The organism is Acinetobacter sp. YH01006 (assembly GCF_013420445.1).
GTDB lineage: Bacteria > Pseudomonadota > Gammaproteobacteria > Pseudomonadales > Moraxellaceae > Acinetobacter > Acinetobacter pseudolwoffii.
This window is the reverse complement of the sequence record NZ_VOYB01000005.1, coordinates 57672-115342: the sequence shown is the minus strand read 5'-3', so window position 1 is coordinate 115342 and position 57671 is coordinate 57672. Positions and strand designations below refer to the sequence as shown.

Below are 57671 nucleotides of genomic sequence, written 5' to 3'. Positions count from 1 at the left end.
TTGCACTTTTTTGTTGTAGGGTAGCCACTGTACGATCTCCAGCCTGCTGGATATCACCCGACTGACAGGCTGCAAAAGTTAAAGGTAATAATGCCAGTACAATAAATTTTAATTTCATGGATTTATAATAAAGAACAAAGAATTGAAATGATAACGGATGCATTTCTAAAAGATATGGATACATATCGCAGATTTTGGTTGCAAAATGTATCCAAATTTAAAAGTTAAAATTTTGAGTTTTCAATCAAGATTAATCGAAGCGGTAGACATCCATGCCGAGAGAACCCATGCTAAAACTGCTATGCACCAGACTAAAGCGGCTTCCGGTCCCCATCGCAAAGAAGATCGGGGCAAAATGCTCCAGTGTTGGATGATTACGCGCCATGTGTGGAATATTGGACCAGTCCAGTATCGCATCATAATCGCTATGGGCCAGTTTATGAACGACAAAATTGCGGAAATCTGATGCCCATACCGGTACATCAGCCGCCGTTCCATCCCAAGACAGTTCACGTAGGTTATGCGTGATACTGCCTGAACCAATCAGCAGGATTTGCTGCTCACGTAGCGGTGCCAGACTTTGACCAATTTTATAGATTTCATCGGCACTCATCGACATGGGCAAGGAAATTTCAACCACTGGAATATCCGCATCCGGATACATATGCAGCAGCGGCATCCATACGCCATGATCACGTGGACGAGTACTATTGGCATGTGCAGCAAAACCGGCATTGGCCAGCAAACCCAAGATCTGCTCGGCCAGTTCAGGATTTCCTGGTGCAGGATAGCGTAATTGATACAGCTCTGGCGGAAAACCACGGAAATCATGCCAGGTCTCTGGTCGAATACCGCTACTGACTTCCAGTGCCTCACTTTCCCAGTGCGCTGACATGATAATAATCGCTTCCGGGCGTGGCAGGTTTTCGCTTAAACGATGCAAGGCAGGACCCACTTGCTCAGGATTCAGCGCCAGCATAGGAGAGCCATGAGAAATAAATAAGCCGGGCAACGTTTGTAAGTTCATAAGTCAAACCACATCTAGAAGATGTCTCAATAATGCATTAAAAATAACGAAAAAAGCAGGGGGAATTATTCAACAAAACGTTGCATAAAAAGAACGCTTCAGCAACGTCATTAACCTGCACGATGGTAGGGATGATTATGGTTAATGGTCATTGCACGGTACAGTTGTTCAATCAGCATCACCCGAACCATGGGATGGGGGAGTGTGAGCTTAGAGAGGGACCAATGCCATGCAGCAGCTTTACGTACTGCTTCCGAATGACCATCTGGCCCGCCAATCGCCAGTACCACATCATTGCCTTCCAGCATCCAGCCTTTCATGGTTTCAGCCAGTTTTTCGGTACTGAACTCACGTCCACCCACTTCTAGCGCGATCAGGATTTCGTTCTGCTTGAGTGCATTTAAAATGCTGTCACCCTCAATATTTCGATATTTCAGGATATCCGCTTCAGAATCATTTTTGCCGCGCTTGGCCATGGGCAGTTCAATAATCTGGGTCTGTACAAAGGGCTGAATACGCTTGAAATAGTCTTCAAAACCAGTCAGCACCCATGCTGGCATTTTTTGACCAATGGTCAGGATACGGATTTTCATACAGACAGATCAATAATTGGATACTTCATTATAACGATCAAACAACACGAAGTTGAGTCGGGAAACAAATTGAAATTGAAATGAAGGATTTAGTGCTGCTTTAATGTCCTGAGTTCAAGTCTCCGCTTGATAAAGGAATGGATAATAATAAATGCGGACTAAGGTCATCATAAAAGGATGTTGTACTTGGCTGCTGTTGGTCATCGGTCTAATCGGCTCAAGTTTCAGTGCTGCCAATACCAACACACGCGCTCAAATTTCTCATCTGGAATTATTTTTCAGCCAGATCATGAGTGTCGATGAATTTCGAAATTACAAGAATGTTAAAGAACTGAATCGAGTGTCTGCATGGATTAAAGGACAGATGCAGCGTTTTGGCATTCCCTGTCAGTTTCAGGTCTATGTAGTTAATAGCCTAAGCTATCGAAATGTCATTTGCCATTTAAATGCTCAGGCCAAAACCAAAATGGTCATGGGCACGCATTATGATGTCTTTAGTGATCGATATGGTGCTGACAATAATGCCTCGGGAGTGGCAGGTTTACTGGAAACCGCAAGATTATTGGCCTTGCAAAAATCCAAGCTCAAACATGAGATCGAATTTGCTTTTTATACCTTGGAAGAGCCGCCTTTTTTCAAGACAGAACATATGGGCAGCTATATTCATGCCAAGTCGCTCAAGAAAAAAAAGCAGAAGCTGAAAGGTGTGGTGATTCTGGATTCAATTGGCTATTTTGATGAAAATCTGGTGCAGACTTATCCGGTGGGGTTGAAATGGATTTATCCAGATCATGGGAACTTTATTGCCGCGATTGGTCATTTGGCCTCGACCGGAATGACCGGAGATTATTGTACTGCCATGCAAAGTCTTAACCGTCTGGAATGTCAACGTTTTATTAGTCCAACTTTTGCTCAGGATATGAATTTTTCTGGTTATCTGAATTATGCCAAATTCAATTATTCGACCATGTTAATTACCGATACGGCGCATTATCGTAACCCTTATTATAATACTGAGCTGGACACCTTGGATAAACTGGATCTGAAAAAGATGACCTATGTGATTGATGGGCTGGTAGCGATGGCCTTGCAACCTTAATCAATTTCTTTACACAATAAAAAACCCTGCCGGAGCAGGGTTTTGGCAAATCAGCTCATCTTAATGACGGGCTGCTTTCGCTTCTTCTTTGGTTTTTACAATCGGGGCTTTCACCAAGGCTTTTGGCAAAGAGATGAGGGCCAGCGGTAAGATCTCATCAATCGATTTCACGGCTTTAATCTCTAAACCATCTTTTACATTTTCAGGAATTTCCGCCAAATCACGTACGTTTTCCTGTGGAATGAAGACCAGCTTGATGCCACCACGATGGGCTGCAAGAAGTTTCTCTTTCAAACCGCCAATACGTAATGCACGACCACCCAGACTGGTTTCACCTGTCATCGCGATATCCGGACGAATCGGAATCCCGGTAAATGCAGATACCAATGCAGTGGTCAATGCCAAACCTGCGGATGGACCATCTTTCGGTGTCGCACCTTCCGGTAAATGCACGTGCACATCGGTTTCTTCAAAGCGGGACGCTTCGATGCCAAGCTCATCTGCACGGGTACGTACCACAGTCATGGCAGCGGTAATTGATTCTTTCATGACATCGCCAAGAGAACCGGTGGTAATGAACTTGCCTTTACCTGGAACGGCTGCAACCTCAATGGTCAGCAATTCGCCACCCACCGAAGTCCAGGCCAGACCATTGACACGGCCGATTTGTGCTTCTTCTTCCGCCATACCATAGTCAAATTTATGTGCGCCCAAGTAATCTGGAAGATTGCCTGCTGTCACTTCAATCTGAAGGTTTTTGGCTTTTTTGCTCACCGCTTCTTTGACCACTTTACGTGCAATTTTGGATACTTCACGCTCAAGGCTACGTACACCGGCTTCACGGGTATAACGGCGCACGATGTCACGAATCGCTTCTTCATGCACGGTCAATTCTTTGGCACGTAGACCATTGTTCTTGATGGCTTTAGGAACAAGGTAGCGGTCCGCAATATTGACTTTCTCTTCTTCGGTATACCCCGGAAGACGAATCACTTCCATACGGTCTAGCAGGGCCTCAGGAATGTTCATGCTGTTTGCGGTACAGATAAACATTACTTCAGACAGGTCTAGATCAAGATCTAGATAGTGATCGCTGAACTTGTTGTTCTGTGATGGATCAAGTACCTCAAGCATCGCAGAAGCCGGATCGCCACGGTAGTCTTGCGCCATCTTGTCGATTTCATCGAGCAGGAACAACGGGTTTTTTACACCTACTTTAGTCAACGACTGCACAATTTTACCTGGCATCGCACCGATATAGGTACGACGGTGACCGCGAATTTCAGCTTCGTCACGCACGCCGCCCAGCGCCATACGCACGAACTCACGACCAGTTGCTTTGGCGATCGATTCACCGAGTGAAGTTTTACCAACACCTGGAGGACCAACCAAGCATAGAATCGGACCACGCAATTTTTTCACACGCGACTGAACTGCCAGATATTCGACAATGCGATCTTTGACATCGTCCAGACCATAATGGTCTGCATCCAGAATTTCCTGTGCCTTGTTCAGGTTAATGCTGACTTTGCTGGCTTTATTCCAAGGTGTATCCAGAATCACTTCCAGATAGTTGCGTACCACAGCAGCTTCACTTGAAGCAGGCTGCATTGCTTTCAGTTTACGGAATTCAGCTTCTGCTTTTTTACGTACATGCTCAGGCAAATCTGCTTCAGCAAGACGTTTTTCAATTTCAGCGACATCATCTTCCGCGCCGCCGTTCATATCAGAAAGCTCGCGCTGAATGACTTTCATTTTTTCATTCAGGAAGTATTCGCGCTGGTTCTTTTCCATCTGACGTTTAACAGAATCATGCAGGGTTTGCTCAATCTGTTGTTCTTCAGACTGTTGCAATAGATAAGTCATCAGCTCAGTTAAATGCGCTTCGAATTCATCATGTTCCAGGAATTTTTGTTTGACATCAATATTCAATGGAACACGGGTCGCCACGAAGAATAATAACTGTAACAGGTCTTCAATTTTGTTGGCTGCGGTAATCAGTTCACGCGCATTACGAAGTTTCGCTTCTGCATATTGAGCAAAAAGCGCACGTAATTCTTGCAAGCGCACGGCTTGAGTGTCTTCATCCACCGTAACGGTCATTGGGCTGAGTTCATGTTCTGCTGTCAGATACTCATTTTCGTCAATGATGGTTTTCAGTTTGGCACGGTGCAGTCCTTCAATCAGGACTTTGATACAGTTTTCATCATTTTCGTGATTCACAACTTGCACAATCTTCGCGACAGTACCGTATTGATATAAATTGTCGTGATCAATTTCTTCTGTAAGCGAATCTTTTTGCGCAACTACAAATACTAGATTGTCACTGTTACGAGCCACATCAACTGCATTGATCGATTTTTCACGACCGACAAACAGCGCAATTTGCATATGCGGATAAACCACCACATCACGCAGCGCCAAAAGGGGTAGTACACTTGGAACCTGAGGCTCTAAGGTTTCTTGATTCATAATAATTTCAGACATGAGCACTCCTAATGAGTGACAACGGTGTTGCCATGTTTTAATAGTGATGGGTAATTTAAAAAATACAAGGGGCGTTAAGATTAAATTGTATGAAAAATGACTAATTATGTGATTTTAAAGTAGTTCACAACAGGGAAATTGAAAAATTAGCGTTTGAAAGCTAAAAAAACAGTCGGGGTAATTAAGGCATCGAGGGGCTGATCCCATTTTTCCCGTTTTAAAGGCTGTGCCAGCAGCTGAAAATCATGCGCCAGACCCAGACGGAACGGGCGGGCACGGGCAGAGGCCAAGGTGCGATCATAGAAACCGCCACCCATACCAATACGTGTACCTGAATAGTCACAGGCCAGCAGTGGCATGATCAATAGATCCAGTCTGGAAACATGCACGCCACGGGTGCTCATCGGCTCCTGCATTCCCAGACGATGATAGGCAAAGCGCCTGTTACGATATTGATGCTGGCTAATCCGAACCCAGACCAGCTGCTGATTCATGTCGCAAATTGCAGGCAGATAGATCTGTTTGCCCAGTTTAAAGCAGCTTTCAATAATGGCTTGGGTATGAATCTCACCAAAGGCATGCAGGTAAATACCGATACGCTTGGCATGCATAAACTGTGGACTGCGTAAAAGGTGGTTTAGTACTTTTTGTGCAGCTTGCCTTTGCTCAAATTTAGAAAGATGACGACGTGTTTTACGCAGGTATCGTCTTAATTCTTGAATGGTCATAAGGCAAAAGCAGATCTAACAAAAGTGTGCTCTAGTCTAAGTGGGAATTCGGGAAAAGTAAAAAATAATTGTGATCTTCGTTCTGCTATGACGAGCTATAAAATTATTTAAATTCAGCAGATTTTGCCATGAATCTAATCTGTTTCAGCTTGATTAAAATTGGTCAAGCTAGGGCATTGAGTTATTTGCTCCTTAAAATGCCATATTTTTTATTTTCTCTGAGTGATTGGTTTCTACATCATCCTTTTGCTGTTTATAAAACATATTTTGATTAATAAAGCTACAAATCTGAAACAGGGTGATTGTGTTTTTGGGTGAAATATAGAGAAAGGGTGAGCTGATTGCTTAACCCGATAGATAAAAACATTGTACTTAGGCAGAGCGCGTAAGACCTGGATCAATGGAGATGAAACATGATGAAGATTGCCAAGAACACCATCTGCCTTTGGTATGAAAATGATGCTGAAGCTGCTGCACGGTTTTATGCCGAGACCTTTCCCGATTCCTCGGTTGGCGCGGTACACCGTGCACCCGGAGATTATCCAGCCGGAAAAGAAGGCGATATATTAACTGTCGAATTTAGGGTGCTGGGTGTTGCATGCGTGGGGCTGAATGGTGGCCCGACATTTCAGCATAACGAAGCTTTTTCATTTCAGGTCGCGACGGAGGATCAGCAAGAAACCGACCGTTACTGGAATGCAATCGTTGGCAATGGGGGGCAGGAAAGCGAGTGTGGCTGGTGTAAAGACAGGTGGGGCATTTCCTGGCAAATTATACCCATCGCACTCATGCAGGCATTGGCCAGTTCTGACCGTGCCGCTGCCAAGCGCGCCTTTGATGCAATGATGAGCATGCAGAAAATTGACATCGCCGTGATCGAAGCGGCAGTTCGTGGTTGAGCTGTGAAAATCTGATTAGCCGTTTCACTGGCTTGGTAGCGCAAGCCTATTCAACTGTTCGGATCATCTACTTTGGTTATTTATGTAAAGCATAGCAGACAAATATCGCACTTTCTGGTGCATCAATTCCCCCCAATTTAGGATCATCCAAGTCTGGTCTAAACTTAAATACTCATCAAAAAATGGGCTTTTCTTTTGAACAGTATCTGAAACCTTAAAACAGAGCTTTGCTTGGATGAACTACAACAATCCCTGAATCGAATGGCTGATCAGAATTCTTTTAGCTCTTGTGCATCATGCTGCTACGACAAAAAAACAAATCTACTTCAAAATTGATAACCAATTCATAACCAGAAAAAACATCAAGCCACTAGTGGCATCTCCAATTGTTTTTTAAAGTAATTCGATGACGATAAAAAATAACAAGAGATAAAAATGCCTATTCAGCCGGTTCACTTTTTTTTGCCTGGTGCAGGCTTGGCACTTCTGCTGGCGATGACGGCTTGTACTATGCCATTCAAGTCGCCAATTGCTGACAGTTATGGTTCCCAGCCACAGTTACCCAAACCAAAATCCAGCTTGCTGCCTACAGTCAATATTGCACCTGCCAAAGGTTGGCCTGAGGGCAAAATGCCCACTCCCGCTACAGGTTTAAAAGTTCAGGCATTTGCCAAAGGGTTGCAGCATCCGCGCTGGATCTATGTATTGCCAAATGGTGATGTGCTGGTGGCCGAAACCGATGCACCACCTAAGCCTGATGATAGCAAAGGAATTAAAGGCAAAATCATGAAATGGGTAATGCAGCGAGCCGGCTCATCGCATCCGAGTGCTAACCGCATTAGTCTGCTTCGTGACAATAATGGTGATGGAGTCGCTGAACAAAAAACTGTATTTTTACAGAATCTCAACTCTCCATTTGGCATGGTACTGGTCGGCAATATGTTGTATGTGGCCAATACTGATGCCCTGATGCGCTTTCCTTATCAAGCAGGTGCTACTCAAATTACTGCAACCGGCACCAAAGTACTGGATTTACCGGCGGGTCGTTTAAACCATCACTGGACCAAAAATGTCATTGCCAATCCTACGGGCAGCAAACTCTATATTACGGTAGGTTCCAACAGTAACGTAGCTGAAAATGGCTTGGATCAAGAAGAAGGTCGGGCACTGATCATGGAATTTGACCTGGCCAATACTCAAGCACGACCTTTTGCAACCGGACTTCGTAATCCGAATGGTATGGACTGGCAACCACAGAGTGGCAAACTCTGGACGGTAGTCAATGAGCGTGATGAGCTCGGCAATGATCTGGTTCCAGATTATCTCACCTCGGTTAAAGACGGTGCTTTTTATGGCTGGCCCTATAGTTATTATGGCCAACATGTAGATACACGGGTCAAGCCGCAAAACCCTGCACGGGTGGCACGGGCAATTCCACCAGACTATGCTTTGGGTAATCATACAGCATCATTGGGCTTAAGTTTTTATACAGCAGATCTAATGCCTCATTATCGAAATGGTGCACTGATTGGCCAGCATGGCTCATGGAACCGCAAACCGCATAGTGGCTATAAAGTGATTTTTGTTCCCTTTCAAAATGGCCAGCCTTTCGGTCAGCCTCAAGATGTCTTAACCGGATTTTTAAGCGAGCAGGGCAAAGCATTTGGGCGCCCTGTTGGTGTAACCGTAGATTCTGCAGGCGCTATTTTAGTGGCTGATGATGTCGGTGACGTGATTTGGCGGGTATCACCCTTGAATACGGCTGCCAAGTAGCAATCAGTTTTCACCTAAACAGCCCAAAGATGAGGGGTTTCAGTCGAGTGAAAAGCTGCTGGGCAGCGCGAGTGAAAGCAAGGTCTTTTTCATAAAAACGTCAAGACGATAACTGAAAATATAAGTTCGCCAAGCTGATTTAAAATAATTTTTAAGCTGCATTTAAGCTAACTGAATTAGGCTTTTGAGATGTTTTTTAGAATGATACAGCATGCATATTTTTTTTGATAACACTAAAAAGAGCGAACACAGAGTCCAGTAAAAACTGGATATTAAAATTGCAAACACGAACACAAGAGGGTATTTAAAATGAAGTTGATGATTGCCTTTATTTTCCCCTGGTCCTTATTTATGACCATTCACAAACCGGTTGAAGCAACAATATGTCTCATGCTGCAGATTTCAATTTTAGGCTGGATTCCTGCCGCAATCTGGGCCATGTTTATTTTAGATCGAGATCAAATAACTTGAAAATTCAATGTGTATTTAAAAGAAAGTCAAAGCGATTTTCTTGTTAAGCATTTTATAGGCCTACCAGATAATGGTATGAATAAAATGAACTTTGAGAAATGACCGAGATAAATACTGAAATATAAAACTGAGAGAAAGTTTAGAAAGGATTTTAAGAGAATTATAAGTATATTTTAAGCAAAAAATTAAGTACTCCGAAGATGCCGCTGCATGTCGTTACCCTGAACCCGATGAGTTCAAGGTGGACGCGACGCATACTTGCTGGGTTTCCTGCACGAAGGCAGGCATACACTCTAAATATGCAGAACGCATCCGGAGATATAAGTATCGGCAGGGATATAGACCCGCTGGCGAACACCTCAGAGATAAGTTAATTATAAACGATAATGTCGGTGTGGCAACTCTATGCTGTTCATGAACTGTAAACAGTTCAGCCAAATGGCCGAAGTTTAAACAGAATATGAGATTATTCTGTTAGTTCCTCAACTTCTTCTAAAATGGTTTGTAACAAACGCTCGCAATGCGCATATTGTTGCAGTGATCTGTTCATGTTCAAGACTTCCTGCATCAGCTCAAGTGCCACCATGATAATCAGCTTGCTGGGTTCCATGCGTGGTGCTTTACGACGAAATTCATCGTATTTATCATTCAATAACTGTGCCGCGCGCTCTAATTCTTCCTGCTTGTCAGGAGTAGAGGCCAGACGGAAACTATGCCCCAATACTCTGAGATCAATTGCAATTTGTTCACTCATGATGAGGCTTCCTCAGTCACTTCAGTCGGATGGGCCAGTTGTTGGATTTCTTGTGCATGATGATCCTGCGCAGTACCGAGAATTGCCAGACGTTGAATAATCGCCTCAACTTTGGCTTTGGCATTTTCATTTTTCTGGGTTAAACGCTCAGATTCCTGATTGAGGCGCTGAATTTCCTGTTGGGCATGACGCTGCTCGATCAGCATCTTTTCCTTCAAAACCCGCAGTTCATTTCGTTCAGCCAGAATTTCCTGAAAACGGTTTTTCAGATCGGTACAGCTTTTTTCCAGACGGCCATAACGGTCTGCCAGTGCAGTTGCATCATTATTGAGCAGTTGAAACTGGGCACGAGAATCTGTCAGCTGTTCGGTCAGGTGTTCATTTTCTTGTTGTTTTTGCGCAATCACGCTGTTCTTTTGTTCAATTTGCTGTTGATGTTGCACCATGGAAGAGTCTTGCTCTTCGCGCAAACTGGAATTCTCACTTTCAAGCCGTGCGAGTCGCGTTTTTAACACGCCAATCTGCACTTGTAGACGCTGTAATTCTTCTAACATATCGAGGTCGCACAGTGTTGCAAACAGAGGTAATATATAAGCAGTATAGAGATTGGATAAACGAATGCAAGACGATATTTCAGGTTGGACCGAATGGCACCGCAATTTTTCTTCAATTGAGGAAATTTCTAGCCCGAGTGAACTGCATGGTTTGCTGACCGGGATTGTTTGTGTCACCCAGGCACCGAGCAGTGAAGAATGGTTACAGATTTTAGAAACACTGGATGTGCCTGAACTGGATGCCGAAGCATTAGAACTGTTGACTGGCGAAGCTGAAGATGTTTTCCATGCATTGTCTGAAGATGAACTGGATTATTTACCTTTGCTTCCAGATGATGAGCATGTGCTCTCAGAACGTGTGCAGGCATTGGCGGACTGGTGCGCAGGCGTGGTGTTAGGTTTTGGTCTGGCTTCTGGTCATATTCGTCAGGACGAAGTAGAACTGATTGAACATTTACAAGATGTTGCAGCGGTTGAATTTGAAGACTCAGACGATGATGCCGAAGGTGAAGAAAGCTATCAGGAATTGTATGAATTTGTGCGCCTGATTCCAGTGAGCCTGTCTTTGGGACGTAAGAAAGTGGAGGTTGAGGAAACGCCACTCTTGCAGCAATTGACACAAAAAGTGCAGCCTCAGGTTTCTGCTACAGAGGCGCAAAGCGTGGTCGAAATTTTCTCGCCTAAACGTCCAAGCTAACTAAATAGTTAGCTATGTCATCACACTGCTTGAAATCAGGCATATATTTTGCTGTTTCATTAGAATATATGTTCTGTTTTCAAGAGAATATTTCAATAAAAGCATGAATTGACAAGAAGTAAGGTGTAATGAAGAAATTAACACAAGCTGATTTTCAGGAACGTCGCAGTATTCTCGCAGGGGAAATTGGTTTACGCAGTATTGCGATTATCGCGACCAGTCCGGTGGCGATGCGTAACCGTGATGCAGATTATAAATACCGTGCAGACAGTAGTTTCTTCTATTTAACCGGATTTTCAGAACCTGAAGCTGTGGCTGTGATTGAAACCTTTGACACTGAAGAAGAAGGCTATAGCTATAGTTTATTCTGCCGGGAACGTAACCGGGAAATGGAAATCTGGAATGGCTATCGTGCAGGGATTGATGGGGCGATGCAGGATTATGATGCAGATGAAGCCTATCCGATTGATCTGCTAGATGAAGGAATTCTGGAAAAATTACAAAATAAAGACCAGTTATTTTATCGCATTGGCCACAACGCGGATTTTGATGCACGTGTAGCGAAATGGATTGCGACTGCAAGTGGTGAAAGCCGGCGTGGTACGTCTGCACCTGCTCAAGTGATTCAGCTGGATCGTATTATTGACGAAATGCGTCTGCATAAAGATGACAATGAAATTGAACTGATGCAAATTGCTTCAGATATTTCGGCAGATGCACATACTCAAGCGATGCGAGCAGTACGTCCGGGCATGATGGAATATGCACTCGAAGCCGAGCTGAATTATATTTTCGGCAAGAATGGCGGTGTTCCGGCCTATAACAGTATTGTCGGTGGCGGTGAAAATGCCTGCATCCTGCACTACGTAGAAAATGATAAAGCGCTGAAAGATGGTGATTTGGTGTTGATTGATGCCGCGGCTGAATATCAGCTTTATGCTTCAGATATTACCCGTACCTTTCCAGTGAATGGTAAATTCAGTCCGGAACAGAAAGCCTTGTATAACGTGGTACTGGATGCCCAAATCGCTGCGATCAATGCCGTGCAAATTGGCAACTCCTATAAAGAACCGCACAATGTTGCTGTGCGCATCCTGGTGCAAGGTCTGCTTGATCTTGGCTTGATGCAAGGTGATATCGACGACATTATAGAAAAAGAAGCTTTCCGCCAGTTCTACATGCATGGCACGGGTCACTGGCTTGGTATGGATGTGCATGATGTTGGCGCGTATAAGGTCGATGGTGAATGGCGTCCGTATGAAGAAGGCATGGTGGTCACCGTTGAGCCGGGTGTATATATTGCACCTGATGATGAAACTGTGGATGCAAAATGGCGTGGCATTGGCATCCGGATTGAAGATGATGTCGTGGCCACTGCAAATGGCCCGCTGGTATTAACCGCGAAAGTCGTGAAAACGGTAGAAGACATTGAAGCATTAATGGCGAAAGCACAGGCTGCTTAATTTTAGAAGCATGAAAAGCCGATCCTTAGATCGGCTTTTTTTATGACTGCTTTAATAGATTTGAAGCCAGATCTTTTGAGAGATTGCGCAACGATAGTAAAAAAGATTTCAATCACATTTATCACGAACAAGTCAAATAAAACTCACCCAGTTAAAATTTGCAGCTTAAAAATTGACAGGAATTCAACACAGAAAATCGGTTTTTAGCATCAAAGCTACATATTAAATGCGCTTTGCTTCTCATACTTTCTCTGATCCTTAAATAAACTTAAAGAACAGCAGGAGAAGACTTATGAGACTAAATACGATTGACTGGATTGCTTATGCTTTAACAATTATTGGTGGCATCAATTGGGGTTTAATTGGTGCATTCGACTTTAATTTGGTTGCTGCAATCTTTGGTGATATGACTGCGCTTTCTCGAATTGTTTATGTACTGGTTGGTTTGTCGGCATTGTACCTGATCTATACCGGTACGAAATTAGGAAAAACAGTGCATCACACTGAGCCGCATAGCCGAGTGGTGCGTTAATACGCCAACGATTAATCTATATGACTTACATCCCTACAAGGTTGATTTTAAATAATTAAAATTCGGCTTGAGTGGATGGAATAGTTATCAATAAAACGGAGCTGAGGCTCCGTTTTTATTATGGTGATTTGAGCTAGATGACTGGCTGACAGAGACGGCATTTTGGGTGTTTGGATAGCCATAAAATAGCGGAGTTATGAGGAAAAAACGTCCATAAACAAATGATTTTTTTACCTCCAAGCTGTAGATCTTAGTTCTCCTTAAAAGCTAAGCGACGATTTAAAAAAATAAATGTTGTGCCAATTTTAGTCATACAAAACTATAAATTTAGCTGAAAGTTACAGTTCTTATCTAAAATTTAAGTCTGCATTATTTACTATCATTCTGATTCATTGCATGATCTGAATGAGTCGAAAAATTAATCTTTAAAACTACAAAAGCATATATCTGAATATCTTTGATTCTGAGTAAATAGCCCATGCTCTTAAACGCTCTACCGGTATTTAATCGAAATGTCGCGACTTTAATTGGTCTTTCTGCGGTCATCTTCTGGAGTACGAATGTTGGCTTAATTCGTAGTGTCAGTGAGAGTTTTGGAGCGGTCGCAGGTGCTGCCCTGATTTACAGTGTGGCATCCATTATTTTATTTTTTACCATCGGTCTACCCAAGCTTTCTACTATTCCAAAGCCTTATTTATGGTGGGGAAGTCTTTTATTTGTTGCTTATGAATTATGTTTTGCCCTTTCTATTGGTTATGCTCAAAATAGTCGGCAAGCCATTGAAGTAGGGATGATTAATTATCTATGGCCGACTTTTACCTTATTATTTGCAATCATTTTTAACAACGTTAAAGCCAATCTCTTAATTCTTCCTGGTTGCCTATTGGCCTTGGTTGGAATTTGTTGGGTTTTAGGCGGAGATACCGGCTTTGATCTCTTACAAATATGGAGCAATTTGAAAGCTAATCCTCTTAGTTATGGTTTAGCTTTTGCTGCAGCGGTTTTGTGGGCTGCATATTGTTCCGTGACCGTAAAAACTTCTCAAGGTAAAAACTTGGTCACGATATTCTTTGCCCTTGCTGCGGTTGTGCTCTGGATCAAATATTTCCTGATGAATGGAGCAGCGCTTAATTTTACTTATGATAATACCGTCACTTTGATTATGGCAGCCGGAGCTTTAGGTTTGGGATATGGTGCCTGGAATATTGGAATTATTTCTGGAAACATGACATTAATGGCGGGTGCTTCCTATTTTACTCCGGTGTTATCTGCTTTATTTGCAGCATTATTGCTGAGTACGTCTTTGTCTTTTGGTTTTTGGCAGGGTGTGGCAATGGTTACGGCTGGAGCAATTCTATGCTGGTTGGCCACCCGGAAACAATAAACATCAGAGGCGAGACACGCTATTTCATTATAAAAAAGAATTTTTTTGAGCTAATATAAAATCCATCATGATTATAAGTATCTATTGACTTAGATACGACATTGAAAGGATTACAGCATGCAACAAGAAGTCATCATTGTCGGTGGTGGTATGGTGGGCTTAAGCCTCGCACTGATGTTGGCGAAAACCAATATTGCAGTCAAACTTTTGGAAGCCATCAAATATCCAGATTATGATGATGAACATCTTGCCCCGTATCATTCCAGTTTTGATGCGCGTAACAGTGCCTTGTCGCGCCGTAGTGTACAGATCTATCAGGAACTCGGCCTTTGGGATGCACTACAGCAACATGCCACACCAATTCTGGAAGTCAATATTACCGAACAAGGCAGCTTTGGTAAGGCATGCCTAAAAGCAGAACAGGAAAAAGTCGAAAGTTTCGGTCAGGTGATTGAAAATGCCTGGCTCGGCCGTGTGCTGCTGACCCAAGTGAAAAAACAGCCACTGATTGAACTGATTGATGGTGTACAAGTCACATCGCTGACCCAAGATGCCGATTGTGCTTATATTCAGGCGCAGCGTGGTGAATCTGAGCTGACTTTACAATCTAAACTGGTCATTGCCGCAGACGGTCGTGATTCTTTCTGCCGTAAAGCATTGGGCATTGGTACTTCAGAACACGATTATAATCAGGTCGCGATCGTGACTACAGTACAAACCTCGAAGCCCCATGGTCATGTCGGTTTTGAGCGTTTCAGTCATTTAGGCCCTTTGGCGTTATTGCCATTGCCGGGTGAATATCGCCGTTCCGTTGTCTGGCCGGTAAAAAAAGGCACAGAAGGTGAATGGTTGGGCGATGAAAATGATCAGCATTTTCTTGATGCCTTGCAGGACACTTATGGTGATCGTGCCGGAAAATTCCAGAAAACCGGTCGCCGTTTTAGCTTCCCACTCTCTCAAGTCCTGGCAGAAAAACAGGCCGTTGGCCGTGTGGTATTGATGGGCAATGCTGCCCATACCATCCATCCTGTCGCCGGACAGGGCTTTAACCTGTGTATGCGCGATGCTTATGTGCTTAATCGCTATTTGGCAGAGCAGCTTGAGCAGGGTGCTGATTTAGGCAATGCAGCCATGCTACAGGACTACGAAAAATCACGCCTGAAAGATCAGCAGCGGGTCATTAAATTCTGTGATTCAGTGGTACGCGGTTTTAGTAACCAGAATCCATTCCTCAAACTGATGCGTAACACAGGCTTAATCTGCTTTGAAAATATTCCAGGCATTAAACCTTTGGTTGCGAATTATGCCATGGGATTAAAAGCATGAGCTTAAATCAAAATAACGAAATCTTGGATGTGGTCATTATTGGCGGTGGACTGGTTGGTGGACTGACTGCACTTCTGCTGGCGCAAGGTGGTGTGCAGCCTACAGTTTTAGACGCTGCCCCAATTTTAGACGCAGATAAGACATTAGATGTGGCAAATCCACGTGTTTTGGCACTGAGTCAGGCAACCATTCATCTATTAAAAATAGTCGGCATATGGAACAAACTGGCACGTCAGCAGCCTTATACCGGTATGCAGGTCTGGAATAAAAATGGCTATGGTGACATTAATTTCGGCCAGCCTTCAGAAAAAACACCCTCAGTAGAACAGGCCTTAGGCTCGATGGTAGAGCCGAGTATCCTGAATCTGGCTATTCAGCAAAAGATGCTTGACGATGTACAGGATTACCGTACTCAGGTTAAAGTCAGCCGGGTAGAACGTGGAGTCGGTGTCTGGATCATTCATCTGGCCGATGGCACACAGCTTAAAACCAAACTGGTGATTGGTGCAGATGGTGCCAACTCCTTTGTCCGTGAGCAAGCTTTCATTGATATTGATGTGCTGGATTACCAACAGGCCGGGATCAGCTGTGCGATTCAAACTGTACAGCCCCATCAGCATATGGCGCGCCAGATTTTTCTGGAAACTGGCCCTCTGGCTTTTTTACCGATGGCCAGCTTAAAAAAAGAAGAGCAGGGACATTGGCAATCCATCGTCTGGACTTTGCCGGATGATTATGCTGAAGAATATGCAGGGTTGTCAGATGCTGACTTTACACAGCTATTGACCCGTGAAAGTCATCATATGCTCGGTGAGGTCGTACAAGCGACACCACGTGCGACTTTTCCATTAAAAGCACGTGCCGCCCAACACTATGTTCAAGATGGTCTGGCTTTGATTGGTGATGCTGCCCATGTGATTCATCCGCTGGCAGGTCAAGGGGTGAATATTGGCTGTCTGGATGCTGCCGTGCTCTGTGATGTATTGCTGCATGATCAGTCACGTGGTGTTTGGGCACATGAGCAAAGCCTGAAGCGTTATGAGCACCGCCGTAAAGGACAAAACGATGCCATGATGCACAGCATGTCTGCGATTGGCTGGATGGAAACGACTTCATTTTTCCCGATGGTTTGGGCACGTAATTTCGGTCTGAAACAGGTAGAAAATCAGCCAATGTTAAAAGATGTATTTATGGCACAGGCCAATGGTCTGAGTTTACTTAAAGACACACGCTATGCAGCTTAACGTTGAAATGTAAATTTTTTAAACAAACATCCATAAAGAGTAACGATTTTGTTTAAAAAAAATACGATTTTTTAATATTTGGTACTAGGCGAATGCCACATAGATTGCTAAATTTCACTTAATTCGACACCTGGCTTTAAATACAAAGCGAGCGCTCATTTTGGGGGAGATGCAAATGACAGACATGAATGATTATGATGACGACGTTGAAGATTCAATCGTTGACGATGATGAAGCAAAAGCAGCTGAAAAAGGCGCAACAGAGAGTACAGAGGTCGTCAATGATAACGATCTTGCAGAAGCTGAAACTTTGACCGTGACTGCAAAGTTAAAGAAGCGTCAGGCACTTGAAGACGAAATTGCGGCTTTTCTCGCAAGTGGCGGCCGTATCGTTGAAGTACCGGCAGATGAGTCGGTAGCTAAAGAATAAGTCATTCCTTGACTTGGATTTATAAAAAAACACCACATCAGTTGTGGTGTTTTTTTGCAAAAATAAAAGTGATAGATAGCTAGAATATTAATCGTTGGCTGATGTCAGTTCTAAAGCACGTTGATAAGCCACTTTCTTTTTGATACCGGTTAAATCTGCTGCCAGTTGTGAAGCTGCTTTGACTGACAGATCCTGTAATAAGCGATTCAATAATTTATCCAGCTTTTCCTGATCCAGATCTTTTTCTTCGGTTGCTCCGCCAATCACCAGAACAATTTCACCTTTTTGCTGATTATGATCATTAGCAATGAATTCGACCAGTTCACCTAAAGTCATTTTCTTGATGGTTTCAAAAGTCTTGGTAATTTCACGCGCGAAGCCAACAGGACGGTCTGCTCCAAATATGCTCGCCATATCTTTAACGCATTCCAGAATCCGGTGCGGTGCTTCATAGAAAATTAAGGTCTGGGTTTCATCTTTGAGTTTTTCCAGATTCAGCAGGCGCTGACTTTGTCTGGATGGCAGAAAGCCTTCAAAACTGAAACGGTCACTCGGCAAGCCGACCGCACTTAAGGCCGCAATCGCAGCACAAGCACCGGGCACAGGAATAACACGGATATTATGCGCTTGAGCAGCCCGAACAAATTTAAAACCAGGATCGCTAATCAGGGGCGTGCCAGCATCACTGATCAGGGCCATATCTTCGCCATTGAGCAGACGCTGGATCAGCTGCTCCATTTTGTTGCTTTCATTATGTTCATGACATGCAGTCAAAGGTGTTTGAATATTAAAGTGTTTAAGCAACTGTGCCGAAGTTCGTGTATCCTCAGCAGCAATCAGACTCACCGACTTCAACACCTGAATTGCACGATAACTAATATCATCTAAGTGCCCGATTGGAGTCGCAACAACAAATAACTGAGCACTCATAGGTTTCTCCATGTGGAATAAATTGAATAATAAAAAATGGAAGATGAAAAATAAAATATTAGGCTTGTGTTTAGTCAGCTGCATCAGCAGCGTTCAAGCAGAAGTGTTGATCATTCTACCCGAATCCGGGCCTTTGGCGCGAGCTGCATCGAGTATCAAACAGGGTTTTCTCAGTGCCTATACCGCTTCAGGACACAAGATTCCGCTGAAATGGGTCAATGCCAATCAGAAAAATATCTCCCAGCTACTTAAACAGCATGTCAATAAAAAGACCAGAATGGTGGTGGGGCCATTGGCACGTAGCGACGTGGAACAACTGCTGAACAGCAAACCCAAAGTACGTACCCTCAGCCTGAATGAAGTGGCTGATGTCTCTCCCAATGTCTGGCAGTTCAGTCTATCCAAGAAAGATGATGCCGCTGCCTTAAAAGCACTTTTATTCAAAGACGGGATTCGGCAACTGCTGATTTTACGCCAGCCGGGCAGTGAAGCGGAGCATGAACTGTTGTTGATGTCCTTGCTGAGCCAGAGTGATCTGAAATTTAAAATCGTAGATAAACCACCACGATTTTTAATGCCCAAGCAGGGATTATTGTTTCTGGGCAATGCAGAATGGATGGCTGTCATGCCTGAATTAAATCGTTCACGGATGTATACCGTAGCCAATGCCATGAGCGAACAGCACAAGCTGCCACAAGGGATCAAGTTTTGTGATGTTCCAGTGCTTTACTTAGCGGATTGGCCGGATGTGCTGCAAGCTTATGCCAAGGAACCGGTTAATCTGTCTTATCAGCGCCTGATTGCTTTTGGCGGCGATGCCTGGCACATCACCCAGCAGTATTTATCTCAGCCGCGGCTGCAAACGATTGAATTTCAGGGCAGAACCGGCCGGATTCAGATCACTGAACACGGTGTCCAGCGTACTCCGCAATGTTTTCAGTACAGTGGCACAGGTGTAAAGCTGCTCTAACAGGGAAAGAGAATAATGCGACAGCAATTAGGTACATGGGCAGAACAGCAAGCCGCCCAACTGATGCAGCAGCAGGGATTTCAATTGCTTACAGCCAATTATCACAGCCGTTATGGTGAACTGGATCTGATTCTGGTACGTGAACAGGAGCTGATCTTTGTTGAAGTCAAAGCTCGTGCACACACCGGATATGCGCAAGCGATCGAGTCGGTGTCGAAAGCAAAACAGGGCAAGATGCTCAAGACGGCAATGTGCTTTATTCAGAAAAATCCACAATTTGCACACTATTACTATCGTTTTGACGTGATTTGTTTTGATTTTAAACAGCAATTTGCAAAAACCCTACAGCATGACTTTTCGCAATACCCTTATGATCTGGAATGGATTGAAAATGCTTTTACTTTTGATCAAGAGTTTATTAATCTGTGAATAAAATAAGGTCTAAAGATGCTTATATTTGCCTCAAGATCATTGTAAAGTTCAAGCAGAGTTGCCATGATCTGAGCTTAAAGACAGATTATTAGATTGAAAAAGACGTAATAAAATGAAGGAGTCTTGCTGAGTGGTTAAGCGTATTGCAATAACAATGCTGTGTGTCGCAAGTTTATCAGGTTGTGCCAGTTTTATTTCTAGCGGCACAGGTACGGCTCCTGTAGGAACTGAGAGTGGGGCGCGTACCTTGGGGCAGGTGTTTATTGATTCCTCGATTGTCCGTACTGCAAAAATTAATCTTTATAAACTAGATTCGCGCTTCAAACAGGCCCGGGTCAATATTGAAAGTTTTCATGGCAATGTCTTGCTGACCGGTCAGGTGCCCGATGCACATCTCAAGCAGCTGGCAGAAGACAATGTCAAATCCATGAGCGATGTCAAAGCGGTACATAATTTTATTACTGTAGGCAACCAGATCAGCTATAGCACCATCATGCAGGATACTGCGGTCACAGCTAATACCCGTGGCCTGATCATGAAAGCCACTGTGGTTGCGGACAGTAAAGTACATGTGCATACTGAAGATGGCGTGCTGTATGTGATGGGACGTTTGAACAGCGCAGAAATTGCTGACCTGAATCAGGTATTGCAGCAAGTGGGCAATGTCACCAAAATTGTGACCCTGATTGATAATGTTGAACAGTCTTCAAATCTGAGCAGTCAGAACTTTGCAGCACCTGCTTATGCACAGCCCGGTATCGAACAGACGCCGGTTGCGATAGATCCTGATACGGTTGAACCAACCGATGCTCCATAAGGTCGGTCATTTTAAAAACCAATTGTCGAATCAGATTCTGGAAGTCCAGCAACGCTATAAAGCATTTAGACTCTATGATTTTGGCAGTTATGCGTTGAATCGTTTAACGCCTAAACAGGGTTACACGATCGAAACTCAGCTGGCTTATGGTCTAAAATCACGGCAACGCTTTGATCTGTTCCGTAGCCAGCAGCCTTTGCCCCATCGCCCCCTGATTGTTTTTGTACATGGCGGCGCGTGGTTGCATGGGGATAAAAAGGATTATCAGTTCATTGGTGAGGCCTTTGCCAAAGAAGGCTATGATGTGGTGGTGATGAATTATCATCTGGCACCACAACATATTTTCCCAGCCTATATTCATGATCTGCATTTATTATTGAACCACTTGCAGCAGTCTGCCGGCCGGTTAGATATCTGTGCTGAAAACCTGGTTTTGATGGGACATTCGGCTGGGGCATTCAATGTCATGTCTGCACTGTATCATCCGCAATCTGCCAGCATTGACCACAGTCTAATCCGTGCGATTATTGGTCTGGCGGGGCCTTATCATTTTGATTATAAAAATGATCCGATTTGTGCTGATGCTTTTGATCAGACGGTGCCATATCAGCAGGTCATGCCTTATTATTTTGTTAAAAATAGCCCAACCCGACATTATCTGTTTATTGCCGAAAAGGACAACATCGTTGGCCATTTTAATAGTCAGGATCTAGATCGGGTATTGCGAGAAAAGGGCAATCATAGCCATTTGATTCATATTCCGAAACTTGGCCATATTACGATCGTGGGTTCGCTCTCCAGTTTGTTCAGTCGCTATTTCCAGACCAAAGCGCAGGTGCTTTGGGCACTCGAGGATGCATTTAGATCTCGAGACTGATAGCGGGATTTAACCCAGTAGTAAGGCATAAAAAATAATCCAAGAGATTATCTCCCTTGGATTCTTTTTTTATTGGTTCAGCCAAACTTGAGCTCAATAAGAGCTAGAGCCAGGTCTTGGTATCGTCTGCGACTGCCGTACCTTGAGTCACATGCATAATCATGGCATGGGCAATACTGCCCTTGAACGGAATTTCGGGCAGCTGATCGAATTTAAAGAATTGCGCATCGCTAATTTCTTCTTGCTGTAATTCGATTTCACCCGCGGCATATTCAGCCTTGAAGGCAATCATCAGATTGCTTGGAAACGGCCAGGGCTGGCTGGCCAGATACTGGATATTCTTGAGTTCTAAACCGACTTCTTCCAGCGTTTCACGACGTACTGCCTCTTCCAGCGTTTCGCCTACCTCAACAAAACCGGCAATCAGGCCATACATCTGGCTTTTGGTGTTGCGCGCGTTTTTGGCCAGCAAAATTTCGTCTTCGTTTTTGGTAATGACGGTAATGACACAAGGCTGAACCCGTGGATACTGACGATAGTTGCAGGATGGGCAGAGCATCGCATGTTCAAGCGGATGTGCTTCGGTGGCTGTACCGCAATGACTACAAAATTTGTGATTCCGGCGCCATTCTAAAAGCTGTACCGCACGGCTGGCCTGTTCGAATTGCTGGGTATTCCAGAACTGTAATAACTGGCGGATGGGTACCAGTTGCAAGCCTGCAGGAATCGGCTCATCGGGAAGCAGGTCACGGGCAATCACTTGATCACCCGTGTGGAGTAACAAATCACTTGCGAGGGCTTCAACCTGTGGAAGCTGAAAATGTTGATCGACCAGCAGTTGCTGCTGCTGAAAAATATAAGCAAGTGATAATTTGGACATTAGGCAACTATTTTGAGTTTTTCACTACTGTCCAATGCTACCTTAAACATAGCCTGTAAAACAGGCTGTTTGTCCTTTAAGTTATCAATCATCATGTCGGCACTCGCCAGAGTATCCAGAGCACGATGAATCTCTTCCGGCGTTAATGCCATTGATAGATCAATACGGTTCTTGATGAATGCTGCAGTGGTGGTGAATGCAGTACGAACATGTTCTGCATTCAGGAACAGCATCGCCCCGCCAATTTCACAGAATTGTACTGGCACAGGTTCGAGTGCAGCCAAGTCCTGATCTTGCAGATAGTTGCTCAGAATCTGGCTGGAAAGCTCGATCAGGGCCTTGGTTTCAGTGAGTAAAGCCGCATGTGCTTCATCCAGGCGGTCCAGAGAAATATTCATGTTGTTGACGCGCAGCTGCAAACGGCTCGAGGTGTGATGACGTTCCAGTACCCCAATCGAGTTCATGGCAGACAGGATCACATTCATCAACTGCTGGGCAAAACCCGGATCTTTCAGGATTTCAGTCTGGCTCAGTGAAGTAGCTTGACGGTTCAGGTCATGATAGGCTTCATTCAGGTTCAATACTTTGAAGATGTTGGCCAGATTATTGAGCTGTGCCTGCAATTCCTGAGTTTTTTCAGGACTCATGTTCTGATAGTTAAACTCGATGTCATTACGAATCTGCGCCATTTCTGTGGTCACCAGTTCGCTAATGGTATGCATGGTTTCAAAGTCTGGACCATACAGGTGGCGACTAAAGACCTGTAACTGCATATCGGTCAGCAGGTCTTCACCAATATTGAGCTGACTGCGGATATGTTGTGCAGTATCATCTTCCTGGCTAATACACAGACTCAGGACATTGGCCAGGTCTGCAAGTGAAGCCTTGAAGCTGTCCGGCGAGCCAAAATATTGTGCCATGTTGCGCTCGATACTCACCAGAGTGCGCAGACGTGGCTCATTAATCAGCAAGTGATCAATATTGCTGAATGCAACGAAAACCAGATTCCAGTACTGTTTGCTGGTGTGCGATTGAGCGAGCCCAGCCAGATAAGCCCCCACCAGTTTAATCGCCTGCAGATCCAGTTCACTTTCTTCCTGCTTAAGCAGCTTGTTCAGGGACAGCTTGTACAGGCGCTGAACATATTTGGATTTTTCCAGACCGGGTGCTTGTGGTAACTGAAAGTCAGGCGTGATCAGATCGAGCAGGGATTCAATATGCTGACCTTCACTGGTGAGCGGTTTACCCAGCGCAATTTCCAGACGGTTCAGGGTGTCGAGCAGGAACTGTGGAATTTTTACTTCACGCAGGCAGATAAATTCGATATAGCGTTTCAGCATGGTGGTGCCTTCACTCAGGGCAATGACGTCCTGCGTATTGACCTGTGCCGGGTTCCCCATAATCTTGCGCATCAGTTCTGCTGAATAATGAGCGACTTTTGCCAGGCTGGACATGTCGATGAGTGCCAGAACCTGGGCGCATTGTTCGAACTGATTTAATGCATCATCAATGCCAAAAGGTAAAGTCTGATCTTCTACCAAGGTGCTTACTGCTGATTCGACTAACTTGATCGAGTTATCAACCTCATTTTTTATTATCAGTAAGGCTGTTGGATCAAAATGTATAGAGGTTTGGTAAGACATGGATCTGCACCTTTCCTGAAGTATTATCTATATATGAGCTCCGCTTAAAGCTGCGGAACCTCTTTGTATTTACTATAACTGAAGAACTGTAGTTTTTAACCTAAAGCATGCTCGGAAATGTAGATTTTATTTCGAGAAAAGGCAAGCAGTTCCATGTTTTTCTTCGAATTGTTTGATCCATTTCTCATGTTCCTGCAATTCTTGTTCTGAGGGAAGAATCACCGGCAGTTCAATTTCAACTCTGGCCATGCCTGAACGGTTGTTCTGATCGTCAGAATGAGACAAAGCATCGATATCAAAAGACACCTGTCCACCGGTCATCGCCAGATAAACATCAGACAGGATTTCCGCATCGAGCAAGGCACCGTGGAAGGTACGGTCACGCTTTGGAATCTCGTAGCGGCGCACTAAGGCATCCAGCGAGTTTTTCTGCCCCGGATGCTTGGACTTGGCCATTGCCAGGGTATCGGTTACTTCACAAACTTCGGACAGGGCTTTAAAACCTGCCCGTTTGAATTCCATATCCAGGAAGTTCATATCGAAGCTGGCGTTATGCGCGATAATTTCGGCACCGTGCAAATAGTCAAACAATACTTGAGAGATTTCCTCAAATAACGGTTTGTCTTGCAGGAACTCATCGGTAATGCCGTGGACATTGACCGAGTCGCCGACCGGTGTTTTCGGATTGATATAGATATGAATCGAGCTGCCGGTCAGTTTGCGGTTGATCATTTCCAGCGCGCCAACTTCAATAATCCGGTCACCATCCTGATAATAAAAACCGGTGGTTTCGGTATCCAGAATCAATTGTCGCGGGCCATGCAATTGTAAGGTTGCGGGGGTAATCACAATCTGGGGATGTAATTGTGAGGTATTGGCAGCAGCTGCAGCTGCATCAGCATCTTGATGCGCTGGGTCACTGTGTTCACTCTCGGCAACTTCATCCAATACGATATTTTCTTCTTCCTGCATCGCGTCCAGCTCTTCTTCACTCTCGGCCAGATCCAGACCGAAAGGATCATCTAGCAGCCAGTCGGGTTCAGATTTTTTTTTATCTTCGGAAATTGAAGCGGTCTGTTTAGATTTTTTCAGGGTTTCATCGGCACCCTGATTGGCCAGCTGATCGGCCATTTCATTGCCCGGATGTCCAGAATGACCCTTGACCCAGTGCCATTCAATCTCGCGTCCCTGACAGACGGCATCCAGCTTTTGCCACAGGTCCGGATTTTTGACGTCTTTCCAGTTTTTCTTTTTCCAGCCGTGAATCCATTCGGTAATGCCTTGTTTGACATAGTTGGAATCGGTATAGATCACCAGCTTGTCCTGTTTGTCACAAAACAGAATGCCTTCGATGGCGGCGGTCAGTTCCATACGGTTATTGGTGGTATGGTCTTCGCCCCCGCAGATCTTGTGTTCTTGCTGTCCATGAATAATATATGCACCCCAACCGCCTAAACCCGGGTTGCCGCGACAAGCGCCATCAACATAAAGTGTGATAGTGTGTGACATAAATTGAAATCCGATCGAAATAGAACAAGCTGGAAGGCTTATTGTATAGCGCAAATGCAGTCGATCAATCTATATGTCCCGGATTTTTTAATTTCTTGTAACATTTAACGTGAAATCACGGTAAATTATTGCCTTGTGTCTTCGACCTGCTTCACTACAATGGCATATCTAAAAAATAAATTTATATACGAGTTGTTTGGATTTTTTTATGTATAAACCAACCGCAATCTTGTGGCAGCCGACATTACCTACATTTCTAAAATTTTCTGTACTGGGAACTGCACTTGCTTCCTTGGGACTGACGGGCTGTTCATCTACACAAAGTGCGACCCAAACAGCGAAAAGCAAGCAAGTTGGATCACAATATCTGGATGCCAGCAGTCTGGATGGACTGGAAGATTTACTCTCTGCAACCGATATGCGTGCAGTAGAAGGCGACCGTTTACTGGTTCTGAAGCATGGTGATGTCTGGAAACGCATGACTGTGGGTTTCAAGATGGATTTAAGTGTCTGGAATCCGCGGATTGATGCGCAGCGCGGCTGGTTTATTTCACGTCAGCCTTATCTGGATCGTTTAAGTGCGCGTGCCTCACGTTATTTATATTACACGGTAAAAGAAGCAGAACGCCGTGGTATGCCGACCGAGCTGGCGCTATTACCGATTATTGAAAGTTCCTATGACCCGGCAGCGACCAGTAGTGCGGCAGCGGCAGGTTTATGGCAGTTTATTCCAAGCACAGGCCGTATTTATGGTTTAAAGCAGACCCCTTTATACGACGGTCGTCGTGATGTGGTGGAATCGACTCGTGCAGCCTATGAGTTTTTAGGCAGTTTATATAACCAGTTTGGTTCTTGGGAGCTGGCGCTGGCGTCTTATAATGCTGGCCCGGGACGTATTCAGCAGGCGATTAACCGCAATAAGGCAGCAGGTCTGCCGACCGACTATTGGTCACTCAAATTGCCACAAGAAACCATGAGCTATGTGCCACGTTTCCTGGCAGTTGCACAAATTATTAAAACTCCAGGTCAGTATGGGGTGAGCCTGCCACCAATTGCCAACCGTCCGCATTTCCGTGAAGTGCCTGTAGGCGTGGCCAATTTAAATGAAATTGCAGCCATCACCGGTTTGAGCCGTGCGGAGCTGTATCAATTGAACCCGGGGCATCGTGGTGATCATATTGACCCTACCAGTCCGCGTCGTATTTTGATTCCTGCTGACCTCAGTCCTTCAGTTGATGAAAAGCTGAAAAAACTATCTGGTTCCGGCGGATTATCTGCGAGTAGTGCCAGCAATCTGCCGAAAAACACCACCCCAGTGGTGCCGACCAAAGCTGCGCCTCCCGTGTTAAATGCGAAAACGATTACACCGGCAAAACAGACTCCACCCGTTCTTGCCAGTACTCGGCCTGCAACGACTGCACCTGTGGTGACAACGGCAAATACAGTGGTACAGACCACGAAAAAGATTTCAACGCCTAGAGGCTCATCTGCCTTGGCCAGTTTTGCTGCCCAAAGTGATTTGCCGATTCCAAGTGCGCCACGTATTCCGGTCGCAGTGACACCGGCAGCGCCAGCGAAACAGATTCAGGTCGAACCACCGATTTCTGCAGCCGAGCGTCAGCAAGTTCAGCAGGTCGTCACCGCGCAGGAAAGTAACAAAACTGTGGATGAAGTTCTGCAGCCTGTTGCAACACCGGCAGAACAGGCTCAGGTAGTTGAAGAGCTGAAAGCATTGGCGCCGGCAGGCACAGAAATTGTCGATCCTTATGATGGTAAAATCAAGCTGACGGCTATTCAAACCAGCCTGTCTGTGGCTGAGCAGCAAGGCAAGGAACTTACCAAAGGCTTCTCTTATCCGAAAGAAGTTGCTGACAATACCACAGCGACTTCGGTCGAAGCCCAGTTGAACCAGGGTAAAAATTACGTCAAGACTGATTCTGAAGTGGTGGTGGTCGCGCCTAAGGGCAAGCGTAGTACCTATAAGGTTTTACCGGGGGATAATCTGGCGCTGATTGCAGCAAAAAATGGGGTGAACTGGCGTGATGTGGCGAAATGGAACCAGATCGATCCAAATTCTACGCTATATGTAGGCACCACGATTTATCTGTATGATGCCAAGCCGGTGCAGGAACAAACCAAAGCCAAAGAAAAGCCGGAATCTTATGTGGTTCAGGCCAATGATTCTCTGACCAGTGTGGCAAATCAGTTTGGTTTAAGTCTCAAACAGCTGGCTGACTTTAATGGTTTAAGTACCAACAGTGGTTTATTTGTCGGTCAGAAGCTGTCGCTGAAAGAAACGGCTGCATCTAAAGCCAAAGTAGAAGATGCTAAAAAAGCTGAAGCTGCCAAAGTTCAAACCAAATCCTATACCGTCAAGCGCGGTGAATATCTGAAACTGATTGCCGATCGTTATGGGCTGTCAAATGCTGAACTGGCGTCATTCACCTCAGGTTTAACTGCGGGTAGCAGTTTAATGGTGGGACAGAAAATCAATGTGCCACTTCAGGAAGTTGAAGCACTGACCGCATCGACCCAAAAGACTGAACAGACATTTGAAAATGTTAAAGTTGATCAGACAGCAACTGAAAATTATCAGGTCAAACGCGGTGAAACCCTGTATAGCATTGCCAGTCAAAGCAAGCTCAGTGTGTCTGAGCTGGCAGCTTTAAATGGTTTTGCAGCCAATAGTGGTTTACGTATAGGCCAGACCATCAAGATTCCAGCCGGCAGTCAGGTGCCTGAAACTTATATAGCTCAATCGGGCGATACCTTGACCGGCATTGCCGCAAAATACAATCTGTCGATGGATCAGGTGGCGAGCCTGAATGGTATTTCTCGTAATGCCGGCCTGCGCGTCGGTCAGCGTTTAAAGCTGACGGGTGAGGCAGCTGAACCCGTGCGTGAGTCTGTGGCGGAAACGGTGTCGAAACATGTGAAATCCGATTCGCATGTGGTGAAATCGGGTGAAACCTTAAGTTCTATTGCGCGTCAGTATCATCTTCAGGTCAAGTATCTGGCCGATTTAAATGGCCTGAATGCCAATGGCAACGTCCGTATTGGTCAGCGTTTAAAAATTGTGGGTGATGTTCCGACGGATAAAAAAGCAGAAGACGTGAAAGTGGCAGCTAAGCCTGTGTCTTCTAGAGCAACTGAATCTTATACCGTCAAGTCAGGCGAATCCCTGAATGCGATTGCCAGCCGTTTAGGAATTACGGTCACCGAACTGGCCGAGTTAAATAATCTCAGTCCACGTGCCGGATTGCGTGTCAGTCAAACCATCCAGATTCCAAAACTGGTGACTGATTATAAAGTCAAACGCGGCGATACCTTGATCGGTCTGGCCTCACGTTACGGCATGAATAGAAATCAACTGGCGGAAATGAATGATCTCAAACCGAATACACAACTACGTATTGGTGATGTGATTAAAGTGCCAAACTAATTCATTCATCGTGAGATTTTTTAGTTTATTTGTTTTAAGCATGGTTGTCCCGCTGGTAATGAATACCAGTTGGGCAGCCCTGATCACCACACCTTATATTGCGCTACATAGCCAACCGAAATATAGCCATCTGCAATCCTTACCTTATGCCAATTCGCAAGCCCCCAAAGGTGGTGCACTAATTTTGGCGGCTGATGGTAGCTTTGATAATTTAAATAGCATGAATGGCAAAGGCAATGTCACTGAAGGGATCAACTATATTTTTGACAGTTTGCTGTCTAAATCACTGGATGAGCCCGGGGTGTATTATCCCTTGCTGGCGGAAAAAGTCAGTTTTGACCCCAAGAAAACCGCCTTTATCATTTTCCATTTAAATCCGAAAGCGCGCTTTAGCAATGGTCAACCCTTAACTGCGGAAGATGTCAAATATAGCTTTGAGCTTTATCAGACCCAGTCCAATTTTGGCTTGCAAATGTATCTGGCAGATTTAAATAAGCTGGAAGTGCTGTCACCTTTAAAAATCAAAATGCATTTTAAATCTGGGCATAATCCGGAAATGGCCATGATTGTCGCGCAGATGCCCATTTATTCTAAACGGCAATGGCAAGGGCGTGATTTTAAAGACCTGACGCTGAAACCGATTCTGGGTTCAGGGCCCTATGTGATTGAACGCATAGATCCCGGCCGCAGTATTTCGTATCAGCGTAATCCTCAATACTGGGGCAAAAATCTATTGGTGAATCGCGGTCGTTATAATTTTGACCGGATCCAGTATCGTTATTATCGTAGTCCGGAAATCAAGTTCGAAGCCTTTAAATCGGGCCAATTTACTTTGCATGAGGAAAAACAGGTCAATCGCTGGATCAGGGATTATCAATTTCCTGCGGTTCGGCAAGGACAAGTCAAACGTTATCGTTTTCGGCATCAAAATCCGGTCCCGACCCAGAGTCTGGTCTTTAATACCCGGCGTCAGCCCTTTGCCGATATTCGCTTCCGTCAGGCCTTAAGTTTCGCTTACGATTTTGAATGGCTGAATAAAGCCATGTTCTATGGTGAATATCAACGTCTGAACAGCTTTTTTTCCAATAGCGAGCTGGCTTCTCGTGGACGGCCGAGTGCCCAAGAGCTGCAAATTTTAAAGCCTCATTTGCAGAAGCTTCATCCGGTTCAGCGTCAGGCTGTACTTCAGGACTGGCAATATCCTCAATCCGATGCCTCAGGGTTTAACCGGCAGAATTTATTAAAAGCCCGTCAATTGCTGTTAAAAGCCGGTTATCGTTATCAACAGGGGCAGTTGGTCAATGCTTCCGGTCAAGCGGTCAAGATTGAATTTTTGCTGCATCAGGTGGAACAGCAGCGTCATCTGATGCCTTATTTACGTCATTTAAAACGTTTGGGGGTTCAGGCGAATATTCGTATGGTCGAAACCGCGCAGTATTATGAACGGCTACGAAATTACCAGTTTGATATGATTGTCGACAGCATGCCACAGTCCTTGACACCGGGGCAGGAACAAAAACAGTTCTGGAGCAGTCAGGCTGCCAAGCAGGTCGGTAACTATAATTATGCCGGTATTCAGAATCCTGCTATTGATGCGGTGATTAAGCAAGTAATTCAGGCGCAGAACCGGGAGCAGGTGATTGACAGTACCCGAGCTTTAGACCGTTTGCTGCGGGCAGGTTATTATCATATTCCGACTTATGGTACGGGTGAATACTGGTATGCTTACTGGAACATGTATCAGCAGCCCAAGCTTAAACCTAAGCTCTCCGCGGGCATTGACTACTGGTGGGTCGATGCGGCAAAGGCTCAACGTGTGGCCAATTATTTCAAACAGCATTAAGCTCCAAGCCTATCAGGGAGTGCCATGAGCACTTATATACTCAAGCGTCTGTTGCTAATGATTCCAACCTTGCTGATCATTTTGCTGATTAACTTTATGGTGATCCAGCTGGCACCGGGTGGGCCGGTGGAACAAGCGATTTATCAGGCACAACAGGTCAATGGCTTGACACATACCGGATTACAGTATCAGGGGCAGCAAGGCCTCACCCCTGAGATGATCGAGCAGATCAATATTCAATATGGTTTTGATCAGCCTGCCCATATCCGCTTTTGGGACATGTTAAGGCGCTATGCCCAGTTTGATCTGGGCACTAGTTTTTTTAAAGACAAGGCTGTGACTGATCTGATCTGGGAAAAACTACCGGTATCGCTATCTTTAGGTCTGTGGAGTACCTTAATCATCTATCTGGTGTCTATCCCTTTAGGCATCGGCAAAGCCAGAAAACATGGCAGTGTTTTTGATCAGATCACCTCTTTAATGCTGGCTGTGGGCTATGCCATTCCAGCCTTTATTTTTGCGATTTTACTGATTGTATTTTTTGCCGGTGGCTCTTTTCTGCAATGGTTTCCCTTACAGGGACTCAGCTCTGAAAATTTTGCCGAACTCTCATTTTTTGGGAAAATTCAGGATTATTTTTGGCATATGGCATTGCCATTGTTGGCCATGGTGCTCGGCGGATTTGCCAGTTTGACTTATCTGGTGAATTTTTCCTTTGTGGAAGAGTTGAGTAAGCAATATGTTCTGGCTGCGCGGGCCAAAGGTTTAAATGAAAACGCAGTGCTGTATCGGCATGTGTTCCGAAATGCGATGTTAGTGTTGATCGCAGGTTTGCCAGAAGTATTAATTGGGGTGTTTTTCGTCGGCAACCTGTTTATTGAGATTATATTTAATCTCGATGGTTTAGGTGTTTTGGGTTTTGAGGCGATCATCCAGCGCGACTATCCGGTGATTTTCGGTACTCTGTTTATCTTTACTTTGCTTGGTCTGATATTGCGATTATTAAGCGATTTGCTGTATCAACTGATCGACCCACGGATTCATTTCAGTTCACGTCGGGGATCCTCCTAATGTCGTCCTTGATGCAATTAGGCTGGCAACGCTTTAAGCAGCACAAGCTAGGCTTTGGCTGTTTTATTGTGTTTGGCCTTATTTTTATCATGTCCTTGGGCGCAGAACTGATTGCCAATGATAAGCCCTTGCTGGTGAAATATGATCATGCAGTGTATTTGCCTATCTTAAAATCTTATCCGGAAACGGCGTTTGGCGGTGTATTTGAAACCGAAGCCGAGTATAAAGATCCTGCCGTTCAACAGTTAATTGCAGAAAAAGGCTGGGCGATCTGGCCAATTATTCCATTTTCATATCAAAGCCCGAATCTGGAACTGGCTGTTCCGGTGCCTTCGCCACCAAGTACACAAAACTGGCTCGGAACAGATGATCAGGGTCGTGATGTGCTGGCGCGGATTCTGTATGGCTTGAGGGTTTCACTCTTATTTGGTTTTGCACTGACTTTATTGTCGGCGGCGATTGGAGTTTTGCTGGGGGCTGTGCAGGGCTATTATGGCGGCTGGATCGACCTGATCGGGCAACGCCTGCTTGAAGTCTGGAGCAGTTTGCCGATGCTATTTATGGTCATGGTGCTGGTCAGTCTGTTTAGTCCCAATATTTACTGGCTATTTCTGATCATGCTGTTGTTTGGCTGGACCACTCTGGTGGGCATGGTACGGGCTGAATTTCTGCGTGCACGCAATCTGGAATACGTCTGGGCGGCACGAAGTATGGGTGCAGGAGATGGGCGAATCATGTTCAGGCATATATTGCCGAATGTCATCGGTTCAAGTCTGTCACAACTTCCCTTTATGCTGACTGCCAATATTACCGCACTGACGGCTCTGGATTTTTTAGGCTATGGGCTACCACCGGAAACAGCCTCTTTAGGAGAGCTGTTGCTGCAAGCCAAAAATAATTTAAATGCGCCGTGGCTGGCTTTATCAGGTTTTTTTAGTCTGGCCATTGTGCTGAGTTTGCTGATGTATATTGGCGAAGCAGTACGTGATGCTTTTGATCCAAGACAATAAATCACGGAACTTTTTAATCATCGTAAAAATAAGCAGATGAAAATTGTGTAAATTTGACAAGTTGAATTGTCAATTATCCTGACTTGCGTTATAAACGAGTACAAAATAAAAGTAATATCAGGACAGATCATGACCCAATTGGCCGATTCCATTCAAATTCGTCATACCAATTTCAAAAACCGTATTATTAAAGGCGCTATGAGTGAGGCGCTGGCCAATGATGCCGGCCAGCCCAATCAGGCACATTTCAAGTTGTATGAAGCCTGGGCCAAAGGTGGACTGGGCTGTGCCATTACCGGCAATTTCATGGTGGACTTTCGTGCCAAGAATGAGCCGGGCGTGGTGGTGGTAGAAACCGAGCGTGATCTGGAGCAGCTTAAAGTCTGGGCGGAAGTGGGCAAGCAGCAGGGTATGGTACAACTGGTGCAGTTGTCACATCCGGGTCGTCAGTGTCCCAAAGGCTTAAATAAAGAAACAGTTGCGCCGTCGGCCGTGCCTTTTAGTCCGGCATTGGCCGTCAGCTTCGGCACACCGCGTGCGCTGACTGAAACTGAAATTCTGGAGATTATCCAGCGCTTTGCCACTTCAGCGCAAATTTGTGAAAAGGCCGGTTTTGAAGGCGTCCAGTTGCATGGGGCACATGGTTATCTGATTAGCCAGTTTCTGTCACCGCTGACCAATAAGCGTCAGGATCAATGGGGTGGCAGTATTGAAAACCGTACCCGTTTTCTGCTGGAAACCTATCAGGCTGTCCGTGCTGCAAGCTCAGAAAATTTTATTATTTCAGTCAAACTGAATTCCGCTGACTTTCAGCGCGGTGGTATGAGTGAAGAAGATGTGATCTATGTCTTTAAGGCGATGGATGCAGCCGGGATTGATATCATTGAAGTATCCGGCGGTAGTTATGAAGCGCCTGCCATGGCTGGTGTAAAAGAAGACAAACGCAAAGCTTCAACCATTGCCCGTGAAGCCTATTTCCTCGATTTTGCCGAAAAGATCCGTCAGGAAGTCAATTGCCATATCATGGTGACTGGTGGCTTTAGAACCGTCGACGGCATGAATGCTGCACTCGACAGTGGTGCATGTGATTTTGTTGGCATCGCCCGACCTTTTGCGGTAGAGCCGGATCTGGGTGATCGTTTGATTGCAGGGCAAGATGTACGTTATGCGGTTGAGAAAATTAAAACCGGTATTCCGCTGGTTGACAAAATGGCGATTATGGAAATTATCTGGTATGCCGCGCAGTTTAAGGAAATTGCCAAAGGTAAACAGCCGAATCCAAAACTGTCACCGTTAAAAGTCTTTTTGAACTACCTTAAAGGCAATGTTAAAGCCGTAATTAAAGGGCAGTTGAATTCGCGTAAATCGGCTTAAATTTATCATCTAAGTATAAAAAACCGGGCAATTAGAATGCCCGGTTTTTTATTCATCACATAGTTAAGAATAATGCATCGCCTGGGTCTGGAAAGGAAATAATAACTGTCCCAGTTGACGGGTTGCCCATAAACCCACTTCAGTATGATGCATATGCGGTGAAGTATAGGGAATCAGCAAGTCAATTTTCTGTTCCGCACCTTCACAGCGCATAAAGCGATTTTTTAACTGATTTAAACGCTGTTGATCCATACGGCTTAAAGCAGGTTCAACTTTCGCCTGAGACGGCGCTGCGCTACGTGAAGACAGCCGAGTTGCTAAAGTTGCCCCCTGAATCCAGTCTTTAATGATCTGTTTTTCAGTCGCATTAAACACACCAAACATTTTACCTTCAGGATGATCAATCATTTTCCAGAAACGGCTCTGTTCAACAGGAGCATCTTTAATAATCCAGCCTTTCTCAATCAGCACGTTCAGGAACTTGAAAATTTGTACCGGATCTGATAACCAGTCATTGATAGTCTTGCCACTAAACTGACATTTCTGATTATGAATATATTGGCCAATCAGTGCCTTGTTCTGGAATACTTTTAAGGCCATGCGCTCAATATCCAGCTCTTTCACAATCTGGGAAGAACTTTTACCGATGTCATTGAGCAGATAGCCTTGCTTGATCAAATCAAGATAAGTCTCCGGATCTTCCGCATTCTCATAATGCTGGATAAAGGCTTGCAGGGATTTTTGTGCATGGCCATTGTGGGCATTATCAATCGTAATATGCACATTGAAATAATGGGGATCAATCCCGAGTTCAGCCAATTCGTAATTGGTAATGAGCAGATGCAGCGGCAACTGTTCATAGCCGAGATTAAAACCAATCACCAGAGGCAAGTATTTGGCCGGCGCATAAGCCAGTGCTAACTGTACCGCGGCCTGCTCATAATAACTGGCATCCAGTTGTTCGGCATAACTGTTCAGCTCATAGTGACTTAACAGGTGCTGATACATGGTGACATGATTGGCACGTGGATGTCCCAGACCCAGTTCTTCCAGATAGATATAGATCAAATCTTTCAGCTTGGGTTGATTGCAGTTATGTACGGTGGAATATAACCAAGAACCATCGACCAGTTTAACCGGTGCAACCTTGGACAGAAATTCGAAAGCATGTGAAACCGTTGGGAAATACTCCCGGGCCTGATGTTGTTTACGCCGTCCCAGATAAGCCTGAAACTTGGCACAAATTTGATGATGTTGTTCTAAAAGATGCTGTTCAACTTGTGCCGGTTGATCCAGCCATTCAAGTGTTTCTATATTCAGTTTTTTAATCAGATCACTCAAATAAGATTCAGCTTGTTCGGTTTTGGTATTCGTCGAGATTTCAGTATCTTGAAAAAAGTCGACCCAATCCTTAAAGCTTTTAAATTGATAATTATGATTATTATTTGGCGATAAAGGCAAACTTAACTCTGTGCTGACGAACATAATCTGATCCTTGCAGATATCTCTTCAGTTACCTTAACGTGCGACTTGACGTCTAGATGTTGAATTTTTGTTCTAATTTATTGGTGTATTGCTTTAAATGAAAATGAACGGATATTTATATGAATAGAAATGTTAAAAGAATGCAAATTGTAAAATATGAATTACATGGCAGCCTATGTAACGAAGAGCATATTTTAATGAGTGGTAAAAAATTATATTTAAATATTCAGAATGCAAAAAAGCCCAAGTCGCAATGCCCGGGCTTTTTTGTTGAGATGTTGCCATCTCGAATATGGCGTCCCTACGGGGATTCGAACCCCGGTTACCGCCGTGAAAGGGCGATGTCCTAGGCCTCTAGACGATAGGGACAGTACAGAAGATAAATTTTAAAACCTTTACTTTTAACTTGAAGTAATGGCGTCCCTACGGGGATTCGAACCCCGGTTACCGCCGTGAAAGGGCGATGTCCTAGGCCTCTAGACGATAGGGACTTAATAAAATGTACTTCTGAAAATTGGCGTCCCTACGGGGATTCGAACCCCGGTTACCGCCGTGAAAGGGCGATGTCCTAGGCCTCTAGACGATAGGGACGTTTCAGAGGTGGGCGTATAATAGGGTGAAAATAGGGGGGTGTCAAACGCATTTCTATAAAAATTTTTATTTTCTGGATTGAGTGCGTAAATTTAAAACAATATTGTTGAAATAATGGAAAATGATTTAAATTAAGCTGAATTTTTAAGCAATTCCAGCATGGCAGCTAACACTTGGGGATGCTGTAAATAGCCCGCAATATAATGTGGACGTTGTACAAAGGTACGAATTTCCTGATTGATAATGGCAGGCTGAAAATTAAATGAAGCTGCTGAGAGTGGAAATGCGGTGAGAAAATCATCATGTGAATAGAAATTTATCCAATCGCCTGAAATTGCAGCAGGTCTTATCATCGGTTGCGGAAGATGCGCCTGAATGACACGAAATTCCAGCGGTGATCCGAGGGTAATAAAACGCTGGATATTCAGTTCTGGATGTTGAAGCAAATAGTTATAGGCGATCACGCTACCCAGCGAATGTGCCACCAGAATCTGTGGTTTGCTGCTATGCAGTTGATGATGAATGCGCCGATGAACTTCCTGCATAAAAGTCGGATTGGCCAAATAAAGATAGGTTTCCAGCAGGAACTTATGCAAAAAACTGGCGTGTAAACTGGGGAAATAATTAATGAGTACCGCAAAATCCCGCAAGGCAATATCTTTGCTTAATGCTGTAATAAAATTCAGCTTTTGATCAAAGTTGAATGTCTTATCTGGATTTAACTGGGGCACATCACAAACTTGATATTTGCACTGATTGGTTGGTGGTACGGCTTGCCGCTGTGCCGGATGTAGAAAAGGGAAATGCGGCCATTGCTGCGGCATTAAGGTGCTGGCATTGAGTAGATTATGCAAATGATGTCGAGAGAGTAAATCACCATAAAAAGGGATACGGATATGCCGTTTTAAATAGCTAAAACGGGCTTGCTGTTGCGGGTTATTTCTGAGGCCTCTTTTGAGAAGATGCAGCCAATGTTGGCGTAATGAAGGCGCCGTATACTGTTGTTTGTTCATGCCGTGAATAAACACAATTTTCATCGACGCACCATTGAAGCTGCCCAATATACAATCAGTATAGACAAAAAAGAGCGACCGAAGTCGCTCTTTTAAAGCTGATGCTTAAGACTTGTTATGGTAGAACGTATAATAACTGGCATAGCAGGCTGCAATAAAAAGCAGACAGCCAAAGAAGCTGATGCGCATTGATGGATCAAAGACCATACTGACACAGGTAATAAAACAGAACACGAAGCCTAAAATCGGCACAATCGGAAACAATGGTGCTGCAAAGCCCAGTTCTTTGACCGTGCGACCCTGTTTATACCACTGCCGGCGGAAGTTGAACTGACTTAAACAAATACTCATCCAGACCACCACCATGGTAAACGCCGCAATGCCCAGTAGGTTGGTAAAGATGGTTTCTGGCGCAAACTGTTCAGACAGCAGGCCTGGCAATGCACCGAGCATGGTCACCATGACTGCAATATACGGTACACCGCGAGCATTGAGTCTTGAGAATACGGCAGGTAACTGTTTGCTGTAGGACAATGACCACATCATACGAGAAGCGGCAAATAAGCCCGAGTTGGCAGCAGAAAGTAACGCAGTGATAATCACAAAGCGGATGATGTCTTCAGCATAAGGAATACCGATGTGCTGGAATACTGTTACGAATGGACTGCTACTGACACCTTCAGCTGCCAAGCCAGCTTCCTGATGTGGGAGTAAGGCCGTCACCACGATAATCGTCCCCACAAAGAAAATTAATAAGCGGAAAATTGCAGTATTAATGGCTTTAGGGACATTTTTCGCAGGATCTTCAGTTTCACCCGCCGCAACACCAATCAGCTCTGTACCCGAAAAGGCAAAGTTCACGATCAGCATGGTCGCAAAAATTGGGAATAGACCTTCAGGGAACCAGCCCTGGGCCGTCAGGTTGGTAAATAGAGGCGCAGCTTCGTAGCCCTGATAGCCCAAAACACCAAAGATGGCCAGTAAGCCCAAAACAATAAAGGCAACAACAGTGACTACTTTCACCAGTGCCAACCAGAATTCGGATTCGGCAAACCATTTGGTCGAAATCATATTTAAGCTAAATACAAAGACACCAAAAATAATGGTCCATAACCACATGGAAATATCCGGGAACCATTCCTGCATCAGCAAGGCGGCTGCAGTAAATTCGGTTCCCAGAGTGACAGACCAGGTCAGCCAGTATAACCAAGTGATGGTATAGCCTGTACCCGGTCCAATATAACGTTTGGCATAAGCACCAAATGAACCAGATTCTGGCATATGAACAGCAAGTTCGCCCAGACAGAGCATAACCATGTAAGCGATAATGCCGCCCAGGAGATAAGCAATAATGGCACCTACAGGCCCCGTTTGTGCAATGACTTCACCCGACCCTAAAAATAGGCCTGTTCCGATTGCGCCACCAAGCGAAATCATGACCAGATGTCGAGTACTCATAGCGCGTTTTAAAGGCGCAGAATTGCCCTGATGCGTAGCATCATTCGGAGATGAGTGCATAGGAGTTGAAAAAAATCAGAAGAATGAAGCGAGTTATTGTAGTGAAAAACTACAAATCTGCAATGTATTAATAATAATTTTGAATAAGGCTTGATCGTATGCGATCAATAGATGGCGTCCCTACGGGGATTCGAACCCCGGTTACCGCCGTGAAAGGGCGATGTCCTAGGCCTCTAGACGATAGGGACGTTGCGAGGTGATGCGTATATTAAGGACTCAATTGGTTTTTGTCAAAAGGCTTTTATATAAAAAAGCGCTAAAAGTTCAAACATTAAACAGGAGTAATGCATTAATTTTATTGAGGGCTTAAATAAGTCGAATGATTGGGCTTATTTGCTCGTCATTTAGGCGGAAAATGAAACTCCCGCGGCTGGCAGGAGTTTAAAACAGCCAGATTTTAATGATCGGGTGTTTGGTATTCTGTCGAGTTATGCGCAGGAGCAGTCTGCTCGACAGGTGTTTCTACTTTCTCTTCACGGTTCACGATATAAAGATAAAGCAGTGAAGGAGCTAAAATCAGTAAAACCAGTAAGATCTTTTTTAACATGGCACATAGACAAAGTACGAAATTGCATTAATTATAGCCTAAGCAAATTAAAAAGAGCACCGGAGTGCTCTCTATAAAACTTAGAATTTGAAAGTGACATCGGCGATAAACTGGCGGCCGATTTCAGTCATAACTCTTGGTTTGCTTGCGATTGTTGATTTGGTGGTATACGTGTTGGTGCGGTTAGTTACATTGTTAATAGTTAAACCAAAGATTGCATGTAAATCTTTTGAAAGTTTCCAATCATAAGTTGTACGCATATCCCAGATAAATTTAGGTTTAATTTCAGAAGCAATATAAGTATCAAGAAGATTACCTTCATATTCTACTTTGTCATCTTTACTGGTCACTGTGATCATATCGTCGTAACTGTCTTTATAGCTAAAGAAGTTTGAAAGTTTTACTGGTGCGTGATCGAAAGCAATATCCCAATTTACACGGGCAGTCCATGGTTGGTTGAAGTTTTGTGCAGGACGCTCTGACCAATGCATAATTTTACCGTTATAGGACACGAGTTCATCTTGATCTGCGGTTATGAATTTGTCGGTATAATCGGTATAACTGCGGAATACATCGCTATAGTCAAAACCAAAAGCAATGAAATGCTGTGTACTAGCGAATTTCAAAGCTTCACGATTTTTTAATGTGAGTGTGTAGATGTCGGCTTCACCATGACCATCATTGCTATATTCATAAGAGAAGTTGAAACCATCTTTTGGGATATCGGTGTGGGTACGTGAAATTTCATCTTGGTATTTGCGATTCACCCACTTAAGACCTAAATCCCAAGAATGTAATTGGGTGTTGATACCCAAAACAGTTTCATCACTAAATGGTGTGTCTAGGTCAGAGCGACGCGTGGCATTTGCTGAGTTCGTTGCAGATGTGACCCAGTCCGCCTGCGGATTCTCACGTGAGAATTTATACATCAACTCACCAATACCATCGTTGAGTTCGGTGCCTAATGTTTGCTGACCATAGTAACGATTCCAGCCTGCTAAAAATTGCAGTTTGTCATTCGCAAAGGGCTTATAAGACACGGAACTACGTGGAGAAATATTGAAATTACCGCTTAAAGAGTCGTAGTCGGCACGGACACCTACTCGGGTCGATAATTGATCGTTCCATTGAATGTTGTCTTCAAGGAAAGCATTGAAGCGGTCTTGTTGAGCAGAGAATTGTCCAGCTTTATACAATGAACCTGCAGCGACATATTGTCCTGTCCAACCTTGAATCGTGGGTGTCGCATCGCATAAAGCATCATCAGCTAAACAGGTATTGTTAGCTAAATTTTTCATATTGACAGCTGAAACATTTGACATATACATCAGAGGCACGTTTCCAATCCACTTCTGCATGAGTGTATCCTGTACCCGCTGTAATCTTATGCTGAGTCGTACCAATTTTGAATGGATCAAAGGCTGCTTTTAAGTCGTAGTTGAGCGCAGTTTGATTTTGTTCTAGCTGACCAAAAAGCGTACCTTCAGATACGGTTTTTGAGTCGGTCCAATCTTTACTGCCTTCAGCATAATGCCAAATAAAACCATAGTTGTTTTCTGAGTTTCGGACATTATCAGCACTTTGGAAGTTGAGTTTATGCGTTAATGTTACAGATCCTATGTGGTGTTCTAACTCTAAAAACATTGTTGTCGTTTCTGTGTCAAGCGTACTGGCTGAGTTGCGACGGCTTTCAGCATAATTCAAGCTGTCAAGTAAAGCATAATCAAATCCAAATTTAGCTTTCACTGTCTCGCTTGGGTTATAGAAGAAGGTTGAACCAATGTTGGTATTACTGCGTTCTTGATCGATTTTTTTCGGGTCATCAAAACCACTCATTACAGGAATAATAGATTTACGTTTTGATGCATAACTATTAAACCCCCATTGCTCTGAAAGCTTGCCATAAATATTGGCACTTAAACCTTGTTTGGTATATTCCTTTTGATAGGCTTCAGTCGGCTCTTCAAAGAGCTCTTCTTCTAATGGGCTAACAGCATTAAAGCGAGCCCAGTCACTTTCTGTGTAATCATATGTGACAGTACCATGAATTTTTCTAATTTCAGTTTGTGGTGCACAGGTCTTTGCATTGACCACGCCACCGGTAAACTGACCATATTCAGCAGAAACATTGCTGTCGAGTACTTCCAAATCACACAGTAAGTCTGTATTGACAGCCATCGCTTGAGAGCCAGTGCTAAATGTATTGTAGTTACTTGGACCATCAGCAGGGTTAATTAATAGGTTATTGGATACGCCATTCACAATAAAATTATTTTGGAAGGTTTGAGCACCATTGATAGAAATTTCAGAGGGTTTAAGTTCACCTTGTGAGCCTGCTGCTAACTGTGATTGGCTAAACTGCACATTCGGATTCACCTTTAAAAAATCAGTTATATTCTTTGAGCTATTCGGCGTTTTTGCTAAATCTTCTTTGCTATAAACCGTTTTCCCAACTTCATTTCCTTGCTGAGCTTCGACAATAATCGTGTTGAACTTAAGTGTTGCCTCATTGGGGACAGATTCTTGATAACTGGATTCTTCTGCGAAACTAGAGGTTGATAAAGCTGCCAATATAGCAAGTGAAAGTGAAGAGTAGGCAAAACGCATGAGAAGGTTAAATCTTTGAAAGATAATGAAAGCGATTATCATTAACTTGATTGCTATAATCAATGGTAATGAGAATTATTTGCATTAATTGGGCTTTAAATGTGTAAGATTTAAGCAGCTTAAGTCGCTGAAAAATAAAAATATGAAAAGGGAGGAAAATATATGGCGTCCCTACGGGGATTCGAACCCCGGTTACCGCCGTGAAAGGGCGATGTCCTAGGCCTCTAGACGATAGGGACGTTTAGAAGATGGCGGTATCTTATTGATCCGCCACCAGAGTGTCAAGCAGGTGAGGCGCGAGTTTGTTTAAAATATAGCAAAACAGTTCAGCCGTCTTCTGTGTGTCATATAACGCAGAGTGAGCTTCTTTGCCATCAAAATCGATCCCGGCCTGAATACAGGATTTCGCCAGTACGGTTTGACCAAACATCACCGCACTCAAGGTCACCGTGTCAAACACAGAAAAACTATGGAACGGGTTCTGGTTTTTGGTGCCGGTACGGGCAATTGCTGCCTGAACAAAACCTAAATCGAAATGTGCATTGTGACCCACCAAAACCGCATGGGTACAGTTTTGCTGACGGCGCACGTCATTGACCGATTTGAAAATACGCTTTAATGCGGTTTTTTCATCTTCAGCCATGGCAATCCGCATCGGATTTGACGGATCAATGCCGATGAATTCCAGTGACCTGCGATCGAGGTTGGCCCCTTCAAAAGGATTGATATGTGCATGGTAAGCTTGGCCCGGCACAAATTGGCCATCCTCATTATAAACAATCGGAATGGCCGCAATTTCCAGCAATGCATCAGTCTGTGCATTAAAACCTGCCGTCTCGACATCGACAACTACAGGTAAGAATCCACGAAAACGTTGACCAATGATTGGGAGGGTTTCATTTGTCACACTTTTCTCCATTGAATGGTTTTACCCGCATAGAGCGGAATAATCTGTTCACCATCCAAATAGTCTAAACTTTCAGGGATTACTTGATCTTCTTTAACCAGTGTAATGGTACTGGTATTACGTGGCAGGCCATAGAAGTCTGCACCAAAGTGGCTGGCAAAACCTTCCAGACGTTCAATTTTACCCACTTGATCAAATGCCTGAGCATACAGCTCAATGGCAGTCGGCGCACTATAACATCCTGCACAGCCACACGCATTTTCTTTTGCATTTTTTGAATGTGGTGCGCTGTCGGTGCCTAGGAAAAATTTAGGATTGCCACTAGTCGCCACTTCCAGTAAGGTTTGCTGATGGGTTTGACGTTTTAAAATTGGCAAGCAGTAGAAATGCGGCTTGATGCCACCCACCAGCATGTCATTACGGTTGAACAATAAATGTTGCGGCGTAATGGTTGCAGCGACATTACGGTCTTGCTCAAGCACAAAGTTTGCAGCTTCGCTGGTAGTAATGTGCTCTAACACCAGTTTCAGCTTAGGGAACTGTCTGAGCAAGGGTGCGAGGACTTCATCCAGGAAGCGCTTTTCACGGTCAAAAATATCGACATGATTATGTGTCACTTCACCGTGCAGCAATAAAGGTACCTGATGCTCTTCAAGCTGCTCAATTACGCCATACACTTTGCTCATGTCGCTGACACCACTATCAGAATTGGTGGTTGCACCCGCAGGATAGAGCTTGATGGCATTGACATGCGCAGATTCTTTGATCTTTTTAACTTCACTTGCCGGGGTGTTGTCTGTGAAATACAGCACCATACGCGGGTCGAAATTTATCCCTTCAGGTACGTGCGCCATGATGCGTTCACGATAGGCATTGGCCTCTTCAACGGTTTTAACGGGTGGTACCAGATTTGGCATACAGATTGCGCGAGAAAACTGTCTGGCTAAATCGGGAACAGTACGTTGAAGTGCTAAACCATCACGCAGGTGAACGTGCCAATCATCTGGCTGGAGAATCGTAATCGTATTCAAGGCAAATTCAGTCGAACAAATAAAACAAATGATAATCCATCTATAGCAAAAATGGTAATGAGAAAGGGCTACAAAATAAGGGATATCTATAAATTAATTTGAAAAAGTATGTTATTTTAAAATTACTAAAAAAATTACATAAATACTTGGCAATGGAATACAAGTACAATCTAGCGAAATTGCAAGATGATAAAGAAGACATAGAACAACTGATTACACGGCAAAGCCAGCGTGTAGGCCCGGTCTTCCCTCAAAATCTGGAACAAGAATTCTGGACCAAAAATCTGGAACGCGCCCGCAAACATGTCGAAAAATATGTGTGGGCTGGAGTACTAGCCTATTTCCTTTTTTTGGTGGTGATGATTCCCACAGATTACTGGAGCATCAGCAAAGAATATTTCGTACATGATTTTGTCCTGTGTATGTTGGGCTTGCTCAATGGCGGCGTGTCGCTAATTATCTTTTATATGTTCTCGTGCTTACCCAAGATCAAGCGCTTTTTTCCTCAGGCTTCGATGCTGTTGGTATTCTGGGTACAGGTGTCAATTTCATGTATCACCATGTCGATTAAAACTGATGCCTTGCAGCATCAATCCATGGCGATAGTCACGATCGTATATATCCTGGGTTATGTTCTGACCGGTATTAAGCCGATTCAGATGCTGGTCACCGGACTGCTCGCCGCCGCAACCACCATTATTGTATTGTTCGGTCTGTCAGTTGAATTTAATCCTATGGTTTTTGGCCGGATTTTAATTGGAAGTTGCTTGCTGGGTTATGTGATTAGCCATATGATTTTTGCCCGTGAGCGTGTGATATTTCTCTATAGCATTCGCGCCAGAATCAGTGAGCAGATCCAGCGTATCCATACCAACGAATTATTACATTTGAGTCAGTACGATGAGCTGACCAAGATTTCCAATCGGAGAACCTTCGATGAAACGCTTGAAGTGTATTTTGAACGGGCCCGTCGTGAAGACACTGCCTTGGCGATTCTGTTTATCGATGTGGACTTTTTTAAAAACTATAATGATTTTTATGGGCATCAGAAAGGCGATGATGTTATTTCAACCATTGCCAGAACCATCAAGAATGCGATCCGTCATATGGACTTTGTGGCGCGTTATGGCGGGGAAGAGTTTGTGGTGCTCTTGCCAGAAACAGATGCACATGGTGCTTATGCCGTAGCTTCAAATATTTTCAAGGCGATTGACCGTCTGGAAATTCCCCATGAAAAATCTTTGGTTGCGAAACATATTACCATCAGTTTAGGCATTACCGTCTATCGTGGTGAAACATATACTGATAAAGATATATTATTGGGAATTGCAGATCAGGCGTTGTATCGTGCCAAGCAGCTTGGGCGCAATCAGATTTATTATCAATCACTTCGTTCCGTCAACTCAGATACCGCCAATGGCTCGATGCTTTAAACATCAAGAACAACTATCCATAAAAAAACCGCTCATCAAGAGCGGTTTTTTAACAAAAACAAAACTTAGTTTTTGTCTTTCAGTTGTGGCACTGCAGATGCTGAACCGACTGCCAGTAAACCAGTTTCTGTATAGATGCCAAGTTTTGCGCGGGTATCGGTAATGTCCAGATTACGCATGGTCAACTGACCAATACGATCCATTGGAGAGAACATAGAATCACCTTTCTCCATGGTCAAGCGCTCAGCTTCATAGGTCAGGTTAGGCGACTCAGTGTTCATGATGGTGTAATCATTACCACGACGCAGTTCTAAAGTCACAGTACCGGTCACGGCTTTAGCCACCCAACGCTGTGAAGTTTCACGCAACATCAGCGCTTGAGAATCGAACCAACGGCCTTGGTACAACAAACGGCCTAAACGTAAACCGTTGATGCGGTATTGTTCAATCGTATCTTCGTTATGAATACCCGTTACCAGACGCTCATAAGCGATGTGAAGCAGCGCCATACCCGGAGCTTCATAGATACCGCGAGATTTCGCTTCGATGATACGGTTTTCGATTTGATCCGACATACCTAGACCGTGACGGCCACCGATGCGGTTCGCTTCAAGAATAAATTCAACTGGATCTTCAATGCGTTGACCGTTGATAGCAACCGGGAAGCCTTCTTCAAAAGTAATCGATACTTCTTCAGCTTTTACTTCTACGTCATCTTTCCAGAACGCAACGCCCATGATTGGCTCAACGATTTTGATGCCTGCATTCAGGTATTCAAGATCTTTAGCTTCATGCGTCGCACCCAGCATGTTTGAGTCAGTTGAATAAGCTTTTTCTTTTGACATTTTATAGTCAAAACCATTGTCGATCAGGAACTGTGACATTTCTGCACGTCCGCCCAGCTCGTCAATGAAAGTTTGGTCTAACCAAGGCTTGTAGATTTTAAGCGCAGGATTGGTCAATAAACCATAACGGTAGAAACGTTCAATGTCGTTGCCTTTATAAGTCGAACCGTCACCCCAGATGTTAACATCATCTTCTTTCATGGCAGTTACCAGCATGGTGCCAGTTACTGCACGACCCAATGGCGTCGTGTTGAAATAAGGCATACCACCTGTAGAAATATGGAACGCGCCACATTGAATTGCAGCAATACCTTCTAATGCAAGCTGTAAACGGCAGTCGATTAAACGTGCTTTTACTGCGCCATAAGCTTCAGCTTTTTTTGGAATCGCATCGTAATCGTCTTCGTCTGGCTGACCCAAGTTAGCTGTGTAAGCATAAGGTTCAGCGCCTTTTTGTTTCATCCACAAAAGAGCAGCAGAAGTATCTAGACCACCAGAGAAGGCAATACCAACTTTTTTACCTACTGGGACATTCTGCAAGATAGTTGCATTATCAGACATTGTTCATCCTAATGATATGAAATAGGCACGCCAGAATTGGTGGCCTGAAAAAATACATATTGCATCAATTGTATCATTAATTTATTTAGGTTTGCTTTAGAAAAGAAAAACTCGTTTTAAAATCTCTATTCAATAGGCTTAAATAATCATAAATCGCACGATTTTAACCAGAATCCTGCTGAAAAAGTAAAAAATTGGTTATATTCAGCCGAATAATTTAAAAACCAGATAAAACAGGAATAAAAGCATGGCGACTCATATCCCACCTTTACCTAATTTAAATCCTAAAACCAAGAATGAAACACTGGCACTGTTGCATGGGATTTATGCCGGCCTGATTGGTTTTAGTACAGTGCTGTTTTTATATCTTGAATATCAGCAATCCAGTATTTCCATGCTGAGTTTAGGTGTGGTGCTGCTGCTTTTAGGCTTGTTGATGTTTTTTAATATCCAGGCCAGTATAAAGGTGAAGCAGGGCAATGGTTCAGGACGTACTTTATCCAGAATAATGGCTATTCTGATGTTGCTGAGTTTTCCAATTGGTACAGTATTGGGCGTGATTGCATTATGGAAATCCAGCGCACGACAATGGCAGAACTAATTCGTCATGTATAGAAAGAACTGTTTCGAAGATTGATATTTGTGCCTGAAAATGCTGAACTCCGGGTCATAAAAAGCCGCTGAAAATCAGTTAAAGTAAGGGAATGACTTGCTCAGCCAAATATAATCAGGGATTTGTTATGACCACGACGCGCTATGCCAACATTTTAAAACCACTGCATTTAGGTTTTACCACCATTAAAAACCGGGTGGTAATGGGGTCGATGCATACTGGTCTGGAAGACCGCTTCTATAATTATCCTAAACTTGCAGCGTATTTTGGCGAACGTGCCAAGGGTGGCGTAGGTCTGCTGATTACGGGTGGAATATCGCCAAACCGTCAAGGCTGGTTGTTGCCGGCGGGCGGCACCATGAATATCTTGGGCGATATTGCGCCACATCGTCTGGTGACGCATGCAGTGCATAAACATGGCGCCAAAATTCTTTTGCAAATTCTGCATGCCGGACGTTATGGCTATCAGCCTTTTGTGGTGTCGGCAAGTCCAATCAAATCGCCAATTTCTCCTTTTAAACCACGTGAAATGTCAGATAAACAGATCCTGAATACCATTCATGACTATGTCAACACGGCCAGTATTGCCAAAAAGGCTGGCTATGATGGCGTAGAAATTATGGGTTCGGAAGGCTATTTGCTGAATCAGTTTTTAAGTCGTCATGTCAACCAGCGTAGCGACCGTTGGGGTGGCCCGATTGAAAACCGGATGCGTTTTGCCGTAGAAATTGTCAAAGCCATTCGCGAGGAAATTGGCGAAAAATTTATCATCTGTTTCCGTTTGTCGCTTCTCGATTTGGTACATGATGGCAATACCATGCAGGAAGTGATTACCGTAGCTAAAGCTTTGGAAAAGGCGGGGATTACTTTGCTTAATACCGGGATTGGCTGGCATGAAGCACGTATCCCCACTATTGTGACTTCTGTACCGCGTGCCGCTTTTGTCGATTATACCGCTGAAGTCAAAAAACATGTGTCGGTGCCGGTAATTGCGTCCAACCGGATCAATATGCCAGAGACTGCCGAAGCAATTCTGGCATCAGGGCAGGCAGATATGGTGCAAATGGCACGTCCACTTTTGGCCGATGCGTTCTGGGTCAATAAAACTGCAACCAATCGTGTGGATGAAATCAATACCTGTATTGCCTGTAATCAGGCTTGTCTGGATCATACCTTTAAAAACCAGCGCGCAACCTGTCTGGTCAATCCGCGTGCCGCTTATGAAACCGAACTGGTCTATGTCAAAACCAAAAAACCAAAAAGTATTGCAGTGATCGGTGGGGGTGTCGCAGGTTTGTCGGCTGCTACTGTCGCAGCCAGTCGCGGGCATGATGTGACGCTGTTTGAGGCCAGTCATGAAGTAGGCGGACAGTTCAACCTGGCTAAAGTCATTCCGGGGAAAGAGGAATTTCACGAAACGATTCGTTATTTTAAAGTGCAGCTAGAAAAAACTGGAGTTGATCTGCGTCTCAATACCCGAGTCAACCGCGAGCAGTTGGAGCGTGAGGGTTTTGATGAGGTGATTGTGGCTACAGGGGTTGTGCCGCGTGCCTTGAATATCGAAGGCAGTCAGGCACCACAAGTATTATCTTATGCAGAAGTGCTACGTGGCGCACCTGTCGGTGATCGTGTTGCGGTCATTGGCGCAGGCGGGATCGGTTTTGATGTGTCCGAGTTTTTATTAAAGCCACCGCATCAAATACAGCCGCAACCTGTGGATGAGTGGAAGCGTGAATGGGGTGTAGATTCTCATCCAGATTATGTGACTGAAGGCGGGTTACAGCGTGCTGAAGTAGAACCTCCAGTACGGGAAATTTATCTATTACAACGTAAAAAGACACCGCTTGGCGCAGGACTAGGCAAGACTTCAGGCTGGGTACATCGTGCCCAGTTAAAAAAACACGCGGTGCGCATGTTGCGCGGTGTGCAATATAAATCTGTTACCGATGAAGGCTTATGGATTGAGGTGGATGGCCACGCTCAATTATTGCGTGTGGATAGTATTGTGGTGTGTGCAGGACAGGAGTCGGTAAAAGATTTGATGCCACTTGCCGGGGAAAATACCTTGGCACAATATCATATTATTGGTGGGGCTAAACTGGCTGCCGAGCTGGATGCCAAGCGTGCCATTCGTGAAGGAGCCGAATTGGCCGCCAAATTGTAGGGATTTGATGAAACTATATGCAGTTAATCAGATTCACTGTAACTTTCACTTGTCAGTTACATAAAAGCGCCGTATTATTGCGCCCATGGAAGCGTGGCAGAGCGGTTTAATGCACCGGTCTTGAAAACCGACGAGGGTGTGAGTCCTCCGTGAGTTCGAATCTCACCGCTTCCGCCAAATTTTAAAAACCCCAATCGAAAGATTGGGGTTTTTTTATTGCTGATGAATTTTACAGAATGATTTAAAATAAACGGATCTTAAAGAGGTTCGATATTTAAAAAGTCGATAATTTATAAACAGATATTCTTCAATCGCATACTTCAATCTTAATCAGAGCCAGAGCAATTCTTTCCACATGCTGATAAGCAGGTTGCTCTAATTCTTCACCAAAAATATCCGGATCAATTTCCTCATAAGACCAGTGAATATTTTGATGCTGCTGCATCAGGTCTTGCAGATACTGTAAAAATCGATTGCCATTTCGTGTGATGGTAGCGCCGGTATATAAAAATAAACGGCCGCCTGAATTTAGCCTTTGCAGGCCTTGTTTTATAATTTTAAAAGATAATTCATTGCCATCGAGCTCATTACCTCCGTGTCGATATTGCCGTTGCTCAGGATCAATTAAATAAGGTGGATTGGCAAAAATCAGGTCAAACTGACCTTCAAGATTGGAAAATAAATTGCTCTGTACAGGAGAGATTGAAGCAAAACCCGAAAAATCAATGTTGAGCTGACTATAGAGCAAGGCTTTGGGGTTTAGATCTGCTACAAAGATTTCCTCATGATCCGGAAAGTATTTGGCGATACTGATGGCAGCAGCAGAGGTGCCACAGCATATTTCAGCAGCCCGTTTGAAAGGGCGAGGTTCGGTGGCTAGATATTGCTTGAGATGATAGACAAAGCGATAAGTATCGGGACCAAAAAAAACAGCATCCTGTTGTGTGGTCGGAAAGGAAGAGTGAATAAAGAGTTCACCTTCCAGTGAAGCGACTCTGACCAGACTGGTGTATTGCTCATCCTGAACCTGTAGAAGTTGCTGTTTTGCCAGCAAGGAAAAAAGAACCGGATCAAGATCGGTTTTGCTAAATTCCAGATTCCAGCCAAATATATCCTGCAGGGTTATTTCCTGATTTTTTTCGTTTCTTTTACGATCTAAAATCCGTTGATGCGACAACGGGGTAATGGCTGTGAACTGATAGTTTTGTTGTTTTAAAAACGCTAGTAAAAAATGCAGAGCATGTTGCTGGTGATTCTGAATTTCTAAAATCTGGTTCATAAGCGTTGCTCTTTGGTTTATTTAAAATCAATACAAAGCTGGATAGACGTTGAATCCCATATAAGACCATGACCAGATCAGCCATTCGCGATGCGTTCATTCAATAGAAATGAATCAGCTTCATCTTCGCCTGAAATGCCAGAATTTTAAGTAAAAAACTGATGTGAATTGGTGTGATTTTTATAGCTGTTTTTAAAAAATTATCTTCTGATAAAGCTTCTGTCTGCTTTTATTCTCGATTCATAAAAAATGGCTATTCATCAAAGTGATTAATAGCCATGATGGGTTAGAGCCTTAAAACTTAGTGAGGCACTTCTGGTAAATCAAACCAGATCACTTGCGCATCATCGATGGCTTGAATCTCTGAGTCATCCAGAAAAGCAATTGCACCACCCGCCTCAACTCTATGTTCTGCAATCTGCACAGTGCCAGAAACTACATGAATATAATTGATCTGCTGGGTGGCCTGCACTTGCAAACTTTGACCTTGCTGAATTACCGCAGTTTTGACTTCAGCATTCTGACGAATATGCATCGGCGCATTGTCATTCGGTCCACAAATTAAATGCCAATGGTTAGGCTGCTCATGCGGATCCAGACGAATTTGCTGATAATTCGGTTTGGCATCCTGTTCATTGGGAATAATCCAGATTTGCAGTAAATGTACCCGCTCATTGCCCTGATTCATTTCACTATGACGAATACCTGTTCCGGCACTCATGAGCTGCCATTCACCGGCAGCAATGCCGCCATGATTGCCCATGCTGTCCTGATGAGTAATGGTGCCTTTCAGTACGCAGGTCAGGATTTCCATATTGTCATGGGGATGGGTTCCAAAACCCTGATGCCCATCGATTAAATCATCATTAATAACACGTAAGGCACTGATCCCCATATACTTGGGATCATACCAGTTACCAAATGAGAAGCTGTGCTTAGACTCCAGCCAGCCCATTTTTACATGACCACGATTTTCGCTAGGATGTAGAAAAGCCTTCATGATTTCATCTCGATCTTATTTTCAACTTGAGATCATCATACTGTTGTTTTAAGCTCAAAAAAATCTCAAATAGGCGACATATCATTGCATTTTTGCAACGATATATCAGCTTAAAATCAAGTCATAAAAAAGCCCACTGAAAAGCGGGCCATTTTATTCAAAGCATTTTACGGATCATTATTCTAAGAAACGAACAGTTACGCCAGATTTGACTTTACGGCCAAGATCATTGGCATCCCAGTTGGTCAGACGGATACAACCGTGTGAATAGGATTTAGAAATCATGGACGGATTCGGTGTGCCGTGAATACCAAATGATTTTTTGTTGAGACCAATCCAGACATTACCGACCGGGCCGTTTGGACCTGGTGGTAGAGACAGTGGTTTGGTGTTTTTACCTTGAACAAAGTTACTTGGCGAGTAGCTATACCAAGGATTTGGTGCAACGCCGGTGATTTTATAAGTACCCGTTGGTGAAGGCGTACTGGTATTGCCGATACTGGCAGGGAATGAGCCGATCATTTGATTTTTACTGTTAAATAAGTACAGTTGTTTGGCACCTTTATGTGCAACAATCAAGTGAATACCTTCTGGTAGCTCATTACGAACATTGGTCACCAGAATCTTTTGGCCGACTTTGTTAAAATTAGCACCTGGATTCAACTTCTTCAGGAAGTTTTCATCCATATGGAACTTTTCACTGAGCATTTCAGATGCGCTGGTGTAGTACAAACCTTTCATTTTCGCCTGTAGCGCATAATCTGAAGGAATCGATTTGGCAAATGGTCCTGCCAGATCTTTTTCAGTAATGGTGTACTCTACAAAGGTCGGCTTGGAACCCTGACGTGCCACCAGTTTGTCCCAGGTTTCCTGCGTCAGTACGCCATTTGGCTTGATGCCATTCATTTGCTGGAAAGAGGCAATTGCTTTCAGTGTGTTCTTGCCGCTGGTACCATCAATCGCACCCGGTGAAGCGTGGGCATTGTTGAGCATGACATGTGCACGTGCGTAGACCGGAAATTGACCTGCACCAATGTTTTCATACCACTGGGCATTGTTTAAGCCGTCTAAAGTCCACGAAGCTTTGGTCGCAGCAGAGTTCGTCGGGGCCTTGGTATTTGGCGCTGCACCAATATCAGCAGATTGGTCTTCGGTATCTTGTAGCTCATTCAGTGCTTCAGAGGCCTGATTTAAGTCTTGTTGTTCTTGCGCCGTAATTTTGGCTTCAGCCGGTGCTTGGGCGGCTGAAGCTTCAGTCGCGAGTGGATCAATTGGATCCTGGACTGAAACATCGGTAACAACCTGCGGGTTCAATGGTTGTTCAGCAGTAGACGCAGCAAAAACAGTACCTGCGAAAATGCAACCTAAACTCACAGCGAGCATTGTGCGAACGAACATGTAAATCAACCTTAAAATTATTTCTTTAAAAATGTGAAAAAACACTATAAGTATTACAGAAAAAATGTGGAGATGCAGTAGTTGTTTTGTGTAAAACATCACATTTGGTCGCTTAAGCTGATCGGTTTTTAAAGTCAGCAGAAGTTATTAAAAATACAACCTTTTTGTTATGATATGGCGAATATCAAAGATAGATAGGAAAGTAAATGACGACCTTAAAAAATGATCGTTTTCTGCGCGCCTTGTTGCGTGAACCTGTAGATGCCACTCCGGTATGGATGATGCGTCAGGCGGGCCGTTATTTACCAGAATATCGCGCAACGCGTGCTCAGGCAGGAGATTTCCTTTCTCTTTGCAAAAATACTGAACTGGCCTGTGAAGTGACCTTACAGCCTTTACGCCGTTATGATCTGGACGCCGCGATTTTGTTCTCTGACATTTTGACAGTGCCTGATGCTTTAGGTTTAGGATTGTATTTTGAAGTGGGTGAAGGGCCTAAATTTCATAAAACTGTCCGTACCGAGCAGGATGTCGCAAATCTGCCGGCCTTTAATGCAAAATCGGATCTGGATTATGTGATGAATGCAGTGTCGACCATTCGTTCGGCCTTGGGTGGCCAGGTTCCTCTGATCGGTTTCTCTGGCAGTCCGTGGACCTTGGCGACTTATATGGTGGAAGGTGGTTCAAGCAAGGATTTCCGTTTCACCAAAAATATGATGTATGCACAGCCTGAAGTGCTGCATGCTTTGCTGGAACGTCTAGCCGATGCCGTGATTGATTATCTGAATGCGCAGATTGATGCAGGTGCACAAGCGGTACAGATTTTTGATAGTTGGGGCGGCGCACTGGCACATCGTGAATATATTGAATTCTCGCTCAACTATATGAAGAAGATTGTTACTGGCTTGCACCGTGAAAAAGATGGCCGCAAGATTCCAGTAATTCTGTTTACCAAAGGTGGCGGTCAGTGGTTGGAACCGATGATCGCTACAGGCGCAGATGCCTTTGGTCTGGACTGGACCACACCACTGGATGTAGCACGTCAAACCGTTGCGGGTCGTGCTGCGCTTCAGGGTAACCTCGACCCTGCGACCTTATATGGTTCATCGGAAACTATTATTAAGGCGACCAAAGCCATGCTGGATGATGCTTATGCCAATGGTGAAAAAACCGGTTATGTAGCAAACCTCGGCCACGGCATTACCCAGTGGGTCGATCCAGCCAATCCAAAAGCCTTTATTGATACCGTACATGAGTATAGTGCTAAATATCTTTAGGATTTAAACCTTGATCGATCTATTCAAATCAGGGTTTGAATTTACCTATAAGGCAGCTTCGGCTGCCTTATTTGGGATTCTACTCCTGCTGGCGTTTGCACTCACTGCTGCCATGGGCAGTGATCTGTTTTACGGTTTTTACCGTTATGACTATCTGTTATTTTTTGCCCTGCTCATTCAGGTGCTGCTGCTTTATACCAAACTGGAATCCTGGGCCGAAGCCAAAGTGATTGCGCTGTTTCATCTCATGGCCATGGTGATGGAAATCTTTCTGACCCATCCTGCGATTGCCTCCTGGTATTATCCACAACCGGCAATCTTTAAAATTATGACCGTGCCTTTATTTGCCGGTTTTATGTATTCTGCGGTCGGCAGTTTTTTTGCGCGTTCCTTGCGTTTATATCAGGTCTCATTTGAAAAGTTGCCAGGCTTTCGCCATATGTTGCTGCTGGCGGTGTTGTCTTATATCAACTTTATGAGCAAGTTTTTTATTCCTGACTATCGCATGCTTTTATTTGTCTGGAGCGTGCTGATGTTCTGGAAAACTAAAATTCGTTTTCAGTTGAATCAGCACGCTTTTCAGTTGCCAATGTTACCGATCTTGCTGCTGCTGGCCTTTATCATCTGGATTGCCGAGAACATCAGTACCTTTTATCAGATCTGGCTCTATCCAAGTCAGATTGAACAATGGCATATGGTGGGCTGGGGCAAACTCGGGTCCTGGTATTTGTTGTTATTGCTGAGTCTGGTCTTGGTACTGAAGATTTTAGGGCAGCGCAATTTACATGGCGACTGGACGCTGAAAGAGTAATGGAATTATTCAGGTTATGTTTATGTAAAGCATGCATTTTTTCGATTGCGCCAAACCTGACTTATCGCTACTCTGCTGAGTGTGTAAGTCAAATTACATAATGAGAGTAATAACAAAGATTGCATGAGAATAACTGGAGAATAAGTATGTTGAAAAAAATTATGCTGGCGGCAGTATTAGCGACTGGTTCAAGTATGGCAATGGCTGACCGAGATGTCGGCTGTGGTATCGGAAGTCAGGTGTGGGCCGGTCAGACTGGTATTATTCCTAAACTTTTAGCAGGTACCACCAACGTTCTTTTCACGAATCAATGGCTCGGGATCACGTTTGGTACTTTAGGTTGTAGCCAGGGTGGCACAGTCACCGCTCAAGTGGTGACTTTTACCAATGAAAATGCTGAAGCACTGGCGCGTGATATGGCAGTGGGTGAAGGTGAAAGCCTGAATGTTCTGGCTGAACTTCTGAATATAAAATCTGAAGACAAAGGCCATTTTTTTAACATTTCCAAGCAGAATTTTTCTGAAATCTATTCCGAACAAAACCAGAATACCCTTCAAGTTCTGAGTTCATTACAAACAGTGATGGCCAAAGATGAAGTATTGAAATCTTATATCTGATCCGCACTTTGAAAACCCTGCTGCTCTGGCAGGGTTTTTCTTATGACTCAAAGAAATTGACGAGAATAAGTTAACTGAATGAAATATGCGTTCTTCATGTTGGGTCTGGCCTTCAGTCCCTTAAGTTTTGCAAACGAAATTAATCCGGATATCCAGCATTATCTCGATCAGGCCAAAAGCAAACGTCTGGATCAGAGCACCACCTGGCAGCGTCTGATGTATGCCAATTCTAAAGGCCACAGCGAGGTCGATTATTCAGGCTATTTTCTGACAGAGCAGGGAAAGACTGATCTCAAAAAAGAAATACAGCATAATATTCAGGCCTTATTTGGCAGTGCAGAACCGAATCAGTCCATCCGTTGTAAGTTTCCGGCCCGAAGCAGCTGGTTAATGCAGCAGCTGGATATTTCCGAACAGCAATTGCCTGAAGTGAGTTGTCCGGATTTTGATCAATGGATTGCTGAGGTCAAGCCCTATCAGGCCACGCTGATTTATGCCACAGATTTTATGGGTAATCCCAGTTCGATGTTCGGGCATACCTTGTTGCGTCTAGATCCCAAAGATCAACAGCAGCTCAACCTGATTTCCTATGCCGTCAACTATGCCGCAACCGTCGATAGCAATGACAATTGGTCATTTGCCTGGAAAGGGCTGACCGGACAATATCCGGGTGAATATTCCTTGATGCCGTATTATCGCAAGGTCAAAGAATATGGCGACTTTGAAAGCCGGGATTTATGGGAATATGAATTAAATTTAACTCCACAAGAGACCCGGTTTCTGGTGCAGCATCTTTGGGAAATGCAAAAGGTGAGTTTCCCTTATTATTTTATCAATGATAATTGTGCTTATCGCCTGCTGGGGCTATTTGATCTGGTGCGTCCTGAGTTAAATTTACAAAAACAGTTTAATTCGACTGCCATTCCGATCGAAACCTTGAAAGTGGTAGAACAGCAGGGCTTGATCAAACAGAAAGTTTATCGTCCTGCCCTGGAAACACAGTTGCTGGCTCAATCCAGACAGCATGGCAAAGCTTTGGCAAAAAAGGCTCATCAGCTGGCTTATGCAGAAATAGATACCATGCCTTCAATGTTGCAAACTTATCCGGCAGAGAATCAGGCCAAAGTGCTGGAAATGGCCTATGATCATCTATATCTGGATTTTCTCAGACAGAAAGTAGATGAGTCCTTTGCCCAGCCACGTTTTCGCAAGTTATTGGGCTTAAGAAGTCAGCTGGCTATCGAGAAACAGCGTCAAGCACCTGAGCGTCCGAAAACAGATCCAGTACAAAGTCATCATGCACGAAATATCAGTTTTGAGGCCGGACAGGTTCAGGGTGAATCCTTTGTTCAGCTTGGGCATCGTCAGGCCTATCATGATTTAATCGATCCACAGGGTGGTTTGCGTACCGGCACACAACTGCTGTTTCTGGATGGGGCATTACAATATCGTAATAGTGAACTCAAACTGGAACATCTGGATTTACTGGCCGTCAATTCCTATAACCCGATTAATCCATTTAATACGCCCTTATCTTGGGGTTTTAATCTGGGCTGGACACAGGAAGCCTTAGACCGTCATGGCCAGTTTAGCGAAGAGCAACAGCATGGCATCGCCGGTTTTAAGACCCAAGCGGGCTATAGTTGGGCAAATGCGAGCCGCGAACATTTGTGCTATGCACAAATGCAAACTCACCTTCAGGCGGGAAAGGCACT

The 57671-nt window shown here is 44.3% G+C and carries 49 protein-coding genes, 6 tRNA genes, 1 other RNA gene and 2 pseudogenes (2 of these 58 cut by a window edge); 28 read left to right on the top strand and 30 right to left on the bottom strand.

Annotation, left to right across the window (positions count from 1 at the left end; all coding sequences use genetic code 11):
• The 3 genes from FTT73_RS06465 to rlmH all read right to left on the bottom strand — a co-directional run.
• A protein-coding gene (locus FTT73_RS06465; RefSeq protein ID WP_034609074.1) for an META and DUF4377 domain-containing protein crosses the window boundary here: on the bottom strand, positions 1–118 show its 5' end (the start). 656 nt of this gene lie to the left of the window's left edge; 118 of the gene's 774 nt are visible here — the first part of the coding sequence; it begins with the start codon at positions 116–118; the stop codon falls past the left edge of the window.
• A 132-nt stretch (positions 119–250) separates the two neighbouring features.
• On the bottom strand, positions 251–1027 hold the full coding sequence (locus FTT73_RS06460) for a class III extradiol ring-cleavage dioxygenase (protein ID WP_005096339.1): 777 nt from the start codon (positions 1025–1027) through the stop codon (positions 251–253).
• 110 nt (positions 1028–1137) lie between these two features.
• Positions 1138–1620, bottom strand: coding sequence for a 23S rRNA (pseudouridine(1915)-N(3))-methyltransferase RlmH (rlmH, locus tag FTT73_RS06455; protein WP_005096341.1), 483 nt, complete (start codon positions 1618–1620; stop codon positions 1138–1140).
• A gap of 151 nt (positions 1621–1771) precedes the next feature.
• On the opposite strand from rlmH, the gene FTT73_RS06450 reads away from it, so the two are divergent.
• Positions 1772–2719, top strand: a complete 948-nt coding sequence (locus FTT73_RS06450; protein WP_180191170.1) for a M28 family peptidase — start codon at positions 1772–1774, stop codon at positions 2717–2719.
• 60 nt (positions 2720–2779) lie between these two features.
• Here the strand turns inward: FTT73_RS06450 and lon are convergent, their stop codons facing one another.
• Positions 2780–5206, bottom strand: coding sequence for an endopeptidase La (lon, locus tag FTT73_RS06445; protein ID WP_005171885.1), 2427 nt, complete (start codon positions 5204–5206; stop codon positions 2780–2782).
• A gap of 146 nt (positions 5207–5352) precedes the next feature.
• Positions 5353–5934: a 5-formyltetrahydrofolate cyclo-ligase gene (locus FTT73_RS06440; protein ID WP_180191169.1), complete on the bottom strand. Its 582-nt coding sequence runs from the start codon at positions 5932–5934 to the stop codon at positions 5353–5355.
• Positions 5935–6350: 416 nt separating this feature from the next.
• On the opposite strand from FTT73_RS06440, the gene FTT73_RS06435 reads away from it, so the two are divergent.
• From FTT73_RS06435 to FTT73_RS06425, 3 genes are all read left to right on the top strand, one after another.
• On the top strand, positions 6351–6833 hold the full coding sequence (locus tag FTT73_RS06435; protein ID WP_180191194.1) for a VOC family protein: 483 nt from the start codon (positions 6351–6353) through the stop codon (positions 6831–6833).
• 495 nt (positions 6834–7328) lie between these two features.
• Entirely contained in the window at positions 7329–8606 is a 1278-nt protein-coding gene (locus FTT73_RS06430; RefSeq protein WP_257232860.1) for a sorbosone dehydrogenase family protein, read from the top strand.
• Between the two features lie 309 nt (positions 8607–8915).
• The gene (locus tag FTT73_RS06425; protein ID WP_005096350.1) at positions 8916–9077 is read left to right on the top strand and encodes a YqaE/Pmp3 family membrane protein; all 162 of its coding nucleotides are present in this window, start codon (positions 8916–8918) and stop codon (positions 9075–9077) included.
• A 188-nt stretch (positions 9078–9265) separates the two neighbouring features.
• Here the strand turns inward: FTT73_RS06425 and ssrS are convergent.
• The 3 genes from ssrS to FTT73_RS06410 form a co-directional block, all read right to left on the bottom strand.
• Positions 9266–9446: non-coding RNA, 6S RNA (gene ssrS, locus FTT73_RS06420), on the bottom strand.
• A gap of 97 nt (positions 9447–9543) precedes the next feature.
• Complete coding sequence (locus FTT73_RS06415; RefSeq protein ID WP_004279505.1) at positions 9544–9831, bottom strand: cell division protein ZapA; 288 nt, start codon at positions 9829–9831, stop codon at positions 9544–9546.
• Entirely contained in the window at positions 9828–10385 is a 558-nt protein-coding gene (locus tag FTT73_RS06410; RefSeq protein ID WP_100328787.1) for a hypothetical protein, read from the bottom strand. The genes FTT73_RS06415 and FTT73_RS06410 overlap by 4 nt, the downstream gene beginning before the upstream one ends.
• Positions 10386–10449: 64 nt before the next feature.
• Between FTT73_RS06410 and FTT73_RS06405 the strand changes: the two genes are divergently transcribed.
• From FTT73_RS06405 to FTT73_RS06375, 7 genes are all read left to right on the top strand, one after another.
• Positions 10450–11082 carry a UPF0149 family protein gene (locus tag FTT73_RS06405; RefSeq protein WP_005096352.1) on the top strand — a complete coding sequence of 211 codons (633 nt, stop codon included), beginning with the start codon at positions 10450–10452 and terminating at the stop codon, positions 11080–11082.
• Positions 11083–11210: 128 nt separating this feature from the next.
• Positions 11211–12545 (top strand): Xaa-Pro aminopeptidase, encoded by a 1335-nt coding sequence (gene pepP / locus FTT73_RS06400; RefSeq protein ID WP_005096353.1) that lies wholly within the window; start codon positions 11211–11213, stop codon positions 12543–12545.
• Positions 12546–12837: 292 nt separating this feature from the next.
• Complete coding sequence (locus FTT73_RS06395; RefSeq protein ID WP_005096354.1) at positions 12838–13077, top strand: DUF378 domain-containing protein; 240 nt, start codon at positions 12838–12840, stop codon at positions 13075–13077.
• 478 nt (positions 13078–13555) lie between these two features.
• Entirely contained in the window at positions 13556–14461 is a 906-nt protein-coding gene (yddG, locus tag FTT73_RS06390) for an aromatic amino acid DMT transporter YddG (protein WP_074383056.1), read from the top strand.
• A 117-nt stretch (positions 14462–14578) separates the two neighbouring features.
• Positions 14579–15787, top strand: a complete 1209-nt coding sequence (gene ubiH / locus FTT73_RS06385) for a 2-octaprenyl-6-methoxyphenyl hydroxylase (RefSeq protein WP_180191167.1) — start codon at positions 14579–14581, stop codon at positions 15785–15787.
• Entirely contained in the window at positions 15784–17031 is a 1248-nt protein-coding gene (locus FTT73_RS06380; protein ID WP_180191166.1) for an FAD-dependent monooxygenase, read from the top strand. Before ubiH ends, FTT73_RS06380 begins: the two co-directional genes overlap by 4 nt.
• A gap of 175 nt (positions 17032–17206) precedes the next feature.
• The gene (locus FTT73_RS06375; protein WP_005171865.1) at positions 17207–17461 is read left to right on the top strand and encodes a hypothetical protein; all 255 of its coding nucleotides are present in this window, start codon (positions 17207–17209) and stop codon (positions 17459–17461) included.
• An 87-nt stretch (positions 17462–17548) separates the two neighbouring features.
• On the opposite strand, the gene rsmI is transcribed toward FTT73_RS06375, so the two are convergent.
• A complete protein-coding gene (gene rsmI / locus FTT73_RS06370) occupies positions 17549–18391 on the bottom strand; it encodes a 16S rRNA (cytidine(1402)-2'-O)-methyltransferase (RefSeq protein ID WP_180191165.1) in 843 nt (280 codons plus the stop codon).
• A gap of 10 nt (positions 18392–18401) precedes the next feature.
• Between rsmI and FTT73_RS06365 the strand changes: the two genes are divergently transcribed.
• From FTT73_RS06365 to FTT73_RS06350, 4 genes are all read left to right on the top strand, one after another.
• The gene (locus FTT73_RS06365; protein ID WP_005096363.1) at positions 18402–19361 is read left to right on the top strand and encodes a penicillin-binding protein activator; all 960 of its coding nucleotides are present in this window, start codon (positions 18402–18404) and stop codon (positions 19359–19361) included.
• Between the two features lie 15 nt (positions 19362–19376).
• On the top strand, positions 19377–19790 hold the full coding sequence (locus tag FTT73_RS06360; RefSeq protein WP_005096365.1) for a YraN family protein: 414 nt from the start codon (positions 19377–19379) through the stop codon (positions 19788–19790).
• Positions 19791–19923: 133 nt separating this feature from the next.
• Positions 19924–20610: a BON domain-containing protein gene (locus FTT73_RS06355; protein ID WP_005096366.1), complete on the top strand. Its 687-nt coding sequence runs from the start codon at positions 19924–19926 to the stop codon at positions 20608–20610.
• Positions 20600–21487 (top strand): alpha/beta hydrolase, encoded by an 888-nt coding sequence (locus FTT73_RS06350; RefSeq protein ID WP_100328783.1) that lies wholly within the window; start codon positions 20600–20602, stop codon positions 21485–21487. The genes FTT73_RS06355 and FTT73_RS06350 overlap by 11 nt, the downstream gene beginning before the upstream one ends.
• 103 nt (positions 21488–21590) lie before the next feature.
• Here the strand turns inward: FTT73_RS06350 and nudC are convergent, their stop codons facing one another.
• The 4 genes and pseudogenes from nudC to rnhA all read right to left on the bottom strand — a co-directional run.
• Positions 21591–22367 carry an NAD(+) diphosphatase gene (gene nudC / locus FTT73_RS06345; RefSeq protein WP_100328782.1) on the bottom strand — a complete coding sequence of 259 codons (777 nt, stop codon included), beginning with the start codon at positions 22365–22367 and terminating at the stop codon, positions 21591–21593.
• Positions 22367–24010 (bottom strand): chemotaxis protein, encoded by a 1644-nt coding sequence (locus FTT73_RS06340; protein ID WP_180077247.1) that lies wholly within the window; start codon positions 24008–24010, stop codon positions 22367–22369. The genes nudC and FTT73_RS06340 overlap by 1 nt, the downstream gene beginning before the upstream one ends.
• 126 nt (positions 24011–24136) lie before the next feature.
• Positions 24137–24877: pseudogene (gene dnaQ, locus FTT73_RS16580) on the bottom strand (DNA polymerase III subunit epsilon); the annotation flags it as partial.
• A gap of 114 nt (positions 24878–24991) precedes the next feature.
• Positions 24992–25519: pseudogene (rnhA, locus tag FTT73_RS16575) on the bottom strand (ribonuclease HI); the annotation flags it as partial.
• A 208-nt stretch (positions 25520–25727) separates the two neighbouring features.
• On the opposite strand from rnhA, the gene FTT73_RS06330 reads away from it, so the two are divergent.
• The 5 genes from FTT73_RS06330 (at position 25728) to FTT73_RS06310 (ending at position 34259) form a co-directional block, all read left to right on the top strand.
• Positions 25728–28961 (top strand): LysM peptidoglycan-binding domain-containing protein, encoded by a 3234-nt coding sequence (locus tag FTT73_RS06330; RefSeq protein WP_180191164.1) that lies wholly within the window; start codon positions 25728–25730, stop codon positions 28959–28961.
• 40 nt (positions 28962–29001) lie between these two features.
• Entirely contained in the window at positions 29002–30804 is a 1803-nt protein-coding gene (locus FTT73_RS06325; protein WP_180191163.1) for an extracellular solute-binding protein, read from the top strand.
• A 24-nt stretch (positions 30805–30828) separates the two neighbouring features.
• On the top strand, positions 30829–31875 hold the full coding sequence (locus FTT73_RS06320; RefSeq protein WP_180191162.1) for an ABC transporter permease subunit: 1047 nt from the start codon (positions 30829–30831) through the stop codon (positions 31873–31875).
• The gene (locus tag FTT73_RS06315; RefSeq protein WP_180191161.1) at positions 31875–32885 is read left to right on the top strand and encodes an ABC transporter permease; all 1011 of its coding nucleotides are present in this window, start codon (positions 31875–31877) and stop codon (positions 32883–32885) included. Before FTT73_RS06320 ends, FTT73_RS06315 begins: the two co-directional genes overlap by 1 nt.
• 129 nt (positions 32886–33014) lie before the next feature.
• Complete coding sequence (locus tag FTT73_RS06310; RefSeq protein ID WP_180191160.1) at positions 33015–34259, top strand: NADH:flavin oxidoreductase/NADH oxidase family protein; 1245 nt, start codon at positions 33015–33017, stop codon at positions 34257–34259.
• 63 nt (positions 34260–34322) lie between these two features.
• Here FTT73_RS06310 and FTT73_RS06305 read toward each other — a convergent pair whose 3' ends face one another.
• The 13 genes from FTT73_RS06305 to pyrC form a co-directional block, all read right to left on the bottom strand.
• Positions 34323–35744, bottom strand: coding sequence for an iron-containing redox enzyme family protein (locus FTT73_RS06305; RefSeq protein WP_180083219.1), 1422 nt, complete (start codon positions 35742–35744; stop codon positions 34323–34325).
• A 293-nt stretch (positions 35745–36037) separates the two neighbouring features.
• Positions 36038–36113: transfer RNA gene (locus FTT73_RS06300), tRNA-Glu, on the bottom strand.
• Positions 36114–36159: 46 nt separating this feature from the next.
• Positions 36160–36235, bottom strand: a tRNA-Glu gene (locus tag FTT73_RS06295).
• A 24-nt stretch (positions 36236–36259) separates the two neighbouring features.
• Positions 36260–36335, bottom strand: a tRNA-Glu gene (locus FTT73_RS06290).
• Positions 36336–36466: 131 nt separating this feature from the next.
• On the bottom strand, positions 36467–37372 hold the full coding sequence (locus FTT73_RS06285; RefSeq protein ID WP_100355246.1) for an alpha/beta fold hydrolase: 906 nt from the start codon (positions 37370–37372) through the stop codon (positions 36467–36469).
• Positions 37373–37453: 81 nt separating this feature from the next.
• A complete protein-coding gene (locus FTT73_RS06280) occupies positions 37454–38866 on the bottom strand; it encodes an amino acid permease (protein WP_005096383.1) in 1413 nt (470 codons plus the stop codon).
• A gap of 112 nt (positions 38867–38978) precedes the next feature.
• Positions 38979–39054 (bottom strand) — tRNA-Glu (locus FTT73_RS06275).
• 209 nt (positions 39055–39263) lie between these two features.
• A complete protein-coding gene (locus FTT73_RS06270) occupies positions 39264–39413 on the bottom strand; it encodes a hypothetical protein (RefSeq protein WP_167381251.1) in 150 nt (49 codons plus the stop codon).
• Positions 39414–39493: 80 nt separating this feature from the next.
• Positions 39494–40711: a TonB-dependent receptor domain-containing protein gene (locus tag FTT73_RS16335; RefSeq protein ID WP_257232859.1), complete on the bottom strand. Its 1218-nt coding sequence runs from the start codon at positions 40709–40711 to the stop codon at positions 39494–39496.
• Positions 40695–42020 carry a TonB-dependent receptor plug domain-containing protein gene (locus tag FTT73_RS16330; RefSeq protein WP_257232858.1) on the bottom strand — a complete coding sequence of 442 codons (1326 nt, stop codon included), beginning with the start codon at positions 42018–42020 and terminating at the stop codon, positions 40695–40697. The genes FTT73_RS16335 and FTT73_RS16330 overlap by 17 nt, the downstream gene beginning before the upstream one ends.
• 163 nt (positions 42021–42183) lie before the next feature.
• A tRNA-Glu gene (locus FTT73_RS06260) sits at positions 42184–42259 on the bottom strand.
• Between the two features lie 20 nt (positions 42260–42279).
• Positions 42280–42939 carry a ribonuclease T gene (rnt, locus tag FTT73_RS06255; protein WP_034608604.1) on the bottom strand — a complete coding sequence of 220 codons (660 nt, stop codon included), beginning with the start codon at positions 42937–42939 and terminating at the stop codon, positions 42280–42282.
• A complete protein-coding gene (pyrC, locus tag FTT73_RS06250; RefSeq protein WP_034608601.1) occupies positions 42924–43958 on the bottom strand; it encodes a dihydroorotase in 1035 nt (344 codons plus the stop codon). Before pyrC ends, rnt begins: the two co-directional genes overlap by 16 nt.
• A 152-nt stretch (positions 43959–44110) precedes the next feature.
• Here pyrC and FTT73_RS06245 point away from each other — a divergent pair, with 152 nt between their 5' ends.
• On the top strand, positions 44111–45391 hold the full coding sequence (locus tag FTT73_RS06245; RefSeq protein ID WP_180191159.1) for a diguanylate cyclase: 1281 nt from the start codon (positions 44111–44113) through the stop codon (positions 45389–45391).
• A 65-nt stretch (positions 45392–45456) separates the two neighbouring features.
• On the opposite strand, the gene argG is transcribed toward FTT73_RS06245, so the two are convergent.
• Positions 45457–46797 carry an argininosuccinate synthase gene (argG, locus tag FTT73_RS06240; protein ID WP_180191158.1) on the bottom strand — a complete coding sequence of 447 codons (1341 nt, stop codon included), beginning with the start codon at positions 46795–46797 and terminating at the stop codon, positions 45457–45459.
• A 247-nt stretch (positions 46798–47044) separates the two neighbouring features.
• Here argG and FTT73_RS06235 point away from each other — a divergent pair, with 247 nt between their 5' ends.
• The 3 genes from FTT73_RS06235 to FTT73_RS06225 all read left to right on the top strand — a co-directional run bounded on the left by FTT73_RS06235 (position 47045) and on the right by FTT73_RS06225 (position 49751).
• On the top strand, positions 47045–47398 hold the full coding sequence (locus FTT73_RS06235) for a hypothetical protein (RefSeq protein ID WP_004646383.1): 354 nt from the start codon (positions 47045–47047) through the stop codon (positions 47396–47398).
• Positions 47399–47537: 139 nt separating this feature from the next.
• The gene (locus tag FTT73_RS06230; RefSeq protein WP_180191157.1) at positions 47538–49574 is read left to right on the top strand and encodes an NADPH-dependent 2,4-dienoyl-CoA reductase; all 2037 of its coding nucleotides are present in this window, start codon (positions 47538–47540) and stop codon (positions 49572–49574) included.
• An 87-nt stretch (positions 49575–49661) separates the two neighbouring features.
• Positions 49662–49751 (top strand) — tRNA-Ser (locus FTT73_RS06225).
• 130 nt (positions 49752–49881) lie between these two features.
• On the opposite strand, the gene FTT73_RS06220 is transcribed toward FTT73_RS06225, so the two are convergent.
• The 3 genes from FTT73_RS06220 to FTT73_RS06210 form a co-directional block, all read right to left on the bottom strand.
• Positions 49882–50853 carry a class I SAM-dependent methyltransferase gene (locus tag FTT73_RS06220; RefSeq protein ID WP_005096395.1) on the bottom strand — a complete coding sequence of 324 codons (972 nt, stop codon included), beginning with the start codon at positions 50851–50853 and terminating at the stop codon, positions 49882–49884.
• A gap of 301 nt (positions 50854–51154) precedes the next feature.
• The gene (locus FTT73_RS06215) at positions 51155–51853 is read right to left on the bottom strand and encodes a pirin-like bicupin family protein (protein WP_180191156.1); all 699 of its coding nucleotides are present in this window, start codon (positions 51851–51853) and stop codon (positions 51155–51157) included.
• A 177-nt stretch (positions 51854–52030) separates the two neighbouring features.
• Positions 52031–53251 carry a L,D-transpeptidase family protein gene (locus FTT73_RS06210; protein ID WP_005171817.1) on the bottom strand — a complete coding sequence of 407 codons (1221 nt, stop codon included), beginning with the start codon at positions 53249–53251 and terminating at the stop codon, positions 52031–52033.
• A 206-nt stretch (positions 53252–53457) separates the two neighbouring features.
• Here FTT73_RS06210 and hemE point away from each other — a divergent pair, with 206 nt between their 5' ends.
• From hemE to FTT73_RS06190, 4 genes are all read left to right on the top strand, one after another.
• Positions 53458–54528 (top strand): uroporphyrinogen decarboxylase, encoded by a 1071-nt coding sequence (gene hemE / locus FTT73_RS06205; protein WP_005096398.1) that lies wholly within the window; start codon positions 53458–53460, stop codon positions 54526–54528.
• A gap of 10 nt (positions 54529–54538) precedes the next feature.
• Positions 54539–55339: a DUF817 family protein gene (locus FTT73_RS06200; RefSeq protein ID WP_005096399.1), complete on the top strand. Its 801-nt coding sequence runs from the start codon at positions 54539–54541 to the stop codon at positions 55337–55339.
• 146 nt (positions 55340–55485) lie between these two features.
• Entirely contained in the window at positions 55486–55956 is a 471-nt protein-coding gene (locus FTT73_RS06195; protein WP_005096400.1) for a DUF3015 family protein, read from the top strand.
• A gap of 78 nt (positions 55957–56034) precedes the next feature.
• A protein-coding gene (locus FTT73_RS06190) for a DUF4105 domain-containing protein (RefSeq protein WP_180191155.1) crosses the window boundary here: on the top strand, positions 56035–57671 show its 5' portion. The gene runs 250 nt beyond the window's last position; 1637 of the gene's 1887 nt are visible here — the first part of the coding sequence; it begins with the start codon at positions 56035–56037; the stop codon falls past the right edge of the window.

Bases quoted from the DNA above. Each gene is read 5' to 3' on its own strand.
- FTT73_RS06460 (WP_005096339.1), bottom strand. From the start codon at position 1,027: ATGAACTTACAAACGTTGCCCGGCTTATTTATTTCTCATGGCTCTCCT.
- rlmH (WP_005096341.1), bottom strand. From the start codon at position 1,620: ATGAAAATCCGTATCCTGACCATTGGTCAAAAAATGCCAGCATGGGTG.
- FTT73_RS06450 (WP_180191170.1), top strand. From the start codon at position 1,772: ATGCGGACTAAGGTCATCATAAAAGGATGTTGTACTTGGCTGCTGTTG.
- lon (WP_005171885.1), bottom strand. From the start codon at position 5,206: ATGTCTGAAATTATTATGAATCAAGAAACCTTAGAGCCTCAGGTTCCA.
- FTT73_RS06440 (WP_180191169.1), bottom strand. From the start codon at position 5,934: ATGACCATTCAAGAATTAAGACGATACCTGCGTAAAACACGTCGTCAT.
- FTT73_RS06435 (WP_180191194.1), top strand. From the start codon at position 6,351: ATGAAGATTGCCAAGAACACCATCTGCCTTTGGTATGAAAATGATGCT.
- FTT73_RS06430 (WP_257232860.1), top strand. From the start codon at position 7,329: ATGACGGCTTGTACTATGCCATTCAAGTCGCCAATTGCTGACAGTTAT.
- FTT73_RS06425 (WP_005096350.1), top strand. From the start codon at position 8,916: ATGAAGTTGATGATTGCCTTTATTTTCCCCTGGTCCTTATTTATGACC.
- FTT73_RS06415 (WP_004279505.1), bottom strand. From the start codon at position 9,831: ATGAGTGAACAAATTGCAATTGATCTCAGAGTATTGGGGCATAGTTTC.
- FTT73_RS06410 (WP_100328787.1), bottom strand. From the start codon at position 10,385: ATGTTAGAAGAATTACAGCGTCTACAAGTGCAGATTGGCGTGTTAAAA.
- FTT73_RS06405 (WP_005096352.1), top strand. From the start codon at position 10,450: ATGCAAGACGATATTTCAGGTTGGACCGAATGGCACCGCAATTTTTCT.
- pepP (WP_005096353.1), top strand. From the start codon at position 11,211: ATGAAGAAATTAACACAAGCTGATTTTCAGGAACGTCGCAGTATTCTC.
- FTT73_RS06395 (WP_005096354.1), top strand. From the start codon at position 12,838: ATGAGACTAAATACGATTGACTGGATTGCTTATGCTTTAACAATTATT.
- yddG (WP_074383056.1), top strand. From the start codon at position 13,556: ATGCTCTTAAACGCTCTACCGGTATTTAATCGAAATGTCGCGACTTTA.
- ubiH (WP_180191167.1), top strand. From the start codon at position 14,579: ATGCAACAAGAAGTCATCATTGTCGGTGGTGGTATGGTGGGCTTAAGC.
- FTT73_RS06380 (WP_180191166.1), top strand. From the start codon at position 15,784: ATGAGCTTAAATCAAAATAACGAAATCTTGGATGTGGTCATTATTGGC.
- FTT73_RS06375 (WP_005171865.1), top strand. From the start codon at position 17,207: ATGACAGACATGAATGATTATGATGACGACGTTGAAGATTCAATCGTT.
- rsmI (WP_180191165.1), bottom strand. From the start codon at position 18,391: ATGAGTGCTCAGTTATTTGTTGTTGCGACTCCAATCGGGCACTTAGAT.
- FTT73_RS06365 (WP_005096363.1), top strand. From the start codon at position 18,402: ATGTGGAATAAATTGAATAATAAAAAATGGAAGATGAAAAATAAAATA.
- FTT73_RS06360 (WP_005096365.1), top strand. From the start codon at position 19,377: ATGCGACAGCAATTAGGTACATGGGCAGAACAGCAAGCCGCCCAACTG.
- FTT73_RS06350 (WP_100328783.1), top strand. From the start codon at position 20,600: ATGCTCCATAAGGTCGGTCATTTTAAAAACCAATTGTCGAATCAGATT.
- nudC (WP_100328782.1), bottom strand. From the start codon at position 22,367: ATGTCCAAATTATCACTTGCTTATATTTTTCAGCAGCAGCAACTGCTG.
- FTT73_RS06340 (WP_180077247.1), bottom strand. From the start codon at position 24,010: ATGTCTTACCAAACCTCTATACATTTTGATCCAACAGCCTTACTGATA.
- FTT73_RS06330 (WP_180191164.1), top strand. From the start codon at position 25,728: ATGTATAAACCAACCGCAATCTTGTGGCAGCCGACATTACCTACATTT.
- FTT73_RS06325 (WP_180191163.1), top strand. From the start codon at position 29,002: ATGGTTGTCCCGCTGGTAATGAATACCAGTTGGGCAGCCCTGATCACC.
- FTT73_RS06320 (WP_180191162.1), top strand. From the start codon at position 30,829: ATGAGCACTTATATACTCAAGCGTCTGTTGCTAATGATTCCAACCTTG.
- FTT73_RS06315 (WP_180191161.1), top strand. From the start codon at position 31,875: ATGTCGTCCTTGATGCAATTAGGCTGGCAACGCTTTAAGCAGCACAAG.
- FTT73_RS06310 (WP_180191160.1), top strand. From the start codon at position 33,015: ATGACCCAATTGGCCGATTCCATTCAAATTCGTCATACCAATTTCAAA.
- FTT73_RS06305 (WP_180083219.1), bottom strand. From the start codon at position 35,744: ATGTTCGTCAGCACAGAGTTAAGTTTGCCTTTATCGCCAAATAATAAT.
- FTT73_RS06285 (WP_100355246.1), bottom strand. From the start codon at position 37,372: ATGAAAATTGTGTTTATTCACGGCATGAACAAACAACAGTATACGGCG.
- FTT73_RS06280 (WP_005096383.1), bottom strand. From the start codon at position 38,866: ATGCACTCATCTCCGAATGATGCTACGCATCAGGGCAATTCTGCGCCT.
- FTT73_RS06270 (WP_167381251.1), bottom strand. From the start codon at position 39,413: ATGTTAAAAAAGATCTTACTGGTTTTACTGATTTTAGCTCCTTCACTG.
- FTT73_RS16335 (WP_257232859.1), bottom strand. From the start codon at position 40,711: ATGAAAAATTTAGCTAACAATACCTGTTTAGCTGATGATGCTTTATGC.
- FTT73_RS16330 (WP_257232858.1), bottom strand. From the start codon at position 42,020: ATGCGTTTTGCCTACTCTTCACTTTCACTTGCTATATTGGCAGCTTTA.
- rnt (WP_034608604.1), bottom strand. From the start codon at position 42,939: ATGGAGAAAAGTGTGACAAATGAAACCCTCCCAATCATTGGTCAACGT.
- FTT73_RS06245 (WP_180191159.1), top strand. From the start codon at position 44,111: ATGGAATACAAGTACAATCTAGCGAAATTGCAAGATGATAAAGAAGAC.
- argG (WP_180191158.1), bottom strand. From the start codon at position 46,797: ATGTCTGATAATGCAACTATCTTGCAGAATGTCCCAGTAGGTAAAAAA.
- FTT73_RS06235 (WP_004646383.1), top strand. From the start codon at position 47,045: ATGGCGACTCATATCCCACCTTTACCTAATTTAAATCCTAAAACCAAG.
- FTT73_RS06230 (WP_180191157.1), top strand. From the start codon at position 47,538: ATGACCACGACGCGCTATGCCAACATTTTAAAACCACTGCATTTAGGT.
- FTT73_RS06220 (WP_005096395.1), bottom strand. From the start codon at position 50,853: ATGAACCAGATTTTAGAAATTCAGAATCACCAGCAACATGCTCTGCAT.
- FTT73_RS06215 (WP_180191156.1), bottom strand. From the start codon at position 51,853: ATGAAGGCTTTTCTACATCCTAGCGAAAATCGTGGTCATGTAAAAATG.
- FTT73_RS06210 (WP_005171817.1), bottom strand. From the start codon at position 53,251: ATGTTCGTTCGCACAATGCTCGCTGTGAGTTTAGGTTGCATTTTCGCA.
- hemE (WP_005096398.1), top strand. From the start codon at position 53,458: ATGACGACCTTAAAAAATGATCGTTTTCTGCGCGCCTTGTTGCGTGAA.
- FTT73_RS06195 (WP_005096400.1), top strand. From the start codon at position 55,486: ATGTTGAAAAAAATTATGCTGGCGGCAGTATTAGCGACTGGTTCAAGT.